Origin of the sequence: Enterococcus sp. DIV0970a, assembly GCF_051711265.1 — a bacterium.
Lineage (GTDB): Bacteria > Bacillota > Bacilli > Lactobacillales > Enterococcaceae > Enterococcus_D > Enterococcus_D casseliflavus.
The window spans coordinates 865,070-922,740 of the sequence record NZ_JBIOMF010000001.1 but is presented as its reverse complement, the minus strand read 5'-3'; the positions used below and the strand labels follow the sequence as shown (position 1 = coordinate 922,740).

58 protein-coding genes (2 of these 58 running past the window's edge) are annotated in these 57,671 nt (G+C 44.2%); 11 read left to right on the top strand and 47 right to left on the bottom strand.

Annotated features, from left to right (window positions below; genetic code table 11):
- Together IGK14_RS04320 and IGK14_RS04315 are read right to left on the bottom strand one after the other, a co-directional pair.
- Nucleotides 1-653 carry the 5' portion of a PTS sugar transporter subunit IIC gene (locus IGK14_RS04320; RefSeq protein WP_194186142.1) on the bottom strand. The gene continues 610 nt to the left of window position 1, outside the view, so the window shows 653 of its 1,263 coding nt (coding positions 1-653); the start codon lies at nt 651-653; its stop codon lies beyond the left edge, outside the window.
- Nucleotides 654-762: 109 nt separating this feature from the next.
- Nucleotides 763-1,419: a YczE/YyaS/YitT family protein gene (locus IGK14_RS04315; protein WP_142973753.1), complete on the bottom strand. Its 657-nt coding sequence runs from the start codon at nt 1,417-1,419 to the stop codon at nt 763-765.
- Nucleotides 1,420-1,511: 92 nt separating this feature from the next.
- On the opposite strand from IGK14_RS04315, the gene IGK14_RS04310 reads away from it, so the two are divergent.
- A complete protein-coding gene (locus IGK14_RS04310; protein ID WP_005225467.1) occupies nt 1,512-2,183 on the top strand; it encodes a cyclic nucleotide-binding domain-containing protein in 672 nt (223 codons plus the stop codon).
- A gap of 121 nt (nt 2,184-2,304) precedes the next feature.
- Here the strand turns inward: IGK14_RS04310 and IGK14_RS04305 are convergent, their stop codons facing one another.
- The 5 genes from IGK14_RS04305 to IGK14_RS04285 form a co-directional block, all read right to left on the bottom strand.
- The gene (locus tag IGK14_RS04305; RefSeq protein ID WP_154694232.1) at nt 2,305-3,747 is read right to left on the bottom strand and encodes a glycoside hydrolase family 32 protein; all 1,443 of its coding nucleotides are present in this window, start codon (nt 3,745-3,747) and stop codon (nt 2,305-2,307) included.
- A 43-nt stretch (nt 3,748-3,790) separates the two neighbouring features.
- On the bottom strand, nt 3,791-5,167 hold the full coding sequence (locus tag IGK14_RS04300; RefSeq protein WP_438711667.1) for a PTS transporter subunit EIIC: 1,377 nt from the start codon (nt 5,165-5,167) through the stop codon (nt 3,791-3,793).
- 146 nt (nt 5,168-5,313) lie between these two features.
- Nucleotides 5,314-6,309: a LacI family DNA-binding transcriptional regulator gene (locus IGK14_RS04295; RefSeq protein ID WP_096741466.1), complete on the bottom strand. Its 996-nt coding sequence runs from the start codon at nt 6,307-6,309 to the stop codon at nt 5,314-5,316.
- A 370-nt stretch (nt 6,310-6,679) separates the two neighbouring features.
- Nucleotides 6,680-7,990, bottom strand: coding sequence for an NCS2 family permease (locus IGK14_RS04290; protein ID WP_081116571.1), 1,311 nt, complete (start codon nt 7,988-7,990; stop codon nt 6,680-6,682).
- Nucleotides 7,991-8,150: 160 nt separating this feature from the next.
- Nucleotides 8,151-8,750 carry an NUDIX hydrolase N-terminal domain-containing protein gene (locus IGK14_RS04285; RefSeq protein ID WP_096741467.1) on the bottom strand — a complete coding sequence of 200 codons (600 nt, stop codon included), beginning with the start codon at nt 8,748-8,750 and terminating at the stop codon, nt 8,151-8,153.
- 189 nt (nt 8,751-8,939) lie between these two features.
- Between IGK14_RS04285 and IGK14_RS04280 the strand changes: the two genes are divergently transcribed.
- Nucleotides 8,940-9,944: a DUF389 domain-containing protein gene (locus IGK14_RS04280; protein ID WP_226818218.1), complete on the top strand. Its 1,005-nt coding sequence runs from the start codon at nt 8,940-8,942 to the stop codon at nt 9,942-9,944.
- Between the two features lie 43 nt (nt 9,945-9,987).
- Here IGK14_RS04280 and IGK14_RS04275 read toward each other — a convergent pair whose 3' ends face one another.
- The 19 genes from IGK14_RS04275 to IGK14_RS04185 form a co-directional block, all read right to left on the bottom strand.
- On the bottom strand, nt 9,988-10,614 hold the full coding sequence (locus IGK14_RS04275; RefSeq protein WP_096741468.1) for a zeta toxin family protein: 627 nt from the start codon (nt 10,612-10,614) through the stop codon (nt 9,988-9,990).
- A complete protein-coding gene (locus IGK14_RS04270; protein WP_010747730.1) occupies nt 10,615-11,481 on the bottom strand; it encodes a class II fructose-bisphosphate aldolase in 867 nt (288 codons plus the stop codon).
- 22 nt (nt 11,482-11,503) lie between these two features.
- Nucleotides 11,504-11,896: a tetratricopeptide repeat protein gene (locus IGK14_RS04265; protein ID WP_154694229.1), complete on the bottom strand. Its 393-nt coding sequence runs from the start codon at nt 11,894-11,896 to the stop codon at nt 11,504-11,506.
- An 18-nt stretch (nt 11,897-11,914) separates the two neighbouring features.
- A complete protein-coding gene (locus IGK14_RS04260) occupies nt 11,915-13,204 on the bottom strand; it encodes a PTS sugar transporter subunit IIC (protein ID WP_008379073.1) in 1,290 nt (429 codons plus the stop codon).
- 31 nt (nt 13,205-13,235) lie between these two features.
- The gene (locus IGK14_RS04255; RefSeq protein ID WP_074932245.1) at nt 13,236-13,538 is read right to left on the bottom strand and encodes a PTS sugar transporter subunit IIB; all 303 of its coding nucleotides are present in this window, start codon (nt 13,536-13,538) and stop codon (nt 13,236-13,238) included.
- A gap of 24 nt (nt 13,539-13,562) precedes the next feature.
- Nucleotides 13,563-15,632: a BglG family transcription antiterminator gene (locus IGK14_RS04250; RefSeq protein ID WP_142972844.1), complete on the bottom strand. Its 2,070-nt coding sequence runs from the start codon at nt 15,630-15,632 to the stop codon at nt 13,563-13,565.
- Between the two features lie 238 nt (nt 15,633-15,870).
- The gene (locus IGK14_RS04245) at nt 15,871-16,920 is read right to left on the bottom strand and encodes an FUSC family protein (protein WP_231435206.1); all 1,050 of its coding nucleotides are present in this window, start codon (nt 16,918-16,920) and stop codon (nt 15,871-15,873) included.
- A gap of 261 nt (nt 16,921-17,181) precedes the next feature.
- Nucleotides 17,182-18,402, bottom strand: coding sequence for an NAD(P)H-dependent oxidoreductase (locus IGK14_RS04240; RefSeq protein ID WP_042890446.1), 1,221 nt, complete (start codon nt 18,400-18,402; stop codon nt 17,182-17,184).
- Nucleotides 18,403-18,428: 26 nt separating this feature from the next.
- Nucleotides 18,429-19,034, bottom strand: a complete 606-nt coding sequence (locus IGK14_RS04235) for an NADPH-dependent FMN reductase (RefSeq protein ID WP_142962484.1) — start codon at nt 19,032-19,034, stop codon at nt 18,429-18,431.
- A 24-nt stretch (nt 19,035-19,058) separates the two neighbouring features.
- The gene (locus IGK14_RS04230) at nt 19,059-19,997 is read right to left on the bottom strand and encodes an FAD:protein FMN transferase (protein WP_096741474.1); all 939 of its coding nucleotides are present in this window, start codon (nt 19,995-19,997) and stop codon (nt 19,059-19,061) included.
- A 201-nt stretch (nt 19,998-20,198) separates the two neighbouring features.
- Nucleotides 20,199-21,050 (bottom strand): helix-turn-helix domain-containing protein, encoded by an 852-nt coding sequence (locus tag IGK14_RS04225; RefSeq protein WP_231435207.1) that lies wholly within the window; start codon nt 21,048-21,050, stop codon nt 20,199-20,201.
- 66 nt (nt 21,051-21,116) lie between these two features.
- The gene (locus IGK14_RS04220; protein WP_438711660.1) at nt 21,117-21,839 is read right to left on the bottom strand and encodes a deoxynucleoside kinase; all 723 of its coding nucleotides are present in this window, start codon (nt 21,837-21,839) and stop codon (nt 21,117-21,119) included.
- A 15-nt stretch (nt 21,840-21,854) separates the two neighbouring features.
- A complete protein-coding gene (locus IGK14_RS04215; RefSeq protein ID WP_438711658.1) occupies nt 21,855-22,295 on the bottom strand; it encodes a nucleoside 2-deoxyribosyltransferase in 441 nt (146 codons plus the stop codon).
- Nucleotides 22,292-22,870: an LOG family protein gene (locus IGK14_RS04210; protein WP_010747723.1), complete on the bottom strand. Its 579-nt coding sequence runs from the start codon at nt 22,868-22,870 to the stop codon at nt 22,292-22,294. The genes IGK14_RS04215 and IGK14_RS04210 overlap by 4 nt, the downstream gene beginning before the upstream one ends.
- A gap of 323 nt (nt 22,871-23,193) precedes the next feature.
- Nucleotides 23,194-23,601 (bottom strand): helix-turn-helix domain-containing protein, encoded by a 408-nt coding sequence (locus IGK14_RS04205; protein WP_005225444.1) that lies wholly within the window; start codon nt 23,599-23,601, stop codon nt 23,194-23,196.
- 245 nt (nt 23,602-23,846) lie between these two features.
- Nucleotides 23,847-25,070, bottom strand: coding sequence for an amidohydrolase family protein (locus IGK14_RS04200; RefSeq protein ID WP_142437542.1), 1,224 nt, complete (start codon nt 25,068-25,070; stop codon nt 23,847-23,849).
- 16 nt (nt 25,071-25,086) lie between these two features.
- The gene (locus IGK14_RS04195) at nt 25,087-26,448 is read right to left on the bottom strand and encodes a citrate transporter (protein ID WP_438711656.1); all 1,362 of its coding nucleotides are present in this window, start codon (nt 26,446-26,448) and stop codon (nt 25,087-25,089) included.
- A gap of 349 nt (nt 26,449-26,797) precedes the next feature.
- Nucleotides 26,798-27,721: a peptide-methionine (S)-S-oxide reductase MsrA gene (gene msrA, locus IGK14_RS04190; RefSeq protein ID WP_010747721.1), complete on the bottom strand. Its 924-nt coding sequence runs from the start codon at nt 27,719-27,721 to the stop codon at nt 26,798-26,800.
- Between the two features lie 324 nt (nt 27,722-28,045).
- A complete protein-coding gene (locus tag IGK14_RS04185) occupies nt 28,046-28,591 on the bottom strand; it encodes a cysteine hydrolase family protein (protein WP_438711653.1) in 546 nt (181 codons plus the stop codon).
- Between the two features lie 120 nt (nt 28,592-28,711).
- On the opposite strand from IGK14_RS04185, the gene IGK14_RS04180 reads away from it, so the two are divergent.
- On the top strand, nt 28,712-29,119 hold the full coding sequence (locus tag IGK14_RS04180) for an Lrp/AsnC family transcriptional regulator (protein WP_010747719.1): 408 nt from the start codon (nt 28,712-28,714) through the stop codon (nt 29,117-29,119).
- Nucleotides 29,120-29,343: 224 nt separating this feature from the next.
- On the opposite strand, the gene IGK14_RS04175 is transcribed toward IGK14_RS04180, so the two are convergent.
- The 4 genes from IGK14_RS04175 to rlmH form a co-directional block, all read right to left on the bottom strand.
- Nucleotides 29,344-30,759, bottom strand: coding sequence for a C40 family peptidase (locus IGK14_RS04175; protein WP_438711651.1), 1,416 nt, complete (start codon nt 30,757-30,759; stop codon nt 29,344-29,346).
- A gap of 527 nt (nt 30,760-31,286) precedes the next feature.
- On the bottom strand, nt 31,287-32,045 hold the full coding sequence (gene map / locus IGK14_RS04170; RefSeq protein WP_438711649.1) for a type I methionyl aminopeptidase: 759 nt from the start codon (nt 32,043-32,045) through the stop codon (nt 31,287-31,289).
- A 42-nt stretch (nt 32,046-32,087) separates the two neighbouring features.
- The gene (gene truA / locus IGK14_RS04165; RefSeq protein WP_005225435.1) at nt 32,088-32,825 is read right to left on the bottom strand and encodes a tRNA pseudouridine(38-40) synthase TruA; all 738 of its coding nucleotides are present in this window, start codon (nt 32,823-32,825) and stop codon (nt 32,088-32,090) included.
- Nucleotides 32,826-32,890: 65 nt separating this feature from the next.
- Nucleotides 32,891-33,370 (bottom strand): 23S rRNA (pseudouridine(1915)-N(3))-methyltransferase RlmH, encoded by a 480-nt coding sequence (rlmH, locus tag IGK14_RS04160; protein ID WP_010747717.1) that lies wholly within the window; start codon nt 33,368-33,370, stop codon nt 32,891-32,893.
- 374 nt (nt 33,371-33,744) lie between these two features.
- Here rlmH and IGK14_RS04155 point away from each other — a divergent pair, with 374 nt between their 5' ends.
- Nucleotides 33,745-35,049: a trypsin-like peptidase domain-containing protein gene (locus tag IGK14_RS04155; RefSeq protein WP_142437539.1), complete on the top strand. Its 1,305-nt coding sequence runs from the start codon at nt 33,745-33,747 to the stop codon at nt 35,047-35,049.
- Between the two features lie 68 nt (nt 35,050-35,117).
- On the opposite strand, the gene ytpR is transcribed toward IGK14_RS04155, so the two are convergent.
- From ytpR to pepA, 4 genes are all read right to left on the bottom strand, one after another.
- Nucleotides 35,118-35,732: a YtpR family tRNA-binding protein gene (ytpR, locus tag IGK14_RS04150; protein WP_005225431.1), complete on the bottom strand. Its 615-nt coding sequence runs from the start codon at nt 35,730-35,732 to the stop codon at nt 35,118-35,120.
- 573 nt (nt 35,733-36,305) lie between these two features.
- The gene (locus IGK14_RS04145; protein WP_005225429.1) at nt 36,306-36,767 is read right to left on the bottom strand and encodes a universal stress protein; all 462 of its coding nucleotides are present in this window, start codon (nt 36,765-36,767) and stop codon (nt 36,306-36,308) included.
- Nucleotides 36,768-36,779: 12 nt separating this feature from the next.
- Entirely contained in the window at nt 36,780-37,100 is a 321-nt protein-coding gene (locus IGK14_RS04140; protein WP_005225428.1) for a thioredoxin family protein, read from the bottom strand.
- Nucleotides 37,101-37,233: 133 nt separating this feature from the next.
- Entirely contained in the window at nt 37,234-38,310 is a 1,077-nt protein-coding gene (pepA, locus tag IGK14_RS04135; RefSeq protein WP_005225427.1) for a glutamyl aminopeptidase, read from the bottom strand.
- Between the two features lie 292 nt (nt 38,311-38,602).
- On the opposite strand from pepA, the gene IGK14_RS04130 reads away from it, so the two are divergent.
- On the top strand, nt 38,603-38,947 hold the full coding sequence (locus IGK14_RS04130) for a peptidase (protein ID WP_005225425.1): 345 nt from the start codon (nt 38,603-38,605) through the stop codon (nt 38,945-38,947).
- A gap of 60 nt (nt 38,948-39,007) precedes the next feature.
- On the opposite strand, the gene IGK14_RS04125 is transcribed toward IGK14_RS04130, so the two are convergent.
- The 3 genes from IGK14_RS04125 to IGK14_RS04115 form a co-directional block, all read right to left on the bottom strand.
- A complete protein-coding gene (locus tag IGK14_RS04125; protein WP_005225424.1) occupies nt 39,008-40,042 on the bottom strand; it encodes a hypothetical protein in 1,035 nt (344 codons plus the stop codon).
- Between the two features lie 77 nt (nt 40,043-40,119).
- The gene (locus IGK14_RS04120) at nt 40,120-40,521 is read right to left on the bottom strand and encodes an Ohr family peroxiredoxin (RefSeq protein WP_005225423.1); all 402 of its coding nucleotides are present in this window, start codon (nt 40,519-40,521) and stop codon (nt 40,120-40,122) included.
- A 184-nt stretch (nt 40,522-40,705) separates the two neighbouring features.
- Nucleotides 40,706-40,954, bottom strand: coding sequence for a GlsB/YeaQ/YmgE family stress response membrane protein (locus tag IGK14_RS04115; RefSeq protein WP_005225422.1), 249 nt, complete (start codon nt 40,952-40,954; stop codon nt 40,706-40,708).
- 406 nt (nt 40,955-41,360) lie between these two features.
- Here IGK14_RS04115 and IGK14_RS04110 point away from each other — a divergent pair, with 406 nt between their 5' ends.
- From IGK14_RS04110 to IGK14_RS04100, 3 genes are all read left to right on the top strand, one after another.
- Complete coding sequence (locus tag IGK14_RS04110) at nt 41,361-42,620, top strand: ABC transporter substrate-binding protein (protein ID WP_010747713.1); 1,260 nt, start codon at nt 41,361-41,363, stop codon at nt 42,618-42,620.
- A 92-nt stretch (nt 42,621-42,712) separates the two neighbouring features.
- Entirely contained in the window at nt 42,713-43,585 is an 873-nt protein-coding gene (locus IGK14_RS04105) for a carbohydrate ABC transporter permease (RefSeq protein WP_010747712.1), read from the top strand.
- Nucleotides 43,575-44,426, top strand: a complete 852-nt coding sequence (locus IGK14_RS04100; protein ID WP_010747711.1) for a carbohydrate ABC transporter permease — start codon at nt 43,575-43,577, stop codon at nt 44,424-44,426. The genes IGK14_RS04105 and IGK14_RS04100 overlap by 11 nt, the downstream gene beginning before the upstream one ends.
- Nucleotides 44,427-44,499: 73 nt before the next feature.
- Here the strand turns inward: IGK14_RS04100 and IGK14_RS04095 are convergent, their stop codons facing one another.
- Nucleotides 44,500-45,441 carry a magnesium transporter CorA family protein gene (locus IGK14_RS04095; protein ID WP_010747710.1) on the bottom strand — a complete coding sequence of 314 codons (942 nt, stop codon included), beginning with the start codon at nt 45,439-45,441 and terminating at the stop codon, nt 44,500-44,502.
- A gap of 185 nt (nt 45,442-45,626) precedes the next feature.
- Here IGK14_RS04095 and IGK14_RS04090 point away from each other — a divergent pair, with 185 nt between their 5' ends.
- Both IGK14_RS04090 and IGK14_RS04085 read left to right on the top strand, forming a co-directional pair.
- Nucleotides 45,627-46,454 (top strand): manganese catalase family protein, encoded by an 828-nt coding sequence (locus tag IGK14_RS04090; RefSeq protein ID WP_010747709.1) that lies wholly within the window; start codon nt 45,627-45,629, stop codon nt 46,452-46,454.
- A gap of 135 nt (nt 46,455-46,589) precedes the next feature.
- Nucleotides 46,590-47,429, top strand: coding sequence for an aldo/keto reductase (locus IGK14_RS04085; RefSeq protein WP_005225416.1), 840 nt, complete (start codon nt 46,590-46,592; stop codon nt 47,427-47,429).
- A gap of 95 nt (nt 47,430-47,524) precedes the next feature.
- Here the strand turns inward: IGK14_RS04085 and IGK14_RS04080 are convergent, their stop codons facing one another.
- Genes IGK14_RS04080 through IGK14_RS04060 form a run of 5 tightly spaced genes read right to left on the bottom strand, consistent with a single transcriptional unit; the run spans nt 47,525 to nt 51,875 of the window.
- Nucleotides 47,525-48,262, bottom strand: coding sequence for an SIS domain-containing protein (locus IGK14_RS04080; RefSeq protein WP_005225415.1), 738 nt, complete (start codon nt 48,260-48,262; stop codon nt 47,525-47,527).
- Complete coding sequence (locus IGK14_RS04075; RefSeq protein WP_060791761.1) at nt 48,263-49,513, bottom strand: PTS ascorbate transporter subunit IIC; 1,251 nt, start codon at nt 49,511-49,513, stop codon at nt 48,263-48,265.
- Nucleotides 49,514-49,515: 2 nt separating this feature from the next.
- The gene (locus IGK14_RS04070) at nt 49,516-49,797 is read right to left on the bottom strand and encodes a PTS sugar transporter subunit IIB (protein ID WP_005225413.1); all 282 of its coding nucleotides are present in this window, start codon (nt 49,795-49,797) and stop codon (nt 49,516-49,518) included.
- A gap of 12 nt (nt 49,798-49,809) precedes the next feature.
- The gene (locus IGK14_RS04065; RefSeq protein WP_010747707.1) at nt 49,810-50,238 is read right to left on the bottom strand and encodes a PTS sugar transporter subunit IIA; all 429 of its coding nucleotides are present in this window, start codon (nt 50,236-50,238) and stop codon (nt 49,810-49,812) included.
- Nucleotides 50,235-51,875, bottom strand: a complete 1,641-nt coding sequence (locus IGK14_RS04060) for a BglG family transcription antiterminator (protein ID WP_438711641.1) — start codon at nt 51,873-51,875, stop codon at nt 50,235-50,237. Before IGK14_RS04060 ends, IGK14_RS04065 begins: the two co-directional genes overlap by 4 nt.
- Before the next feature lie 201 nt (nt 51,876-52,076).
- Between IGK14_RS04060 and ypfJ the strand changes: the two genes are divergently transcribed.
- Nucleotides 52,077-52,967, top strand: a complete 891-nt coding sequence (gene ypfJ, locus IGK14_RS04055) for a KPN_02809 family neutral zinc metallopeptidase (protein ID WP_010747705.1) — start codon at nt 52,077-52,079, stop codon at nt 52,965-52,967.
- Between the two features lie 284 nt (nt 52,968-53,251).
- Here ypfJ and IGK14_RS04050 read toward each other — a convergent pair whose 3' ends face one another.
- The 4 genes from IGK14_RS04050 to IGK14_RS04035 all read right to left on the bottom strand — a co-directional run.
- Nucleotides 53,252-54,067: an ABC transporter permease subunit gene (locus tag IGK14_RS04050; RefSeq protein WP_016610651.1), complete on the bottom strand. Its 816-nt coding sequence runs from the start codon at nt 54,065-54,067 to the stop codon at nt 53,252-53,254.
- Nucleotides 54,064-54,948 carry an ABC transporter ATP-binding protein gene (locus IGK14_RS04045; protein ID WP_438711638.1) on the bottom strand — a complete coding sequence of 295 codons (885 nt, stop codon included), beginning with the start codon at nt 54,946-54,948 and terminating at the stop codon, nt 54,064-54,066. The genes IGK14_RS04050 and IGK14_RS04045 overlap by 4 nt, the downstream gene beginning before the upstream one ends.
- 442 nt (nt 54,949-55,390) lie before the next feature.
- Nucleotides 55,391-56,221, bottom strand: coding sequence for an energy-coupling factor transporter transmembrane component T family protein (locus IGK14_RS04040; protein WP_005225404.1), 831 nt, complete (start codon nt 56,219-56,221; stop codon nt 55,391-55,393).
- A protein-coding gene (locus IGK14_RS04035) for an ABC transporter ATP-binding protein (protein WP_010747702.1) crosses the window boundary here: on the bottom strand, nt 56,211-57,671 show its 3' portion. It continues 249 nt past the right edge of the window; 1,461 of the gene's 1,710 nt are visible here — the last part of the coding sequence; its start codon lies off the right edge, out of view; its stop codon occupies nt 56,211-56,213. Before IGK14_RS04035 ends, IGK14_RS04040 begins: the two co-directional genes overlap by 11 nt.

The following is a 57,671-nucleotide window of genomic DNA, read 5'->3' as shown; positions in this document are numbered from 1 at the left end:
AAGGTATACAACAGCATCCCAGGCAATGTGTTTAGACCAACTGCCAGCGGTGAAAAGATGGCTTGCACGAATTGATTGACATTAAATTCCAACAAGACCCGAATCACCCAGGCACCCGTGATGATGGCAGCTCCGGGAAGCAAGACCGAAAAACTCTTGGCAACTGCGGGCGGCACTTCTGCTGGCATCCGAATCACTAAGCGGTGCTTGAGAAAAAAGCGATGGATCACTACTGTCGCAATCGCCGTGACGATTCCTGTAAACAGACCAGATGCCCCCAAAGAAGCTGGATCGATCGTCCATTCTTCCCCCGCCTGCAGCAGCAAAAAAGCGCAGACTGCCAACACGACAGAACCGATCCGATCGATCTCATACGAAGCCGCCAAATAGTAGGCGATCCCGATACAAGCGGCCAGTCCCAAAATCCCAAATGTAAAATTGCTGGCGGCGCCTAGTTTGACGCCAAACTCCCCGACAAACTCGGTCCAGCCAGGAAAAGGCAGATTGGCTAAAATCAAAAAGAGACTGCCGATAATCGTCAGCGGCATCGTAACAGCGACTCCGTTGCGCACGGCAACTAAAAACCGATTTTCACTGATCCTAACCAATTTTGGTGCAAAATTTTCCTGAAACCCTTCAATCAACCGATTCATCCTGTCTCCTCCTACTAAATATCTCGCTTTTTTAACAAGAGTAGCATAAAAAACGCTTTCTGCATTTTTAGAACACTCGACGCCTTCCCAATTCCAAGAATACTACCGGCTAACTGTTTCTTTGCCAAATGGGTAAAGCCGCTGCCAAATCACGTTCCTTCGACCAAGCGATGGCACCTGACAGCAAAAAGAAACTAATGACCGTCCCTTCCCTCACCGCTAGCGGTAAGCCCAAACTGATCGCTAGCAAGAGTGCCCCCGAAATACAGACTGCATCAACGCCATAACGGTACTGCTTAAATGTCCAACGACTGCGTTGCGCCAGCAAATGACACCAGTGCTCGATTGGAAATTTCAAGACCTGCAACCGTAGGACTTGCCCCGTCGCCGTTCCAGAAATCAAGATCCCACCGATCAAAGCAGCTAGTTGGCTCCAATAATTCGTCAAGTGCAGCGATGCCAAGAAGTAGTAAACAAAGCCATTGATCAAATAGCCGAAAGCCAGCAAAGCAAAAAACATAATCAAGTACTCACTGCCTTTTTGTTTGAGGGACGTCTGCCGCCGATCCAATAGCCAACAGGCAGCTAAAAAGCTCAAATTGATGGCTGTTGTGATAGTGCCGACTTTGATTCCTGACATCGTTGCCAGCGTAACATTCAAGGCATTAAAACTACTGACCCCAACGCTTGCTTTAATGGTCAAGCTGATCCCGAATGCACTCAACCCATAAAAAATCCCTGATCCTATCCATTGCTTTTTATTCATTTTTTCTCCCACACTTTCTTTTTTGCTTTTCTAAGTATGTGCTATACTGACTAAAAACAAATAGGAGATTTCTCCTAGTTCGGAGGAAAAAAGTGAAAAAAACCGCTTATGCCTTGGCAATAAAGCAGGTACCAATCAAAGAAAGCTGCCCTTTGCCGATTCCTGAGGAGATTTTACAACAAAGTGCCCTCTGGACCTTTGATCATCGAGAAGCGATCCAAAAAGAAACGGTGCCGATGTCGGTCTTTTTCGTCCTATTGACTGGCAAAGCCAAGATCATTCAAACGCAAGAAAACGGCAAACGTGCCTTGCTGCAGTTTCTCCATCCTGGTGATTGCATTGGCGATCTCACGTTGATTGGCGCCGAAACAGTACCGAAAACCGTGGTTGCGATCGGTGAAACAACATGTCTGGGCATTCCGATGCAAGCAGCAGCTCACGGGCTCATGCAAGACCTGGCTTTCGTACAAACACTAGGCAAAACTATCGGTGAAAAATTGCTGCTGCGTATGGATCATTTTTCCGTCAATCAAACCTATCCCTTAGCTTGGCGCCTTGCTCATCTACTGTTGGAAGCTTCGATCGATGATCTTTTTCAAGAAAAATTAACGGAGACCGCAGAATACTTAGGCGTGAGCTATCGCCATTTAACGTATACCTTAAAAGATTTCAAAACGCAAAAACTAGTCACAAAAACTGCAGACGGCTATCGGATCGATGCGCCTGCGCTGCAGACCTTTATCCAAAACCAACAAAAGCAGTAACAAGCAAATAACGACAGCAAAATAGTTGGTATGATGCCCCCCTAAAAGCCAGAGAAAAAGCTGACTCTTGGGGGTGCAACAAGAAAAACCAACTGTTTGCTGTCGTTTTCGGATCGTTGCTTTAATTTTTCGCCAATGCCCAAGCATTGACACAAACCGTGCCGGTTCCGCTGAGAGCGAACGCCTCGGTCCGTTTGGGATACACGCGAGAGGTCAAACAATATTGCCCGCCATTTAGGAAGATCTCAATCGAAGACGTATCGACAAAAATCTGCAGCTGCGTCAGTTCATCGACCTTGACACTGCGCTGTTTACGACCGTAGCCAGAAACGCCATGATGGATCGTGAAGACACCAGCTTCATAAGCCAAAGTCGTATCTTGCAAAAGTCCAAGCTGGAACTGCTGCAATGGGACTTCCGCCGTAACTTGCAACTCATATGCCAATTCATCGAAAGACAAGTGCTGCGGTTTCTCTGAAAGCACAATTTTTTGGCTGACTTGCTTGTCTCGCAATTTTTGGAATTCTGGCAAAGGTTCTTGATACAACTGGTCATTTTTGACCGAAAGCTGTCTTGGCAGCGTTGCGGCATGCTGCCAGCCACGAGGGATCGTAGGATTGCTGTATTCAGGACTGGTATCCCCTAGCCCCATCCAGCCCCACAAGATCCGACGTTTCTGCTCATCTTCAAAGGTTTGCGGGGCATAGAAGTCAAACCCATAATCAAGTTCACGAAACGCAGAAGTTTCTTTAAACGTCAGGGTTTCCCAATCCACCTCACCAATCAGATACCCTGATTGATGAATATTTTGGTAGGCATGTTCTTTGGCTGCCAAGCCTTGCGGTGAGAAGACCAACACATCTTTGCCATCTAAATGGAAGTAGTCTGGGCATTCCCACATGTAGCCTAGAGCATAGTCCTCACCGAAAAAGATTCCTCGATAGGTCCATTCATTTAAATCCGTCGATTCATAAATCAAAATTTTGCCTTCGTTTTCCAACGTACGCGCGCCTAGCAGCATATAGTAGGTGCCTTCGTGGGCAAAAACCTTTGGGTCACGAATATGATCGGTAAATCCTTCAGGGTAGTCCTCATGAGGAATCACGACTTCTTGCTTTTCGACGGTATAGCCGTCTTTGCTGATTACATGGACCGTGTTTTGTTCTCGTCCACTAAAGGTATAGTCATGATCACCAGGATGTTTGACATTCCCAGTATAGAAGAAATGGATCGCGTCATTCTCGATAAAGGCAGAACCCGAGTAGACCCCGTCTTTGTCATAGTCGTGTTCGGGAGAAAGAAACAGCGCTTCTTCTTGAAACGTGACATAATCCGTCGACGTTTTGTGTCCCCAGTGGGGTGGTTCCCCGCCATGGGGCGTTTGCGGTACATATTGATGGTAAAAATGAACCACGCCTTTGAATTGGCAAAGACCATTCGGGTCGTTCATCCATCCTGTTTCTGGCATCAAATGGTAGTTCAAGCGCCACGCATCAGCACTGATTTTTTCTGCTAAATCGTTTTGGGTTTGGGCAAGCTGTGCCCAGTATTCCTTCGTTAACAATGTGGTACCTCTTTTCTCTTGCCGATGAACAGCAAGGGATTATTTATTGGTTCAACTCTTTGGCTAGCGGTTTGCGCTGCAATTGGACACCAGCAAAACCGACACCAAAGGCAATCAAAATCACGACAACGTATTTCAGCATGGCACCGAAATCTCCAGTATACAACAATAGACCTGGTATAAAAGTGATGCCCATCCCAGTGGCAGCTAATTGGAAGACATACGTCGCAAACCCGCCGACTGCGCCTCCCAGCATGCCTGCGCCAAAAATGCGCATCGAGCGTAAGTTGACCCCAAATAGTAAAGGTTCCGTGATCCCAAATAAGGTTGGAACCGCCGCACTGATGGCATTTGAGCGTTTGACTTTGTTTTTATAAATAAATGCCGCAGCGATCGCAGCCCCAAATTGTCCCGCCATACTTGCTGTACCTAAGACTTGTAGGACGTTTTCGCCTGTCGTATTCAATAACCCTAACTCAATAATACTTAACGAATGGTGCAATCCAGTGATCACGATCACTTGCTGAACCCCTCCGTAAATGATATAACCGATGCCCAATGGTGCTTGCACCAAGTAGACGATACTGTTGATGACTGCTCTTTCAGCTACTTGCAAGATTGGTCCTAACGCAAACAAAATCAAACCTAAAGTAATGACGATCGTTAAGAATGGTGTCACGATCAAATCCATCATTTGCGGAACAAATTTACGGAACCATTTTTCTAGCTTAGAAACTAAGAGCCCGACAATAATTGCTGGAAAAATCGACCCTTGATACCCAGAGATCGATAAACCGAATAAGTGCAATGGCTCTGCATCCCCGCTGGCAACTGCCCAAGCGTTCGGCAATTGCGGTGCCACCATCATCAATCCTACCACGATCCCAATGATCGGATTACCGCCGAATTTTTTCGTCGCACTATAGGCGATCAAAACAGGTAAAAAGGCAAACGCTGTATCCGTTAACATTTCAAACATAGCTAACCAGTCAGCACTATAAGTGACCCCCAACTCGGTCAATAATCCCCGAATCCCCATCAAAAGCCCCGTCGTTACCAAAGCTGGAATCAATGGCACCAAGACATCTGACAACGTGCGGACAACTTTTTGGACGGGTGACAGATTCGAATAGACATCATCTTTGAAGCCAGCTTTATCAGCGGAGGCGTCATTGCCCATTTCTGCTGCGAAGGCTTGATAAACTTCATTGACTTTTCCTGTTCCAAAAATGAACTGATGCTGTCCCGTGTTGAAAAAATAGCCCTTGCTGCCCTCAACTGCTTCCGCTTTGTCTTTATCTACTAACTGATCGTCTTTCAAAATCAAGCGCAAACGTGTGGCACAGTGTTCAAAGTTTTTGACATTTTCTTTGCCGCCAACAGCTTCTAACACTTGCTCGATCGTTTTTTGTTCCTTCATTTTTCCCACTCCTTTGATCGTCGGTTCATTTGTGGAACCGGTTCTACATTTGTAGATTAACAGAAACCGTTTGCAATTGCAAGCAAAGAAAATAAAAAAACAGAACGCCGCAACTGGACGTTCTGTTTTCTCTTAAAATGTTTGCTTTATTTCTCCTGCTTGTCAAGCTTGGCAGTCGACTGTTTGACCACTAATCGATTCGGTAATTCGATCACTTCAGGAACCTCTTCCCCTTGTGTCAGTTTTTGGATCGTTAAGACGGCATCGATGCCTAATTGGACATAGGGATATTGGGTCGTTGTGATGGTCGGATAGACATAATCCGTCGAATCATAGCCACCAAATCCGTTCAAGGAAAAGTCTTGCGGCACTTGATACCCTAGTTCATGGGCGGCTTTCAATACAGCAACAGCAATATTGTCGGTAGCACAGGCGATGTACGTTGCCGATTGATCTTTCAAGAACACAAGGGCTTTTTGGTACGTTTCTCTTCTTGAAAAGGACGTTTCGATAAAGTCGACTTTGACGTTGGGCGTTTGTGCCAAGACATCAAGAAATCCTTTTTTCCGCAAGACACCTACCGCATAATCATTTTCGCTGACACCAACAAATAAATAACGTCGGTGGCCAGCGCTGACTGCATATTCTGCCATGATTTTGCCAGCTTGATAATCTTCATGGACGATGGAATGAATGCCAGCTAACTGTTGACCTAACAATAAAACAGGCATAGGAACCTCTGCCAGCACCGCTTGCAGCTGCGGCGTGATTTTGCGCGCAAACAGGATCATCCCTGCTACTTTTTGTTTGACCAGCATTTCGATATTTTCTAATTCCCGTTCATCGCTTTGATCAGAGTTGGTGATCAGCATTTGATAGCCGTTTTCCCGTGCCGTCGTATCGATCCCTTTCAACACATCATTTGTCGATGGTGAATTCAGTCGAGGAATGATCACGCCCAGCAATTTCGTGTCTTGGGCTTTCAGCGAACGAGCAAATGTATTGGGGCGATAGCCAGTGTCAGCAATGATCTGATCAATTTTTTTGCGCTTTTCTTCACTGATATAGCCATTGTTCAGATAGCGGGAAACCGTACTTTTCGCTACTCCCGCCTTTTCAGCAATGTCCTTGATCGTTGTCATGATTTCCCACCTTTGCGTTTTCTTTTATTATAACAATAACTGAAAGAAAAGCGCAGGTTTTGCGTGAAAATTGTTGGGTTAGGCGGTTTTGGAATGAAGCTTCACTTCAAAGTAATCTTACAATCAATGAATGGTAGAGAAACTAAAACCTCCCTTTACAAGATATGGCGAAGATCGATCAGATCATTGAGTATTTTTTTAAGCAATACAACGCCCTGATCCGTCGGCATATAAACCACGGATAGTAAATCCTTATTCAATTCTGAACATTTTTATAGCAAGCGACATATAATAAAAACCAGCTAAGCCACGCTTAACTGGTTTTTTATTAGTTGAAATCCTATCCTAAGTTTACATTAAAACGTCTCTCTCACACATTCAAAATCCACATAAACCCAAGAAAGACAAAGAACAAGCCGTACATGATTGGTGAGACTTCTTTGCCGCGTTTGGCTGCCAACATGGTGATTGGGTAAAAGATGAAACCCAAGGCGATCCCATCGGAGATGCTATAGGTCAACGGCATGCCTAGTAGAATCAAGAAGGCTGGGATTGCGATTTCCATTTCGTGCCATTTGATTTCTCGCAGCGATTGTGCCATCAGCACACCTACAACGATCAGTGCTGGTGCCGTCACTTGGGAAGTAACAACGGATAGCAATGGTGAAAAGAACAAGCCGAACAAGAAGAAAATTCCAGTCGTCACGGCAGTCAAGCCAGAGCGACCGCCCACGGCGATCCCAGCGGAGGATTCGACATATGCGCCTACTGGTGAGGTCCCTAATAAAGAACCAGCGAGCATGGCGGTGGAGTCAGAAGCAAGTGCTTTGCCGACCCGCGGCATTTTGTTGTCTTTCATAAAACCCGCTTGATTGGCAAGTCCCACCAAGGTGCCTGCAGTATCAAAGAAAGTGACGAGTAAGAAAGTCAGTACTACGACCCACATTTGCAGGGAGTTGATGTCTCCTACATGGTTTAGCGCCACTAAGAATGTGGACGAAATACTCGGTGCAGCAGAAACGATACTGGATGGTGCTTGGATCAAGCCAGTCAAAAGACCTAAAACAGTTGTTGCGGCCATCCCGATAAAAATTCCACCAGGAACTCTGCGAACCATCAAGACGGCAGTGATCACTAACCCAAAAATCGTCAGCCACGTCGTACCGACACTCAATGAACCTAGTGCCACAAGGGTCGAATCATCGGAAACGATGATCCCGCCTTCGCTCAATCCCAAAAAGGCGATGAACAGACCGATCCCCCCAGAGATGGCATATTTTAAATCAGCAGGGATCGCATCAATGATCAGCTCCCGTAATTTAAAGATCGTGATCACGATGAAAATCAGTGATGCCACAAACACACCCGCTAATGCTGTTTGCCATGGAACCCCCATTCCAATACAGACTGAATAAGAAAAGAACGCGTTGATCCCTAATGCGGGTGCCGTAGCGATCGGGTATTTTGCTAAAACCCCCATCAAGATACAGCCCAATGCGCTGGCTAACGCCGTTGCCGTAAAGACGGCACCTTCGTCCATCCCAGATGCCCCAAGGACCGTTGGATTGACGAATAAAATATAGGCCATCGAGATAAAGGTGGTAAAACCAGCTAAGATTTCTCGTTTGACCGTTGTTTGTAAGGCATCCAGCCCAAAAAAGGAATTGATTTGATTCTTCATTTTTACTCCTCCAGCAATCAAGCAAAGGTGTCGCCATTGCTTGATTTTTTATAATGAAAACGACGAAATCAATCATAAACCAACTTTATCTGCAAGTAAATATTATCCAGTTAAAAAAACCAATAAAACGCTTTTTCCAACATCTTACCCTTAGCTGTTTTTAATCAACGTGTAACGACTTCTCATTCACCAATTGCTCCAGTTGTTCCTTGGTGGTGCGCTTGATGGAAAGCTTCGGCAGCTCCTTCAACAAAAAGTAATCGCTGTTGGAGGTTTCACTGTTTTTGATGAAGTCCCCTGCCAAAACATCACAGGCAAAGACCAGCTTATAGTATTGAAACACTTGCGGAATGTCTGGTCTTAGATTCGTATCAAAAATTGCTCGCAGCTCCTTGACCTCAACGAGTAAGCCAGTTTCTTCCAGCACTTCTTTTTTGATGTTTTCCCGTGGCGTCAAGCCAATTTCTGCATAGCCTCCTGGCAGTGACCATTCTTTCGTCAGACTGTCTTCCACCAGCAAGATTTTTTCGTCTTTTTGGATCAATGCTCGTACATCGACTTTGGGCGTAGGATAGCCCTCATTTTTTTCTGTTAAAAGGGTCAACGCAGCTGCGTCTTGATCCACGACGGTACTCATCAAATGCAATGCCAACTCTTTGATCTCTTGGTAACGTTCCTTATCGTACACATCTTTGCCATAGTATAAACCTGCTTCAGCGATCGATAACAGGCGTTTGTATTGCGCAAAATAATCTTTCATCCATTCCCCGCCTTTTCCATTTCTCTGTTATGCTTCTTATTCTAGAGGAAATCGGCGGTTTTGCAAAAGATTGGCAACCCAATCATTGAATTCTCGTTGCTGCCATCGCCTGATAAACGCAGATTTTTGTAAAATCAGCCGATTTAAGGGACAATGAAAAGAGCAGAACGATTTTTCTCAGAAAGGATGATGAAGGTGAACTTAACGCCTGATTTAGTTTCCAAAGAACAATTGATTGGAAAAATTCAAAAAGATATGGACCAAACGATGCTCGTCTATGCACTTTTAGTTTGTGCAACGCTGATTGCTTCGATTGGTTTGAATTACAATTCCACTACCTCGATTATCGGGGCGATGTTGATTTCGCCACTTTTAAATGGGATCAACGGGATCGGCTTTGGTTTAGGTCTTTCCCACTTGCGCTTAGTCAAAAAAGGGCTGCTGGTCTTTAGCATCCAAGTCATCATCGTACTTATCATCTCATTTGCCTTTTTCTTACTCACGCCAGTCAAAGATACAACCCCTGAAATCATGACCCAGACGTCTGCGACGATTTGGGATATTTGCATCGCATTGATCGGTGGTTCAGCACTGGCTTTTGCCAAAGTCAGAGGCCGCGACAACGATGTCATTATCGGTGTCTCCATCGGGACGTCCCTGATTTTGCCGCTTTGTGTGACGGGTTATGGGCTGTCGATCAAAGACTATTCGATTTCATGGGAGTCTGCTCAACTCTTCTTCACCAATTCCTTTTTGATTTGTTTTTCCTTGTTCATTACCATCTGGCTGTTGCAGTATGGGGATTTCCGTCACCAAAAATGGTGGAAGTTTGCCGTGGTTGCCTTACCGATCACGGTCATTGGCAGTTTCTTCGTTTATACGACGATCCAAACGACCATCGTGGAATACCATGCCAAGCGTTTTGTAGAAGCCAAACTGGGGGAACATTATTTGCTGGAGCAAACACTTAATGAGCAGAAACAATCCCTTGAATTAAAACTCGTCGGTGAACCACTCTCGAAACAAGCGGTCGCGCAGCTTGAAGCAAGTCTTGAAAACTATGCTTTGCCCGACTACCAGCTCAAGGTCAATGTCTATTCTGCCAATAAAGAGGGGCAATTTGATGCCAAAGTATTAGCCGAAATCCTCCAAGTCCAAAACCAAGGAACTTCGAAATTTTTGGGCTTAGACTAAAAAAACAGGCGCTGCCCTTTTCAGGTGTAGCGCCTGTTTTTCTTCAATTTGAGTCATTGAGTTGTTCAGCGATTCTCTCGATCAACGGGCGATAATCCACTTGCTCGTAATCTTCCACATTGACTTCGATAAGCGCTCCTAACTGAAAGTCATCGTAACGGCGATCAGTGATGATTTGCCGAAACGCTTCTTTGGTTATATGGTTGGTTGCAGCTTGTCTATCTTCCAGTACATCCCCGTAATGGTACCGTTCCATGATAAAACTCAAATGGCGGTCATCCGCTCGATCACGTAAGTAACGTCTTTCCCATAAGGTTTCAAAAGAAGCTGTCAAGCGAATGGTCAAGCAGTCATAGCCATAGCTTTGGGCGAGAAAAGTCAGCAATGGCTTCTGTTTTTCACTAAAAGGGTATTCCGAGACCACCAAGCGTTTTCCTAAAGACATGTACAAGCCCAATGCCTGATAGTAAAAAGGCCAAACATACTGCTTTTCGATCTGGGCTTTTTCTGCCAATGAATCAAAGCCGAGGGATTCGGCATAGCACTCTTTGATTTCATCTGGCGTAAGAGCGAAAAGATCAGGAAAACGTTTCTTCAACAGATTCAGTAAATAACTTTTTCCAGTTCCAGGGCTGCCTGCTAATAAAACAAGCATCTTTTTGCGTACCATCTATTTGCCGATCGCAGTCGGCGCTTTCGTATTCATGAAAAGGCCGATCTTGTGCTTGACGATTTCTTTGATGGCTTCATTGGATGGGATCACGTTGTGGCGCAAAGATTTGTTGACTTCCGTTGCCCCAAAATTTTCTTTCGCAATCTTCGTCCAATTGACCAACAATTCAGTACCTACATTAAACTTGCGAATGCCGTTATTGATCAATTCAGGATAATCTTCTTCTTTGACGCCAGTTCCTCCATGAATGACTAGCGGCACGTCGACGACTGCATGGATCTCCTTCAATAACTCAACATTCACTTCGGTTTTGGAGCGGAATTGACCGTGATTGGTTCCGATAGCGATGGCTAGCGCATCGACGCCAGTAGCAGCGACAAACTCTACCGCATCTTCTGGGCGTGTGAAGACTTTATCGTCTTCTTCCACATGAATGCCTTCTTCTGTGCCGCCGATCGTTCCTAGTTCTCCTTCGACGGACACCCCATGGGCATGAGCGTATTCTACGACTGCGCGCGTTTTCAAAATGTTTTCTTTGAAGGGCAAATGCGAGCCATCATACATCACCGAGCTATAGCCGCTATCAATCGCCGCTTTGATCTCATCGAAATCTCTGGCATGATCCAAATGCAAGACAGCATCTACTAGCTCGTGATCGGCAATCGTTTTGACGACATTGACCAAGACATCATAGCCGATGTATTTCGCCGTATCGATACTTGTTTGAATGATGATGGGTGCCCCCATCTCTTTGGCTGCCCGCAGCATACTTGGCAGCATTTCTAAATTATGGGTATTAAAAGCCCCCACTGTAAAATTCAATGCTTCTGCTGTTTTCGTTACTTCTTTTAATGTTGTATACATCCTTGATTCCACCTCGTCTAGTTTAATTGCCGCTGATCGTAAGTTGTTTGGCGATTTGCCGCATTTCTTCCATTTTGTCCATGTAATAGTCGATCTTTGCATCGTCGCCGTTTCGTGCGGCGGCGGCACGCTGAGCATTGTAAAGGGACATCAGTTTTTTGTAGCCGTCCCCGATCGATTTTTTCGCCTGCAAGCTTTTTTCCAATGCGTCGATCGCTTCTTCTGTGCGGGAAAGTTTTGCCTGCGCCAAGCCTAACGCTTCATACAATTTTGCTTGTTCGTCGATGTCAGTTTCTGCTTGCAACTGACTTTCTAGATTTGCAATAAGCTCTTCTGCCTCTTGGCTTTCTTCAGCGGTCAAAGGAACCGCTGGTGTTTCTGTGGGCTTTTTTTCTTTTTTGAAAAAAGAGAACATAGGTCTTCCTCCTAGCGATTAAAAGTTTTTCAATAAGGGACTGATGATCCAAGCATATAGCAAGGCTGCCGTAACGGTATCCACATCAGTTGCCGTAGCGTTAACAAAGCCCATTTGATTGAAGATCGTTACAAGTAGGGCTGGCAGTAACGTAATGAAGAAGCCGTGAAAGATCCCTCCGATGATCGCCCCTCGACGTCCACCGACCGCATTGCCGAAGATCCCAGCGGTACCGCCTGCAAAGAAGTTCGTCAGCATCCCTGGCAAGATCATCGCCAAGCCAAAGACTGGTAAAACGAACATGGCGATGACTGTCCCAATCGTTGTAGTAATGAAGCCTAAAATAACTGCATTTGGGCTATATGGGAAGAACACTGGGCAATCGAGTGCTGGTTTTGCATCAGGCACCAATTTCATGGCGATCCCACGAAACGCAGGGACGATCTCGCCTAAGAGCAACCGAACGCCTGCTAACAAAACATAGACCCCAACCACGAATTGAATGGCTTGTAAGAAGGCATACATGATGTAATTTTGATCACCAGAGAGCGTAGAAGCAAAGGTTTCTCCAGCAAACAAGACCGTCACGATATACAGTGGAACCATCACGACCATGACAGAAAGATAGGTATCTTGTAAAAATTCAAAAGAACGTGGCAGTTTGATGTCTTCGATCGATTTTTTCTTCTCGCCTCTTTCTCCAAACAGATAGGCAACGCCTGCTTCAAAGAGGTAGCCGATCGTACAGAAATGTCCGAGAGCAATGTCGTCTGACCCAGTGACTTTGCGGATGATGGGCTGAGCCATCGCTGGCATCGCTACGGCAAAGATCGCCCCAATCAACCCACCGACAAGAATCAAGACAACGCCGCGTAAACCAGCGAAATAGCCAAAGACCGTCGTCATGGTCGCCATCCATAAAATGGCTTGACCCGTTAAGAAGATATATTTCCATTTTGTAAAGCGTGCCAATAAAATATTAAAAACAAAGATGGCTAAAAATGTCAGCGCTATGTCCCGACCCAAGCCCAACTCATTCATCGCTTGCCCGTTGATGGCTTCGATGGAAGGAATTATGCCTTGCATGTCGAATCCTTCTGTGAAAATCTCGCCGAAATAGGTCAAACTACCGACGATGATGCTAGAACCAGCGCTTAAAACCTGGAAGCCCAATAGCGTCTTCAAACTTCCTGAAATGACTTGACCTGCTGACTTTTTCTGAAGCAGCAGCCCTAACATCGCGATCAAAGCGATCGTGATCGATGCCTGCGTTAAAATATTATCAATGATAAAATTGATGATGCCCATTTTTTCAAACTCCCTTCGTCATGCCTCTTCCTTACAGTGCACCTTTTTCCTTTAATACTGGGGTGATTTTTTCTTCGATTTCTGGTTTTGAAACGATGTTGCGTAAATAAATGATTGCGGTTGTCGGGTCCAAGGCAAACTTTTCAAATTGCGTTCGGAAATTCTCTGCCGTAATGATGATGTCTGGTTTCATTGATACCGCTGATGAGATATCGACATGATCCAATTTCGCCTCCACTCCTAATTTCGTTAAGACATCTTCTGTTGACATCTGAGCCGCAAAGCTGCTGCCAAGACCTGCACCGCATACGAATAAGATCGATAATTTGTTCATGATTTTTTCCCCTTTTCTTGTTTTTTATGAAAATAGCAATGATTGAAACGCTTCAATCGTAGAGCAAGCCAGCAACTGCGTGACTTTTTCTTCATCATTGATCAGTTCGATCAATTCCTTCATGATGGCAAGATGAGAGTAGGAGTCCACCGCAGCCAAGCAAAAAATGATTTTGACGGGGTCCATTTCTGGGTTCCCAAATGCGACTGGCGGCGCCAAGGTGAGGACACTCACACCCAACTGCTGGGCGCCATCTTCTGGTCGTGCATGCGCCAACGCCAAATGTTTGCCAATGACGATATAAGGCCCGTATTCCTCCACCGCCGCAACCATTGCCTCGATATAGCGTTTTTCGATGATCTGTTCTTTTACTAGCGGCTGCGCAGAGCGTTCAATGGCTTCTTCCCAATTTTGAACAGGAACGTTTAATTGAATATGATTAGCGGATAAAACATCTTTTAACATTGGCTGAATCTCCCTTGCATTAATGGCTAATTGATTTTGTTCAAACAAGTGTGTCAATTTGCGATAGGCGGCAGCATCGACTGTCCCGCCGCTTTCTTCAATCACTGTAAGCAACTGATTGAAGAACAGCGTGGCATTTTTTTGGTCAAAGGCGATCCGCTTGAATTGTTCATTGTTGTTTAAGAAACGGCGGATCACTTGGTGATTTTCTTCATTGATGATCGGTGGGATCAGTAATACCGGCTTTTCTCGATAATCGATCTCATAGGTTGAAAAAACCAGATCCACATCGAATTTCGTAATCAAATTGACTTCTTGTGAATTCAAGACTGCCGCAACTTCTACTTCTGGAAACTTCTCCTTGAGGCTGGCTGCCAGCAGATTGCCGGTTGCCATTCCATGGTTACAGACGACGACCGCCTTATAGCTCGTAATGAGCTCGTGGTTCAATGAACTTAGGGCTGTAGAAAAATGGATCACGAGAAATGTCAGTTCATCTTCTGATAGTGGTTGACCGACGATCTCTTCGATCGTGGGGGCGAAGCCCTTGACGGCTTGGTAGATTTGTCCATAATTTTTGCGAACAGTCTCTTTGATCGGATTGGGTACTTGAATGCCGCTCTTGGCTCGAACGATCAGCGCTGCCATATGTTTATACAATCCCTCTAACAGCTCTTCTTCCTTTTTACTAAAAGGGATCTTGGTTTGGCATTCGACAAATTGGATCAGCTGCAGCGACAAAAGTTGCGCATGTGCCCATTCGATGGAATTGGACAAATCTTTAAAGTTCAGTGACTCGATGATGAAAGAAAGATAGTTGACTTCGATTTCTGGTGGCTCGATCGAAAAGGTTTCAGCGATCGCCTGGATATAGGCTGATCCTTGGAGCTGATTGCTAGAAGTAGACCAGTTCATGCGAGTGATAAATTCCTTCATTCTGATACGCATCAGCCAAATGGCGGTAAACAATAAGATTTGGCTGCTATACAACTCATTTTGATTTGGCGGCAACACTGCTTGCATCACTAGTTGGATCTGTTTGATTTCTTTTTGCGGCAAATAGCGATAAAGCAATTTCGTAAAGACTAAATCTGGGGTCTGTTTATCAAGTGGCAACCTACCGATCCGCTGATTGATGATGTCAAAAATCATCGTCCGAATCGCTCGTTCCGATCCATTCAACCGCAGTCCTTTTTTTCCTAGGCTGATGATCTCAATGCCATATTTATTGATGTCCGCCCGCAAACGGCGCATGTCTTCATCCATGCTGCTTTTTGATATCTGGTACGCTTCTTCTTTTTTATTCAACACCAGGATCTCTTTTGAAAATGTCAGATGCAGCAGCAGATCAAAACGACGCTCTTCACGGGTCATATATTCCGACTGTTGTGCGTGTAATGCCTGCCAAACGATGGCTTGCTGTTTCGAGGTCAGTTTCAAAAGGATGCCCTTTCCTCGAAGAGTTTGGATCGGTCCGATGTGTAAGTCAGCAAGAAACGTGTTGATCTCATTCAAATCATTGCGGATCGTCCGCCCACTGGCTGCAGTCTCTTCTGCCAGTTGCTCGATGGATAGTGGATAATCAGTCACTAACAGGCGATGCAAAACATCTACGATTCGTTTTTTCACAACTTTCTCTCCTTCTCTGATTTGAGTATATGATTTCGCTTACAACAAAAAAAGTAGATGTTTCTGCCACTTTAGTTTGCAAAAATGTAAACGCTTCTATTTCAAAATAGGAACCTTTGCTCGATTATTTCATATTTCCCTTATTTTTCCTATCCGATGGAGATAACGTTTAGATAGAGAATCAAAGGCAAAAAAAGCAAGAGCTACAGCTCTTGCTTATCGATGATGGTGCATTATTCTATTGTGTTTGATCCGTCGTGTCTTCTGGTTTGTTTCCCAGCGCTTGCTCCATTTGCTTTACTGCCCAATCCATTAGAAAGATCAACAGCATTGCCAGCACGCTGCCGATCAATGCCCCTGAAAAACGCAATGGGATCAATTTCAGCGGCGTAAAACTAGTACCGATGGTCATTAACAGCAGGACTTGCGGGTTGGTAAAAAAATTAGCAACGGTATAATTGACTGGCATAAAAAACTCCGTCAATATGTTTAGAATGATCAATACCACTGCGATCGCTTCAAGGGGCATATGCAAGGACATCAATAAGAAACCCAGCAGCAGCCCCACGATTCCTCCCAGTACCCTGCCGATCGTGCGATTTTTGATTTTTTCCATATGTTCTCCTGCCAAGACGGCAGCAGCAGAAATCAAGATCCAATAGCCGTTGCTGTCCCGCAACAGATAGGCAATGTAGGTCGCAATGAACAATATCAAAGAAAAGTGCAGCGCCTTGATGACCATTTCTGGTTGCTGAGATAATGCTAGCGAATATTTCTCGTGCAAGCTCAGTTGTTGAAAGGCCGTTTTTTCTTCTTTCAACGGCAGCTGTTCAGCCAACGAAATCACCAGTCCAGCAAGCAGCGAGCCTGCGATGCCATAAAGCAAATAGGAACTGTGGCGCAAGATCTCTCCAAGGTGCGCTGCGTGAAAATTAAAGCCGGTGGCATAAAGCATCAACACGAAGAAATAGTCGGGCTTGGGGATCCGCATCACTTTTGACAACAAAAACGCCGAAAACGACAACGCACCGATGATAAAAGGCGCGCTCCAAGGAATCAGTGCTGTCCCAGCGCCTAAAATAAATGCCAACAGCAGCGCAGCGCCGTGGGTCAAAATGGCGCGCAGATTATAAAAAAGGGACCGATGTTGAAAAGCCAAGTAGGAAAAAGCCCCCATCGCCCCCACAGAACTTATCAAAGGGTCCTGAACGAGGATCCCTATAAACAAAGGAACCGCCATCGCAAACCCTGATCCTAACGGACGCAAGACTTTTCGTTTGTCTTTCATGCAATTCCTCCTATCAAAAAATATGTACGATGATACAGCCGTTTTATAAGCAACGTCCTAAACTAGTATACGAAGCAAAAGATGAATATGCAAATTTTTTTCAGAAACTTTGTGAAATTCTCGCAACGATGTCCTTGATCAACTCAATCGCTCATAGAAAACCGTTCATTCATAAAAAAGCAGCAAAAAGAGAAGCATTCGCTTGGCAACTGATTGCAAGCGAATGCTTCTAGCGATTCCTTCTCTCCCTTTAGACAACCCTTATTTCACTGAAGCGCTGGTGACCGCATCTGCTGCAGGTGCGTCATGAGTACTGGCACTAGTGACCGCATCGGTCGGTTCTTGGTGCACAGAAGCACTGGAAATGGCGTCTTCATTGCCGACAAGTTTTTGACCGGTTTGTTGCAAATACCATTCGATGATTGGCTTGAAATCAAGGATGTATTCGTTGATCCCCGCATATTCACCGTTTTCATCGTGCATCGCTTGATAATTGTGGACGATGTATTTTTCTGGCACCTGTTTCGGCACATGGACCCGAACCGCGTCGGTCGCCCCACTGCGCAGCTGTTGGATCACCCACTCAACATTTTTGAAGGATTTTTCAGGATGGCATTTTGCTAATGGATTACCGACTTGTCCTGGCACACGTGCTGCCAGCATATTTTGGGCTTCTTCCCGCAGATTGTAATACAAGAATTGGTTGTTGCTATCGGCAAATGTCAATTCCATCGGCATCGAATCTAAGAAGTAATTGATCTGATCGACTGTCAGCAAGCCGCGATTTAGTTTGACGTAGGTATTGCCAGAAACGGCACCGACTGCTTCAGCGGCTTTTTCCAGCCATTGATCATCATACATATCCACTCCTTCCACGGTGGTTGCGATTTTCCCTGTGGCGTAGAGGTCTTCGGGCGGCAATTGTTTGGGACCCGCTAAAGCAGAAACGACTTTGATAAATTGCAAGAAGCTGTTGATCGTCGCATCTAAAAAAGCAACCGTTCGGGCATCGATCAAATCACCGGCTTCATCGAAAGCTTCTTTGGCTTTGCCCAACAAAAACTCATTTCCTGGCATCACTAAAGCATTGACTCCCGGTGCGTCCAAAATCTGGCGCAGATGCAGCTGGGCCCTTGAAGTTCCTTGATCATAGTATGAGGCACCCACGATCATCACTGGTTTGTTTTCCAGAGGATGGATCTTGAATGAAAGCCATTCTAGCAAGCTTTTCAGTCCTGCCGTCACGGTATGGTTGTGCTCAGGTGTAGCAATGATCACACCGTCTGCCATCAATAATTGCCGATTCAAACGCTGGATGGCTGGGCTTTGGGTTTGATCTTCCTCTTGATTAAAGAGAGGAAAGTCTTTGATCTCTACAAGTTCTAACGTGAATTCCTTTTTGTATTGCTTTTTGATAAAGTTCAGCAGCTGACGATTGGTGGAGACTTCAGCGGCTGATCCGACGATTCCGATCAATTTCATTGTCTTTACGCTCCTATCTTTTGCGGTTAGATGGTTTCCCATGAAAATTCAGCAGCTTCTTTTTGATTGGCGGCATGGGCGTGCTGCAACTGGCTGGTAATTTTTACAAATAAAAGAAAATCGTTGAACAGTCCTTGCAGTTTTTGGGTCTGCTCTTCATCGATCAAGTTGCCTTGCTCGTCAAACGCTTGCAGCGAATGACCTAATAGAAATTCAGAGCTAGGCATGATCCGTGCTTTTAACTCTGGAGAATCCAAAATCTGTCTTAGATGGGCTTGCGCACGAGAAGAACCTAACGTCCCATAAGAAGCACCAGTGATCATCACTGGCTTGTCAACAAACGGGAAAATTCCATAGGACAACCAGTTCAGAGCATTGATCAACGCTGCGGGTACGGCATGATCGTATTCTGGTGTGCTGATGATCACACCGTCTGCTGCCGCGATTTTTTCGGCAAGCTGGGTTACTTGTACGGGCAACTCTTTTGATTTTGGTTTGTTGAACATTGGAAGATCTTTGATCTCGACTAGTTCGATCTCTGCCTCATTGGCAAACATTTTTTTCATAAACTGCAACAACGTGCGATTGGTGGAACGAGTGGCATTGGTTCCCACGAATCCGATAAATTTCATCCTGTCTCTTCCTTTCTGGTTGGGCTATCTTAAAAGTCTTGCCTGAATGCCTTTAGAGGCAATGACTTCATTTTCTTTGGTTACGATGATTCCTTCGATTTCTGGCTGCTGCTGAATCTCTTGTAAAACAACTGGAATGGGCTTGCCAAACAAGCGCGAAGTCCAGATTTCCCCCAGTAACGATGTCGCTGCAACGATCGTGATGCTCAAATACCCACATTCGATGGGAAAGCCACTCTGAGGATCAATCAAATGATGATACGTTCCTTCAGCGGTGGTCAAGACCCGCTCATAGATCCCCGAAGTGACGACGGTTTGGTCCTTGATTGGCAAAATGCCCAAGGTGTCTGCCCGACCGCCTTTGGGATCTCGGATCCCGATCCGCCAATGCCCGTCCGAATGATTTGGTGCAGCGCCGAAACAGACAATATTTCCGCCTAAGTTGATCAATCCATACGCTGCTCCACGGGCTTGGCAATGGGTGCGTAACTTATCAGCGATGTAGCCTTTTGCTAATGCTCCGAGGTCGATCCTCATTCCAGCTTTTTTCAAAAAAACCTTGCCTGCTGCCAATTGGATCTGTTGCGGGTCTGTTAGCGCAAGCAATTCTTTGACCTGCGTCTTTGATACGATGCGGGCATCTTCAAACCCGATGCGCCATGCTTGGACCAGTGGACCGATGGCAATATTCAGCTGACTGTGGGGAGCACAGCTATGATGTTTGCCGATTTCGATCAGCTGGTACAATTCTGGATCAAGCACAAGCCCCTTTTGTCCTGCCAACTGATTCAGCTGATTCAATTCCGATCGCGGATCATTGGCACTAAAGCGATGGTCGTATCCTTTCAGCTGGTTCTCCAGCTCGTCCAGTACACTTTCTGGTTTTGTATGAGCGACTTTTAACTCAATGGACGTGCCCATCCGCTGAATCGTGCGAGCGGCTTCTCTCACTGCTGCCTTCATAAAATCCCTTCTCCTCAAAACGATGTATCTCAAATTATGTTAGTTTTTTCACAATTAAAGAATACTCCCGATATATTTTTTTGTCAACACGATTATATATTTTTTTATATAAAGAAAATCAAAAAAAGCAGTCCCTTCGTCAAAAGGACTGCTAGTTATCAAGCATTTGCGCAACAAATCTTTTTTGTCGAAAATATATTTTTATTCGATCGTTTCTTCGACCGCTTTTAAATGCGCCAGTAATTTTACATTTTTATTGATTTTGGCATACGCTCGTGCATCGTGTAACATTTCCAAAATCGTTTCTTTCGGCTGTTGTTCACGAATGGCATTTTCGGTCAGTTGGGCTGCCGCGCGAGCCAAGTAGTAGGTCAAATGATTGTCGGAACAAATCGCCAACACATAATTCAACAAGGTATCACTAGTTTCCAAATCATCGACTTTCGCATAAAAGACGCCGCAATGAAAGACGATGTTCAACACCCGCCACGTGTCTTCGATCGTTTTGATCGGATAGGTATAAATTTTCTCAAAGACCTTCGTCACATAAAACTCGGCCTTTGCCCATTCCTCTTCTCTGGCATACACCAAACCGATCCCAGTATACGCTAAGAGATCAAACAATTCCTCCGCCGTTTCATTCATCAATAACTGATCGAATTGAAACAAGACATCGGTAATCGCCGCTTCATTAAAAATCATTTCAAAGCCTTTTAAATAATCATATTGCGCTTTTAATGCTGGTTCATCGATCAGCTTCACTTCGATTTGACTTAGCAATTCAGCCAACTGTTCATACTCGCTCGTGATCAAGTAGAATTCGGCTTTTGCCAATTCTTCCTTGATTTTGGTCGTTGCGACATTCATGGAAGAAAACAAGTCGACCAATGGCAAGCCGATCCGATTACACAATTTGATCAAAATTTTGAGGGACGGTGCCTGCCCGTTGTTTTCAAATTTACTCAAAGTGGCTTGCGTACAGATTCCTTCCGAAAGTTCTTGCTGCGAGAAGCCCGCCTGTTTCCTCGCTTCAATAAATCGTTCAACATTCATCGCCTTGCTCCCTCCCATTGTCGATAAGACACTTGTTTTTTCCCTAAGCTGTCCTCAACTGCTGGGTCAGCTTGTCACAGATGCTGCGTTTTTCTTAGAAAAATCACCTTTTGCGATGGCTTTGTCCGTACAATAGTGGCCTTTGCCATGGGTCTGACGGACTTCCGCCAGTTTTTCTTGGATCATCTCGAGGATCACCATGAGGTTGTCTTCATTGGCAACAAAGTCCAATTGATCCCCATCAATTTGCATTTTCGGACAAACGTCAAAGTTTTCATACCATTCATCGTACCGCTGATTTAATTCTTTGTAATAGTCGTACAATGTCGGATCGTTGGCAATTTGTTCATAGGAACGACCACGTTTGTTGATCCGTTCAATCATTGTATCCAATGAAACCTTGATATGAACCATTAGATCTGGATGCTTCAACGGCGCTGATTCTTCCAATTCCCGCAGCATCGTGTTCAACAGGTTATCGTATTGTTCGACTTCCATCGGTGCGATGCGACCTAGATCCGCATTTAGATGAAACATCAAGCTATCCTCATAGATGGAGCGGTCAATGACATTGTCATCATTGGACAAAGCTTCCCGCATCCCTAAAAAGCTTTTGTTTAAGAAAAAAATCTGCAATAAAAAGGCGTATCGTTCTGGATTGGAATAAAACAATGGCAGAACATCGTTGTCCTCCACGTTTTCATAGAAAGGCTTCGACGCCATTTCCTTCGATAAAAAATTAGTCAAACTGCTTTTTCCTGCCCCGATCGTTCCTGCGATTAGTAACACATTCATCATCCTTTATTAAATATTGTCACCGACAAAGGCTCGGTGCGCCATCGCTTCAAAATCATACGCTGTTCGTGCCGCCAGATCAGTCAAATACGCTTGCACCGACTCCGTCAACATCAGATTGACCGCCGCGGCTTTTTCCTGAAAAGCGATTACTGGTTTATTTCGTACGTGTGCTGCGCCGATTTCAAAGGCTGTTCCCGGATCGGCGATCCCTTCATGGTCATCCAAAACGGCAACGACGACGTCGGCTCGTGTCAATTCCAGCATGTCTTTTTCAAAAACTTCTCTCGCCCATTCCGGTGTATAGGGTTCAGATGAACTTTCTTGATACAAGCGCGGCGCATAGACCGCCAAGGGCTGCGGGTCTTCAGCTAAACAGCTTTCTACTTGCTTGAGTCGTGCGATTGGTTCGTTTGAAAAAAACGGTCCCGCTAAATAGACATGCTTCATCCTGCCAAGCACTCCTTTTTTGAACCCTTCGCCGCCAATCGCTGGATCAACGTCTCAACGTCAGATAGGACAAAGAGCGTTTCCGACAGTTCAGCCCAAGCAAAGCTGGAAGCTTCAAACATAGTTAGCAGCGGCTTCAGTCCATCCTTCAAGCCTTCGTTCATTAACACACCTATGGGCTTGACTGGCAATTTCCCAAGAGTCATAAAAGAGCATACTGATGACAACTCCTCTAGTGTACCAAATCCACCAGGTAATACAAGGTAGGCATCGCTCATTTCCAGCAATTGTTGCGTTTGTTCCTCCCTCGTATCCGTATAGAACTCGGTGTATGTGCTTGATCCAGTGATGATTGGCGGCAAATCTTCTGCAAAGGAACCTGATGGATAGATCCCCGTCACTGCGCCTTCTTTTTCAAAGACCCCTTTCACGATCTCCCTCATCAAGCCAGCCAAAGGGCCGCAATAAACCAACTCGATGTGATTTTTTGCTAAGGCATTGCCGATGGCACGAGCGGTCTTTGCCAACTTTTCCGCATTTTCTAAACGGGTGCCGCAATATACAGTTACTCTCAAAAACAACAGCTCCTTTTTCACTACACCTGCTATTTTACACAATCTCTTAAAAAAGTAAATACTACATATTGTGCTTCATTTAGATAAAAATCGATCTATTCACTATATATTGTATATAGCCTTCTGCATCTTTTCGCTTACCCTTAATCGTTACAAATCTTGAAAATAGCAGAAAAGAAAAAGTAGAATCAGCTTCCATCGATTGCCTCATCCCTCTTTCATCCCACAAAAAAAAACACGACGCAGCTAGGATCGTGTTTTTTTATCCATCGCTTTTTTTTCTCTTGTCCAAGCAAAATTTAGCAAAAAACTGTATAAAAAAATTATTTGTCGTCGGTGGCTGCTTTCAGCTTTTTCAAATCCTCTTGCTCGACAAAAAAGGTCACTTCTCCTGTTTCTAAATCGACGGATGCTTTGACTTCAACCCCTCGTGGGAAAAACTTGCTGGCATCAGTCTCAATTTTCAAACGCATCGTTCCGTCTTTCAATCCAGCACCATAGGTCATCGTACGAAAATTCTTTTTCATTCCTGCTCGCTCCTTTTTTAATAGCTCATCGACACTGCACCCATAAAGGGTACTCAGTTTCAATAAATTCAAACTGTCTGGTACCGTCTTGCCGGTTTCCCAATTTGAGATCGATGTGCGGGTCACTAAAATTTTTGTTGCTACTTCTTCTTGGCTCATTTGCTGTGTGACTCGATGGTTCTTTAGTGCTTCCCCAATCGTCATCTTGGCCTCCTTCTCCTACCTTAACGCAGACCTGCTGTGGTTTCTGCTCAAATCCATTGATATCATGGCGTTGTCAAACAGTTTTGACAGGATTTTCTTAAACGAACTCTCCGTGATAGCGGTTTTCTTTCTATCATAGATGAAAAAAGAACAAATGACTAGAAAATGATTTTTTTATTTCGACTATATTACGACAAAAAAGTAGCACGAATAAATCGTACTACTTGAGAAAACATGATCTGTTGTTAACGGTGGATCGTCACTTCTTTTTTGACTTCCACGGTGATGCGGCCATTTTTGATGACCATCAAACGTTCAGGAATATCGATCAGCACATCGGCTTTTTTCTGGGTATCTAAAAGAATCAAATCTGCGCGGTTGCCAACAGCGATTCCATAGTCTTTGATATTTAACGCTTTTGCGGTATTGGTCGTAATCATTGGCAAGACTGTCGGCAAGTCATCGGCGCCGCCTAAGTGTGCCACTGGCACAGCCAGCATAGCGATTTGGATCAAATCCCCATTGCCATAGGGCGTAAAGGCGTTTCGGATATTGTTGCTGCCTAAGCAAATATTTACACCAGCATCACGTAACTTGCGAATCGGTGTCACGGCACGACGAACATTGTAAGCATCGTTTCTGGCACCTAAATGCAAGTCGGTCGCAGGCAACGGCATCACATTGATTTGGGCTTTGACCATCAAATCGATGACTTCTGCCAGCTGATCCGGTTCCATGGCGTGCAGCGCAGTCAAATGTCCTACTGATACCCGACCTTGGTAGCCTTCTGCGATGGTTTTTTCACACAGATAGACGATCGATGTATCGTCTGCTTCGTCAGCAAAATCTTGATGCAAGTCAATGTCTTTATCAAATCGTTTGGCGATCTCAAAGATCAAGTCGATGTGCTCATTGGCTGGCGCATCATTGTAAGGAATCCCGCCAACGACATCGGCGCCTTTCTCCATCGCTTCGATCATCATCTTATCCGTCCTTGGGGCCTTAAAAATCCCTTCTTGCGGAAAGGCAACGACCTGAATATCGATCAAGTCGCGGTATTCTTCTTTTAAGCGCATAATGGTATCAAAACCAGTGAAGCCTTGCGCCGGATCAAATTCGGCATGGGTGCGAACAGCAGTCGTGCCGTGCAGGATCAGCATTTCTAATGCGCGTTTCGCCCGATCATAAATGTCTTCTTCGGTAAAGGTCGGTTTGAGCTTTGCCGTAACTTGGATCGCTTCTTGCAATGTTCCTGAATTATTGGGCTCACGATCGGCGATCAAGGCTTTGTCTAAGTGGATATGGCTTTCGATCAATCCAGGGATCACCACTTTGCCTTTCGCCTCAATCGTTGTTGCTGCTGATTCTTCAATGTTGGGTGCAACTGCGGTGATTTTTCCTTCTGAAATTGCAATGTCTACTAATTCTGCATCGTCTTCAAGACGTGCTTGCTTGATCAATAAATCCATGTTTTCCTCCTATCCATCAGCCAAACACTAAGCCGATGACTAATAATAATACGGCTGCTAAACTCAACCACTTCACGTTTCCTTTGACTACATCCAGAATCGGAATTTGGAAACCAGAAGATAAAGCTTGCATCGTAATGTTGACAAAACTCATTTGATTGCCGAGGCCAACCCCCATCGTTACAAAGCCAAGAGCTAAGACTGGGAAGCCTAATGAAACGGCAACTGGTAGCACGAGTGTTAAAACGGAGCCGACATAGGCACCTGCGGGAATCCCAATCAAGACACCCGTCAAGATCGCCACGGGAACGACGATCGCTGCGGGGGCATTTTGTGCCGCACCTGCAATTACAGCAAACGTCCCAGTTTCAGCGATCACGTTGATGAAGGCTAAAAAGATCCCCACTTGGAACAAGCGGGTCAAAATATACGTGGATCCGTCCACCATCGCTTCCACCGATTGATTCATGGAAAAGTCGGTACAAACAAAAATCAACGCTAACGTGACCACCATATAAACTAGCGGTGTAAAGAGGACAAAGCCGATCAGGTCATTGATCAACGGTCCAAAGATGACCGCAAAAAGCAAGAAGATCGCAGGCAGTGTCGTTTTGAATAACTCGCCATTGCTTTTGTTTTCGTACTCTTGGTTGGCTGATTCTTTGAAGCCCAGATGACGACGCTTGGTCCCGAAGAATGCCAATAAAATCGCCAAACCAACGAATAACAACCAAAATGGGCGCATTTGATCGACATAAGAAGCGACACTAAAACCGCCTAGTTCAGACACGATACTAGATTCCAAAGAGGCAGGAGAAGTCGTAAAGGAGACCGCTGCCGCTAACGACATCGCTGCGATCAATTCGGGTACCACCCCAACTGCCGCAAATGCTAACGGTGCGATCACCATCGCACTCCCGCCGCCGATTCCAGACATATAAGTCGCTGCTGCCAATAAGATGACAATAAAACCAGCCACATATTCCACTTTTCCTTTGGTTCCTCTTTTGGCTAAGGTTAAGGCCGCCGTATAACTGCCCGCTTTGAAGACCGCCATCGCTACAGCGGAATTGATGATTGGCACCGTAATACTCAACATCGTCGGAATAGCTTCCAACAGTAGCGAATTGGCTTCAGCTAAACTGATCCCGCCAATAATCATCGCCAAGATCCCAGCAATCAAGCCAGCAATGATCATATCTACTTTTTTAAAGAGCAAAACCAGCACTAACACTAATGGAATCAGTACTAGAAATGCTTTAACTCCTGTTGGTGCGACGATCTCATTGATCGCTTCTGCCGCAAACACTGTTCTTTCTGAAAAGATAAAAAGAATGAGAGCCATAAACAGTGAGACGAACGTTCCCTTTTTTTTCATCACATTTCTCCTAACTTATATGAACCTTCATATAATAAATGTTGTGTTGCTATGGGGTGTTGCCGATTGATTTTTCCGCTGATTTTTCTCTGGTGTTTCCCACCTTCTTTCCTCGAAGAAAGGAATCAAGCAAAAGACACCTGCTTTTTCGACCTTTTTCGCCACTTTTTCTTTCTCTATTATAATTCTTGTTGTTAACGCTTTCTTTGGACATTATTCTAAAATAAATCTACGTTTTTTATCCAATTGGCTAAAAGCGCAGAAAAAAGCGCGGCTTGTGGAGAAAAGAGCCTTCATTTGATTCTTTTCCCCTTTTCTCGGAGCCCCGCTTTTTTTAGTGATCCTCTGTTTATGATCGTTTTTTTCCTCGGTTTGTCCAGCGTTTCAGCCGATAAAAAAGCATCAGTTGTTTGCGCGCTCGCTTGATCCGCTGGTAGCGCTTTGGCTGTTTCTTGTAAAATGCTTGATGGTAGTTTTCCGCTGGCCAAAACTGCGTGGCCTTGCGGATCTCGGTCACGATGGGTTGCTGATAATAACCAGATTGGGCTAGTTCCTTTTTGGCTTCTTGCGCAAGCACTTCCTGTTCAGCAGTCGTATAGAAAATGATTGGGCGATAAAAATTGCCGCGATCTTGAAATTGTCCGAAAGCATCTGTCGGGTCTGTCACTTGCCAGTACAACTGCAACAAGTCCTGATAGGTGATGATTTTGGGATCAAAAACGATCTCTACCGCTTCGACATGCCCTGTTGTTCCGCTTAGTACTTGATCATACGTCGGATTCGGGACTGTTCCCCCAGTATACCCCGACAAGACGGAAAGAATGCCCGGCTGGTCTTCAAAAGGCTCTACCATACACCAAAAGCAGCCGCCAGCAAAAATAGCCACTTCTTGTGCTTTTTCACCTGTTTCGTTCGGCTCCACGGAAACTTCTACTGGTTGGACTTTGCTTGTTTCTTCATTCCTTGCCTTTTTCGGTGCTGACTGGCTGATTGTTTGATAAAACTCTGCGACATTCGGGGTCAGATTGTTTCTCAGTGCCAAAGGACGCAACGACGCTTCTAGTTTTTCCAAAACCCGCTTGGTCTGTTGGTCTTCAAGGCTATTTGACGATTCTTTTTCGTGTTTGCCTGCTTTTTGTTTGGTCGCCAGCTGAGTTTCCAGTGTATTTTTTGCTTGCACCAGTTGTTCTCGTTCCCACTGTCTTGTGCCAGGATGCAAGATCAAATTATAGATTTCTGACAGCCACGCCATCGTTTTTTGCTTCATCACCATTGCCCCTTTGCCTCATGAAGGAGCGACTTTCGCTCCTTGTTTGGTTGCACTGTACCATAGTTTCGCCGATTCGCCCAATTTGATGCCCAAAAAACGTTCGAGAAAAATCCTCGAACGTTTTTGGCTTTTGTATGGGTTGGTGCGTAATTGGTTCGCATGCATCCTCTGAAGAATCAGCTCAGTAGAATTGGTGGGTACGCAACTGGGCATTCATTTTTTTAGAAACATTGAAGCGGAATGAGTTAGGATCACCAATTTCAAAGAGTGATCAAGAACCACTCAATGCAAATGAACGTTGCCTTTGTTGGTAAATACGCAATTTTTCTACAATCCGCTTAAATAGTCATCGGTTTTCATCACCGTAGAGAAGGTTTCCAAGGCCGATAAAAACGCTCGTTGAACAGCTTCCGCAGGAATTTCGTGTGCTTCAAATGTTAATGCTTTCGTTGCCGTGGCATCAGAAATCAGTATGGGCTGATAACCGAGTTCTTTACTAGCTCTTGTGGTTGAATCGATGCACATATGCGTCATCATCCCAGTGATGATAACTTGTTGGACACCTAAAGAGTCTAACGTTTCTTTTAAATTTGTTTCAATGAACGAGTTAGGAAAGTGCTTTTCGATAATAATAGAAGAATGCGTTGTTTTTAACTGTTCATGCAGCCGTACGCCTTTGGTCCCTCGTTCAAAAAAATCAGCCGCTTCTTGATCGTTGATGTGTTGGATATAGATGATCGGGAGTTGCTTTTCGATAAAAGACGCTTCTAGTTTATTTATGTTTGCAAGCGCCTGTTCAGGGGAATGAAGGGCCATTCTTCCTTCTTTAAAATAGTCATTTTGGACATCAATAATTACTAAAGCTTTTTTCATAGAATCACCATTTCTTTTCTTATTTGTTATAATCCAGTATAAATACATATGACCCTACAACAAAGCGTCTCTTGAAAAAGATAAAGTCAATTTACTTTCATTATGAAAGGAGGAACCCTTATGGACATCATCGATGAACAAATCCTAGCTATCCTGAAACACAACAGCAAATTATCGAATAAAGAAATCGGCGAAATGGTCCACCTGACGGGACAAGCTGTAGGCAATCGGATCCTGAAATTGCAAGATGAAGGAATCATTCAGCGATTTAGTATTGTAGTAAACTATCCAAGTACGCAATACATCCGGTTTTTTATGGATTCAAATCGCTATACAGATTTTGAAGCCTTCGTGAATCAATACAAAGAAATTGAAGTCTTTCATAAAGTTTCAGGTCAAGCTTGTTATCTCTTGGTCAGTCATTTTACAGATGTAACCTTCCCTTTGTTTATAGAGAGTCTCTCAAAATGGGGCAGGTATAGTGTAGAAACCTTTGTTGCTGATAAACTCAATCATGGGGATGATTGATGTGCTTGCTAAAGGGTTGTTGAATAAAGCTTTCACTGGAGCGGTGAGAGGGATAAGAAAAAGGGGCAAAACGATTTGAGTTTTTTGCTTTTAAATGAATTGTTCGAAATTCATTGTCCTAATTATATTAATTAAACTTGAGAAAGCAAAAAGCGAATCAAGTGTGGATTCGCTTTTTGCTTTCATCTAGGATAATAAAAAATATTGATAATTTTTGCGAGAACTTATTTAACACTTGTACCTTGAGTGTTAACATATCCAATCCATGTATTTGTATTATCATATAAGGAATAGAAGGTCTTTCCATTTCCTAATGTATATTTTACTTTAGCAGTGTAACTATTACCATACAACTGACCTGCTTCGAATTTTTTACTAGTCCAATAAAAATTGTTCCACATAGGATAGTTTTTGCTAGTAATCTGTACTCCTATGTTAATATTTTCAGTTCTTAAATCTTCAGTAGCATCAGAATTAATATAACCTATCCATGTGTCGCCTTGATATATAGAATAAAATATCTTTCCATTTGACAGAGTATATTTATATTTTGCTTTATAGACCAGACCACTCGAATAATTTTCTGTACTTCCTAATTTACTCGTCCAATATAGGTTTCCCCAAATCGGATAATTCTTCGTCGCACTGACAAATTTATCAATATTTTCAGCCTTCAAATCAATAACCGCTTCAGCATTGATATAACCAAACCATTGATCACCACGATAGAGAGAATAAAACTTTTTACCATTTGTTAAAGTATAACTAACAGATGTATAGTACACTGGATTATCGGCGAAATCAGAAGTATCGCCTAGTTTACTAGTCCAAGAGAGATTTCCCCATCTTGGATAATTTTTAGTTGCCATAATATTTTTATTCTCGCTTGTAGCGGTTAATTCTTCAACTGCTACAGTATTAATAAATCCTACAAAGGAATCTCCACGATATAGTTCATAAAACGTTCTACCATCACTAAAAGAGATTTGATTTTTCGCATAATAAACTAAACCATCTTGAAAATTAGAAGTATTTCCATTTTGAGAAGTAAATTCTAAGTTGTTCCATATTGGATAATTACTGACCGCCATAACCGTTTTTCCATAAGGCACTGTTTGGTATTCTGATAGATCCATCCGGATGGCAAATGATGGATAGAAACTGTCCCAGATTGGAGATAATTCAACCGTTCTTCCAAAAGTTGGAGCATGAATATACTGATTATTTCCAATATAAATGGCAGTATGACTCGTTTTCCCTCTACTTCCCCAAAAAAGTAAGTCACCTGGTTTAGCCTCAGAGATAGGAATTTGCTTTCCAGCATACTCTTGCTCCCACGTCAATTTTCCGACATCTTTTCCTGTAACTTGATTAAAAACATAATAAACTAAGCCAGAACAATCAAATTTGTCAGGTCCCAATCTATCAGGATTTGTTTGAGTATATGGTTTACCTATATGTTTTTTTGCTTCTGCTACAATTTGCTCTCTTTGACTCAAATTACCGCCTGATAATGAACGAGATACGACCTCTCTTGTTAGTTGATTATTTTGAGAATTAATTTCATTGATGAATTCTACATATTCTTCATATATCATAACTGAACTACGATTATCCTTTGAATAGTCTTCAAAAGTCACCTGCCCATCGTCAAACTCATCTGCTTGTACAGATTGGAATGTGAAATTATGAACAAAAAAAACAACCAATTCCTAATAATAAAATACCCCATACACGTTTTTTCACTTTATCTCTCCTTTATATTTTTATCTTAAAAGTATATCACGGTTTTTTCAGTAAATAAAGGCTATAAAGAGATAAATATAGATGAATAAAAACTTCTAAATTTAACGATTCTGATTTTTCCGAGAATTTTTTTCGTTCTCTCAAAACTATAACGATATTTTAAAAAGGAAATAACAAAAAAATACTTCGATACTGACTCTTCTTATATCCAGCTTTTATATCTTTTAATGTTTACTCCAAAAAGCTTCTACTGGAAGTAGTTTGATTGTTTCATAATCATTTCCTAAAAAGACCTACTTTTCTTCCTATTTGAATGTGCTATACCCTAGCTTCGCAACTTCGACAAGTAAATGCAAAAAATCGTTCGTGTAGAAACACTCGAACGATTTTCGTATTTTCTTCTATTCTATCGGCCTTGTGTTCACGTTTCTTCCTTTTGCAACGTCATGATAATAGGACCTTCTTTGGTGATGGCGATCGAATGTTCATATTGGGCACAATAACTGCCGTCAATGGTGCGTGCTGTCCAGCCGTTCGGGTCCATCTTCATGCGCCAAGTGCCTGTCGTGATCATCGGTTCGATGGTGATCGTCATACCTTCTTTCAACCGAATTCCTTTGCCAGGTAACCCGAAATGAGGAAAGAATGGTTCTTCATGAATGGTTGGGCCAATGCCGTGAGCAATAAAGTCCCGCACGACACCATACCCTTTTTCTTCAGCGAAGCTTTGGATCGCATAACCAATATCGCCAACTCGGTTGCCGACCTGTGCTTGCTCGATTCCTCTCATCAAGGCTTCTTTCGTGACTTCCATCAGTGCTTGATGTTCTGGTGAAATCTCTCCTACCGCATACGTCCAACAGCTGTCAGAGATTGCCCCTTTGTAATCGACACAAAAATCGACTTTAATGACATCGCCTGATTTTAAAACATATTCTGAAGGGAAACCATGACAAATCTCTTCATTGACACTGATACACGTCGCAAATTCATAGCCTTCAAACCCGATTTGCGCGGCTGTTGCCCCTGCAGCTTCTATCTGTTGATGGACAAAGGCGTTGATTTGGTTCGTGGTGATACCGGGAACGATTTTCTCTCGTAGCTGTTCGTGAATACTTGCCAAGATACGACCAGAAGTTTTCATTTGTTCGATCTCTCGTGGGGTTTTTAATGTGATCAATAGATGATCTCCTTTCCTTAAATAGCCATTACCATGTTTCTTTTAATAATACACCTCATCTAGAAATAAGCCATGAGAAGGCACTGTTTCACCAGCTGCTTGTCGTACTTTATCGGCTAACACTTGATCGATCACTTCTGGTGGCAGTGTGCCATCGCCAATGGCAATCAGTGTGCCTGTCAAGATTCGGACCATTTTATGCAAAAAGCCGTTGCCTTTGAAGGTAAACCGCAATAGGTCGCCTTCTGGTGTGATGGTGATTTCATCGATCGTGCGCACCGTTGATTTTTTTGATTTTTTCAATGCAGAAAAGCCGATAAAATCATGGGTGCCGATCAACTTCTCAGCCGCTTGCTGCATTTTTTCCAAATCAAGGGGCTGCGGGCAATGAAAACTAGTATTGCGAGCAAAGACCGATGGGATCGCGTTGTTCCAAACATAATAGCTATATTGCTTGCCTTTGGCGTGATAGCGTGCATGGAAGCGCTCAGGCACCTCTTCAATCTTGTTGACGACGATGTCTTGCGGCAAATAGCGGTTAAAGAACTGCTGCATCTCTGGCAAACTCATTTGATGGGTCGTCTTGAAATTCGCCACTTGTCCTCGAGCATGCGTGCCCGCATCGGTTCTGCCAGAACCGACGATCTCAATTTCTTCTCCCGTCAATAATTTGATGACCCCTTCAACTTTTTCTTGGATTGTTTTTTCAGAATCTCCTAGTCGTTGCCACCCTAAGTAGCGCTTGCCGTCATATTCAATCGTTAATTTGATATTTCGCATGGTTGTTGCTCCTTTTTACCGGTAGTACCGGTGGATAATTTTTTCTATTATATTGCTTGAGATATTTACTTATGATACGGCGCCCCCGTATTGATTCGATACGCGCGATAGATTTGCTCCAATAAGATCAGTTTCATGAGTTGGTGGGGGTAGGTCATTTTGCCAAAAGAGATCTTGGCATCACTGCGGGTCATGACTTCTTGGCTTAAGCCTAGGGAGCCGCCGATGACGAAGGTCAGTTGGCTTTTTCCTTGGATGCCGAGCTGATCGATTTGTTTGGCGAAGGCTTCGCTGGTGGGGTTAGTGCCTTCGATCGCTAAGGCAAAGACATATTCGGTGTCTTTGATTTTGGCTAAAATGCGCTGCCCTTCTTTTTCTTTGATTTGCAGCATTTGGGCTTCACTCAAGGTTTCTGGTGCTTTTTCATCCGATACTTCGACAAACTCAAGCTTTGCGTATGCCCCCAATCGCTTGGCGTACTCGTTGATTCCTTGAACGAGGTACTTTTCTTTTAATTTTCCTACCGTGACGACTTTGATTTTCATAGGTTCCTCCTCGTTATCCCCTTATTTTATGAAAATGTGGACAATGCTATCCACAACCTTTTACACACTTTGACTTTCTTTGAAATTCTTCTATTCCTATCTATAAAACCGCGACACTTCAAGGGTTTCTTCATCCACCCAACCAAAGCTTTCAAGTTTGTCCACACACTGTGGATAAACAGACCTTTGCTTCTCCCCAGATTCCCCTGCTATTTTTATTCAAAAATGAACGGGTTTTGCGAAGAAAATTTCATCGTTTGAAACAGATTCTTACGCAACTTCTTCATATTTTTTTCAAAATCTCTTAGTAGACTAATCTCAGATAGAAGGAATATACTGATTATAACGAATTATTCATTGAGGGGGAAATAGTAATGGCAAGAAAATATGTCACACCAGGCAAGAAAACTTCTCCTGGTTTATTAAAACGATTAGGTATTGGGATTTTAGGCGGTATGGTCGGCGGTTTATTGACCTTCGGCGGTCTGTATCTGGCAATGGGTTCCTCTTTGACTTCAACACCAGAAACCACGACCAACAGCGGGGTCCAAGATTCTAACGGACAAACCCAAGTATCCAATGTAAAACTTGATGTGACTAGCGATGTCACTGAGGCAGTTGAAAAAGTACAAGATTCTGTCGTTTCCATCATTAATCTACAACAAAGTCAAAGCAACGACTGGAACAGCCTCTTTGGTCAGCAAGGCGGACAAAGTGAAGGCGATAGCCAAAGCGACGACGACAGTGCTTTAGAAGCTTCTTCTGAAGGGAGTGGAGTCATCTACAAAATCGATGGCGACGATGCCTATGTTGTAACCAACAACCACGTCGTAGAAGGTCAAGACGGTTTGGAAGTTGTTTTAGCAGACGGTACGAAAGTTAAAGCTGAATTGGTCGGTACTGACGCTTACACAGACTTAGCTGTATTGAAAATCTCTTCAGAGCATGTGACGACTGCCGCAACATTTGGTGATTCAAGTGCCTTGAAAGTCGGCGAACCAGCCATCGCGATCGGTTCACCTCTCGGCTCTGACTACGCAAACTCTGTGACACAAGGGATCGTTTCTTCCTTGAATCGTCAAGTAACAAGCCAAAACGAATCTGGTGGTACGATCAGCATCAATGCGATCCAAACGGATGCTGCGATCAACCCAGGGAACTCTGGTGGTCCACTGATCAACGTTGATGGTCAAGTGATTGGGATCAACTCAAGTAAAATCGCCAGCACCTCTGGCTCTGCTTCAGGTGTTAGTGTCGAAGGGATGGGCTTTGCGATCCCAAGTAACGATGTCGTTGAAATCATCAATCAACTAGAAGCAGACGGCAAAGTGGTCCGCCCTGCACTAGGTATCCAAACGATCGATTTAGGTTCCATCACATCACAACAACAAGAACAAATCTTGAAAGTTCCTTCATCCGTAACTTCAGGCGTTGTGATCTATTCAGTCAACAATGCAACACCAGCAGAACAAGCAGGATTGCAACAATATGATGTTATCACGAAGATCGAAGATACAGAAGTCAGCACAACAACGGATCTACAATCTGCGTTGTACAAACACAAAGTCGGTGACACGATCACTGTAACCTTCTATCGTGGCGATGAAGAAAAAACGGCAGAAGTAAAACTTTCCGTTGATACATCGATCAACGAACAATCAACAGACAGCAGCAACTAATCACCAAAACCAATCGAAACAATCAAAAAATGAACTGCCGCAAAAACAGGAAGCGGCAGTTCATTTTTTTAGGCTTTACCGACTGGAAAAGCTTCACCTACAACGGCATCTTGAGGCAGCTCAAGGATGCCTTTTTTCATTGGTGCACCTTCTAAATGCAGTTCTTTAGCAGAGCAGATCATTCCGAAGCTTTCTACGCCACGAAGCGTACCCGGCCAAATCATCAAGCCATCTGGCATCATTGCCCCAGGTTTTGCGACAACGACTTTCAAGCCTTTACGGATATTGGCAGCACCACAGACGATTTGCAAAACTTCCCCATCCCCGACTTCTGTTTCCGTGATAGACAGATGGTCGCTGTCTGGATGTTCCACACATGATTTCACATAGCCAACGACGATTTTTGGTTCTGTATCTGCTGGCAGTTCTTCGCTGAATCCTGCTTCTTTGATCATGGTGTTCAATTGTTGGATTTGTTCTTTCGTCAACGTCACTTGGCCACGGCCTTCGATCGTCATCACTTCTGAGATCGCAAAAAAGTTCCAGCCGACGATCGTGCCTTCTTCATTTTTGATTTGGGCAACATTGCCTTTGCGTTCGACGGTTTGTTCTAATCCTTTATCATCTGCTGTGATGGCAAGCAGTGTATCACTGACATATTCTTTGTTATAAGCAAAAATCACGTTTTTTCCTCCTTAGGTACTTACACATTCCGCCCATAATCTTAACAAATTTTTCGGCATCCGTCATGGAATTTCTTTGTTTTCCTTGAAATTCTAGTTATTTTCAAAGACAAAAAACGCCTGAGAACCAACTTCTGCTGGCTGACTTAGGTTGAAAATTGGCGAAGGAGCAGAACCCGCGGCTTCTCAAGAACTTGCTAGTAGAACTACTTTCTACGAAAGAAGGCAACAATAAGTTATCCAAAAACTGTATACAGAAAAAAACTAAGAACCAGCTGCGGCTTATTAGCTAAGACGCTGCTTTACTAACGAGCCGATAAACGCTGGTTCTAAAAACTTCTGTTTGGCACTACTACCTATGTAACAAGACAACAGCGACAGATGTCTTCCCTCAAAACGAGCAAAAAAGCCTGAGAACCAGCTGCAGTTCATCAGCGAAAGACGGTGCTTTGCTAACAAGTGAAACATCGCTGGTTCTCAGGAACTTTCTTTTAACCCTTGTCTGCTTTTGCTGCCATCTTCTTTAAGGAAAAGAACTCGGCAACGACAAGCTTATTTTTTCAAAAAATGACCTTAGGCTTTTGTTTCTTCAGGCGATACGATCAGCACGTCGCACCGGGCTTCACGGATAACGAAGCTGGCGACACTCCCCATCATGAAGCGTTCCACGGCATTCAGCCCAGATTGCCCCACCATGATCAAATCGATGTCGTATTGATCTGGTAATTGAGTGGCAAGGGCGTCTTTGATGGAGCCGTAAGCGACGATGCCTTCAACTAGATCAAAATCCACTGATTTTGCATAAGCTTTGCAGTCGTCGATCAGATTTTTCGCCGTATCTTTTTCTTGTTCCAAGATCGAACTATCCAAAGGTGCATAGCCCATCATGGTCGGCACTTGCTGGTCGATGATCGTTGCGGCATAGACCTTCCCTTGATTTCGACGAGCGACTTCCACTGCTTTTTTGAAGGCAGACATCGCTTGATCTGAACCGTCGATCCCTACTAAAATGTTTTGATATCTTTGTGCTTCCATCTTTTTCCCCTCCTATGCTGATTGTACGCTGGTTAAAAAGGCTTCGATCTCTTCTTTGGTTTTGCGATCCTTGTTGACTAACCGTCCCAGCTCCTTGCCGTCTTCGATAACGACGAGGCTAGGAATACCAAAAATGTTCCATTCAACCGCTACATCCATGTATTCATCACGGTCGACTTCGATAAATTGAAAATCTGGAAAGTCCGCTTCGATCTCAGGCAATTGCGGTTTGATGTAGCGGCAATCGCCACACCAATCGGCGGTGAAAAAGAAGACATTTTTGCCTTTCTCCACATATGTTGCTAACTCTGCTAAATCTTTTGGAATAATCAAATGCTCACCACTTTCTTTTCTTTCAGTATACACCTTTCTTTCGGGGACTACCAACTGACATGCTGATCTTGCAAACCCCTGCAGAAAAAAAGAGACAACGGGTTGCTGTCTCTTTGCTTTCGTTCGTTCTCGCTTATTGTCCTGCCAAAATCGTATCAACGGTTGAACGATCCAAACCTTTCAAGACTTGAATCACCATTTCCCGTGCCGCTTCATAATCAGCGATACTGAATAATGTTTGGTGAGTATGGATGTAACGTCCAGGAACACCGATAACTGAACTTGGGATTCCTTCATTTGCCATGTGTGCCGCACCAGCGTCGGTACCACCTTTTGAAACAAAGTATTGGTAAGGAATGTTGTTGCTTTCTGCTGTATCCAACAAGAATTCTTTCATCCGTGGCAACATGATCATGCCCGGATCATAGATTCGCATCAAAGTCCCTGCCCCTAGATGACCAAAGGTACCATTTTTGGTGACTGTGTCATCTGCTGGCGAGCAATCGACCGCAAAGAACAAGTCGGGTTTGAATTTCGTCACAGACGGACGAGAACCTCGTAAGCCGACTTCTTCTTGAACGTTGGCACCAGCAATCAGCGTATGGCCTAACGTTTCCTCTTTCAAGGCTTCAAGTGCTTCTAAGACGACTGCACAGCCGTAACGGTTGTCCCAAGCCTTCGAGATGATGTTTTTCCCATTGGCTGTTTTGATGGTTTCCACTTGTGGGACGATCGTATCGCCAGGACGTACCCCAAAGCTTTCTGCTTCTTCTTTTGATTCAAACCCAGCATCAAACAAAATATCTGTGACTTCGACATTTTTTTGACCGCTGCTTCCTCGCAACAAATGTGGCGGTACTGAAGAAGAAACACATGGATAATCGCCTTTTGCTGTTTTCAATGTAAAGCGTTGAGCAGAAACCACATAAGGGTTCCATCCGCCCAAAGGAGTGACTTTGAATAAGCCGCGATCGGTGATCGTCGTCAATAAGAAACCAACTTCATCCATGTGAGCAGCTACCATCACTCGTGGTGCATCTGCTTCTTGGTGGTGACGCAAACCGAAGATGCCGCCTAAGCCGTCTTGTTGGATCTCGTCCACCAAGGGGGTCATCGCTTCACGCATATACGCCCGCACGTCGTGTTCAAACCCACTGGTTCCTTGTAACTCCGTTAGTTCTTTGATGCGTTGAAATGTTTTTTCTTCCATGATCATTCGAGAAACACGTATCGGTTGTTTGCTGCCCTAAAGAAACAAAGCTGCTTTTTTTGAAAAAGCAACGCTTGCTGTTGCTGTGTTTTCCAGCAATTTTTGGGCGAAACAACGGATGTGCTCTCTTCCTCCTTATTCCTACTGATATTCTTTATTATAGCGCAAATTTCTATTGTTGGTTATTTTTCTTATAGAATATTTCTAAACTATGGTAAACTATTGTTAAGAGAACCTGTGCTTTCACCGAGATCAAAACATTCGGGAAAACTTACTTTAGGAGGGACATTAGATGGAGAATGAGCATCCATTGCATTATTTTAAAAATGGACTGACCATCGGTTTAGGTCTTGGCTTTGCAGGAGGGATTTTTTCAACGATCTGGTTGAAGAAAAGGCAAGCCATGAATGCCGATGATGTCTTAGACAATATAAAAGCGGCGTTTATCAAAGAAGGACCGATCGAAGGTTCTTGGATCAATTTCGAAAAACAACCTTTGCGCAAATTTGCGATCACTTCCCAAGGATATACTGGCGGCATCACCCGCACCGAAGACGGGCAGCTTGTCACCTATGAATTTTTGGCAGATGCTCATACAGGCACCGTCTTAGATATCCAACGAGCAATCGTGGACTAATCACTGCACTTACGACCAGCTTCTTAAGAGGCTGGTCTTTTTTCTTTTTAAGTAGTGCTTTTACTGGAGCAAGGTCGCAAGGTCCAATACCACGACTTCATCGATGCTGCCGCCTTTTTGCCGATACGCCCATGCCCCACTTTCAAACAAGCAGTACAGCTGTCCTTTTTCTACCACGATCTGTTCAAGGTAATGGGGAAACTTGATGCGCCGCAACGCATGTTTGCGGGTCAGCACCGTTGCATCCTTTGAAAAGACCCATAACTCCGCCGACCCTGGTCCAAAGGAACGTGCCAGCAACATGTATTCAGTGGTAAAGGCGATACTTTGGACTTTCGTGGTGGTGACCCTTCTCTTACTAGGCTTGATGCGATGAGGCGCTTTGCGACCGCTGGCTGAAAGAACAGGCAGCGGATAATTCGCCACCACGCCTCCTTGTTTCAAGGCAAAAGTCCCCGAGACAAGTTCCTCGCCATCGGCTGCCAAATAGGAGCTGTGAGTGATGCCTGCCAATTCGATGACTTGCTGATAAGCGATAGACTGATTGGTTGCCAAGGAATCATCTTCCAGCAGTGCTTGTAGAGAAACACACGCCACGCGCCCCATTCCTTTCCCTGTAATGGTTAGCCACAGCATTTGCGTTGCTCGATCAAAGACTAGCCCACCGACATGGGGGCGTTTTGGCAGAACCACCGTTTTCAGATGCCGCCCGCTCGTTCTTTCTATTATATAAAGCTGTGAGTGATGTTCCTGCTGCGAACAATACGCTGAGATGAACAAATAGTCCTCTGAAACGGCCAACCCTTGCGGGGTCATTGCTTCACACTGATCCGCATGCTTGTGCAGCCTCGTTTCTGCTTTCGCCGTTGCCGTCGTTGCCACTGCGGCAGTGGCTTCTTTTAAACCTGGAACCAAAAGGACTGCTTCCCTGTTTGCCCCGGCTGCCAGCCACGCTTGCCGCACGCTGGGATAACGCTTCAGTTGAGCTGCCAGTGCTTGGTTGTGGCGCGCCTGTCGGTGCTTTTTTAGCCAGTACACCACAAAAAGGCCAACCACAAACACGCCCAAAAGCAGCAAGCTCTCTGTTTGTCTCATTGATTGGCCTCCTTGATGAATTCCCTCTTGTCGGCTGATTTACCAACCGCTTATTGTTTGTCTATTCGTAATACTGCTTAGACTACTTGAACTTCGACATCAATGTTGCCGCGAGTGGCACGAGAATACGGACAAAAATCGTGGGCTTCTTCTGCGATTTTCTCTGCCTCGGCTTTTTCAACGCCTGGTAACGATACCTCTAAAATCACGCCGATTTGGTAACTGCCGTCCTCATGCTGATACAAAGACACTCTTGCTTTAACTTCGGATTCGGATTCGATGTTATGCTCTTTCAGCATATGCTGTACGGCACCGTTGAAGCATGAAGCATAGCCTGCGGCAAATAATTGCTCTGGATTGGTCCCTTCACTATGAAGACCTGGCTTGTCGATTTTCAGGTGAAAACTACCGTTTGGTGCTTCGACCTCTCCGACACGTCCGCCTCGATTGATCATCGCTGTTTCATATTGCTTTTTCATTGAACCTCTTCCTTTCTTTTTTTGACCTACTTCAAGTGTAACGACAATTTTCTAATCTGACAAAGGGATTGCTTATGCATCCTTTTAAAAAACAAAAAAGGCAAACCCAGAAACTCTGGATTTGCCTGTCTATTCAAGGTAGTTCCTACCCGAAATAAATGAATGAAAACAATTGCTGAATGGACTAGCCGTTTGAACGTCCTAAGAAGAATGAAACAACAGCAACTACAATAACCGCACCAATAATTGATGGGACGATTGCCATTCCAGCAAGTGATGGACCCCAAGAACCTAAGATCGCTTGTCCAATAGCTGAACCTACTAAACCTGCAACGATGTTGGCGATCCAACCCATTGATCCACCTTTATTTGTGATAGCTCCGGCGATCAAACCGATAATAGCTCCTACGATTAATACCCATAACCAATGCATATTTTTCTCCTTCTTTCTTTTAAGTAGTTATTACACATATTATGTTACGCTTAATCCCCGTTTTAGACAAAAGATTTGCACTCAATTTGCAAAAAAAATTTTCAAACCTTGTTATATTAACGTTTATCAGCACTTCCTAATTATCGTTGTAAGAGCTTTAATTCGTTTTTTTTAGTATTGGTGCATTTTTTGAAATCGTTTTATTTTGTATTTTGCATCTTATCCGCTAAACTGAGGGAGAACCACTCTTATTTTGTCAGATAATTGGCACTTTTCACTCCTCAATCAGTCGTAGGACTGCTATCTTTTCAGTACATCAGCTATTTTTCATTGGGGGACGTTTCGATCGTTTTCGATTGGAAACGTTTTTTTGAACAAAAATCATTCAATAAAGGAGAGGAACAAAATGAACAAAAAAATAGGTTATTCAATTTTGTCTTTGGCGGCAGTGATGTTAGGGGTCGCTGGCTGCGGCAGTGGTGACAGTGCCAGCGAGAACAAGCAGATCCGTATGTTCGTTTCTGGAGATACCAGTGAAGGCGGCGCTTATTCGAAAATGGCGGAAAAATACAAGGAAGAAACTGGTGTGACTGTCGAAGTCACCGATGTGCCTTATGCGGACTTGCTGACAAAGATCACCAAAGCTGTTCAAGCGGATGATGCGCCAGAAGTCGTGCGGGTTTCTACCGTTCAACCTGACTGGAATGACTATCTGATGGATCTATCAGACATTGCCAGTGAGGCAAACACATTGGAATCGATGACGATCAAAGATGAAGCAGATGTCGTCAAAGCACTCCCTTCTGATGTCACTGCCACTGGGTTGTTTATCAATACGGATTTGTTTGACGAAGCTGGTGTGACCTACCCCACTTCGGAAGAGGATATTTGGACTTGGGATGAATTTTTAACTGCGATCAATGAAGTCGTTGAAAAAACCGATGCCAAATACGGCATGGTCATGGACGCGTCGGATCACCGTTTACGGGCTTTCACTTATCAATACGGGGGACAAGATTTCTTTTTAGATGACAGCGGTGATTCTTACACGACCGATGATGCTACGAAAGCGGCTTTGCAAAAATTTGTTGATTTGAACAATGACGAAGTGATGCCAAAATCGGTTTGGACCTCTGGAGAAGATGCTTCTGCTATGTTCAAGAGCGGCCGTGTTCCAGCTTACTTTTCTGGCAGCTGGCAGATCGTTGATTTTTCTACCAACATCAGCAACTTTAACTGGCAATCGACCTATTCTCCTTATGAAGAGACCCGCGCGGTCAATATGGGCGGCAACTTCATCACTGGCTTCAACAACAGTAAAAACAGTGAAGAAGGCGAAAAATTCATCAAATGGTTGTACGAAGAAGAAAATTACAAACAGCTTTGTACCTATGCTGGTTACTTACCTGCGGTGGAAGATTTGACGGTCGACTATGAACAAGGCCAGGATGCTTATGAAATCTACAACCAAGAGATCGCAGCCGCTGCTCAACCAATCAGCAGCAAGCAAACTACCGATCAAGTGACGATGAGTATGAAAGGCTACACTGGATTGACAGGGGCTTACCGTGATGCCATCGTGCAAGTGTTAAATGATGAAATTACATTAGATGAGGCAATCGACAAGACGATCAAGGATTACAATGATGGGTTTTTGAAGAAATAAACAGACGTTCAACCACAAAGAACCCATAGTCTGGCTTTTTGCAGACTGCGGGTTCTTTGTTGCTGATACGATCGTCGGAGGAGGAATTTTCTGTGAGTACTTTACAAAAAAACAAATGGCCGTTGCTATTCACTGGCGCAAGCATCATTTTGTTCATTATCTTCTTTTTGATTCCAGCACTCTTAGGACTTTATTACTCGTTAACCGACTATAAAGGCTTTGCGACAGCCAATTTTATCGGCTTGGCGAACTATCAAGAATTGTTTCAAGACGCCAGCTTCTATAAAGCACTATTTCGTACATTTCGTTATGTGATCATTCTGGTCCCAAGTATCTATGTCGTTTCTCTCGCCGTCGCTTTGATGTTGAACAGTCAGCTGGCGAAAGGCAAATTTTTCGCAAAGATCATTTTTTTCTTACCATGGACCATCTCTGGGATCATCGCTGGGGTTATCTGGAAATGGCTGTTTGGTGAAAACTTTGGCTTTATCAACTTTATTCTAGAGCAAGCGGGACAACAAACTGTCCCGTGGTTTACCGACTCGAATGCTGCCTTTTCTGTTATTATTTTGGCTGCCATCTGGGGCGGGACTGCCTTTAACATGCTGCAATTTACTGCAGCTTTGAAAAATATCCCCCGCTCGTTGTATGAAGCTGCCGAGATCGACGGCGCCAGCTTTGGGCATAAATTACGCTACATCACCTTGCCTATGCTGCGGCCGACTTCCTTTATGGTCATCTTATTGGCTTCGATCGGCGCCATGAAAGAGTTCGCCCTCGTTCAATCGCTGACCAATGGTGGTCCAGGAACCGACAACATGTTGATCGTGCAATATATCTATACGACTGGGTTTGACAAAATGCGGGTCGGCTATGCCAGTGCTGCCTCCATGGTACTTTTCGTGATTCTTTTACTGTTAGGCTTAGCACAAATGAAGATTGGAGGCGGCAAGAATGACATCTAAGACCATCAAAACCAAACGACCTGTCACAAGAAAGTCAGCGATGTTTTTTTTAACGCTGGCACTGATCATCACTTCCCTGCTGTACCTTTTTCCACTACTTTGGTTCTTATTGAGTGCCTTTAAACCAGGGACTGAATTATTTGCTTATCCCTTGAAAATCATTCCTGAAAATCCAACCATTCAAAACTTTATTGATGCTTGGACAACATTGGATTTCTTTCGTTACTTCAATAATACGTTGATTTCAGCGGTGGTCACCACTTTATTGACGATCCTAGTCAGCGCCGCCTGTGGCTATGCCTTTGCAAAATATGATGCGAAATGGCTGCGTTTTTTCTTCATCTGTATCATCGCCACCACCATGCTGCCGACGGAAGTTATCATGAACCCAACGTTTTCTGTCATTCGTTCACTAGGCTTATATGATAACTTATTGGGGATCATCATCCCTTCCATCAATACAGCAACAGGTATCTTTATGTTCCGAACCTTTTTCGTCTCCGTTCCTGACGATCTGATTGAATCAGCCCGCATCGATGGCGCTTCGGATGGGATGATCTTTTTGAAAATCATGCTGCCGATTGCCCGACCAATCATTATGACACTGGGGATCTTTTCCTTCCAGTGGCGGTGGAATGATTATATCTGGCCCTTGATCGTCTTGAATGATCCGAAAAAATACACCTTGCAAGTGGCGATCCGCAGCTTGGTGGGCGCGGAAAATATCAATTGGACGATTTTGATCGCTGCCTCGGTAATTTCCATTTTGCCTTTGCTGCTGGTCTTCCTCGCCTTTCAGCGCTGGATTCTCGACAGCAATTTAGACAGCGGGCTAAAATAAAAAAAAGTGCCGACTGCTTCGTCGCACCTTTCTCCTTTTATGGATGAACGGTGCCACAGAGCAGCGGCGCTTTTTATTTTGAAAAGTCTTTTCGTGACAAGTAGACGGCAGTTAAAATGCCGACTAAAATAGCCAAGCCAAAGACGACGATCGTACCGATCGCATTGTCTTTTCCTGGCAGTCCTCCGGTGTTGATCCCCCATAGCCCCGCGATCAAGGACGGCACTGCCACCACTAATGCTGCAGAGTCTAAGTATTTCATCAGATGGTTTAGATTGTTGTCCATCATATCGGAGAACAAGCCACCGATGGTTTCTAACAAGTCGCGATAGATAGTGACCATTTTCATGGCAAATTTTTGCCGCAGCTTGATGTCATAAACGAGTGCTTCATTATCCAAACGATCCAAAAATTCTTTGCGATCCATCAAACGATCGACGGTATGGTTTTGGTCCCGCAAGGTGTGATCAAGATAGACCATGTCTCGCTCGGTATCGGCTAAGTTAAACAATTCCTTGTTTTCTGTCGTTTTACGGGCTGCTTGATCCAAATCATCGATTTGCTTCTTCATCTCCTGCAGACCTTTGATGTAATGGGTGTAGATCATCAACGTCGAATAGGCAACGATATCTTCATACCGCTGGATATCTTGCTCATGCTTTTCGATCAATCGTTTGATCAGATTGGATTGATGAGAGACATACGTGATCAATAGATCTTTGGTGTAGATAAAAGTCACAGGCTCAAGACGGTCTTCGATTCGATCCTCAGTCACTTCCGACAAATCGATCAAGGTATAGAGAATCGGATGATTTAACTTGGTGTTGCGCAAGTATTCCAACCGTGACACTTCTTCCGGTTCATTGGCGCCAATAAAAATATCTTCAGGCAGTTGATACTTATCTAACAAGTGTCGTTGTTCCTCTGGATCTGTGCCAGAAACCACTAGCCAATTGTAATCCTCCTCCGAAGATTTGCTTATTTTTCGGTCTTCCATTTTGTAATACTGAAACATGGTGACTCGCTCCTTTTCTAATTCTCTCTTAATTTAACTATCTAACGCTTCAGGCTTTTTGTCAAAATAAATGGCTTTTCTTTTCGATGCTTTTTTCATTTTGTCAAAGTGCGTTTTATTAGACGAACGTTTCGATTCATGAGAAACTTTTTATGGGCCCAATAAAAAATTTTAGGAGGAATAGTATGTTTCGTCATCAGAAAGAATTACAGTTTGAAGCTAAACCAGAAAAACCAAATCCGTTAGTTGCGAAATACCTTCAAGAATTAATCGGTGGACAATATGGAGAGATGAGTGTTGCCATGCAATACTTATTCCAAGGATGGAGCTGCCGTGGGGAAGAAAAATACAAAGACATGTTAATGGATATCGCTACTGAAGAGCTTGGACACGTTGAAATGTTAGCAACGATGGTTGCACGTCTACTGGAAGGTGCACCTGTGGAAGATCAAGAAGCGGCTATGAAAAAAGACCCAACGATCGGTGCGATCATTTCTGGAATGAATCCGCAACATTCCATCGTTGCAGGCTTAGGACCACGTCCTGCTGATAGCGTCGGCAATCCATGGTCAGGTGCGTATATCATTGCTAGTGGCAACTTACTTGCTGATTTCCGTGCCAACTTAAATGCGGAATCACAAGGTCGTCTGCAAGTAGCACGCATCTATGAAATGATCGATGACCGTGGGGTCAAAGACTTACTTTCAGTTTTATTAGCACGTGATAGCTACCACCAAAATCTCTGGGCAGCTGCCGTGAAAGAATTGGAAGAAAACGAAGGCTCAATTTTAGTGCCGACTACCTTTGACCGCAAAAACGAACGCTTAGATATCGCTTATGATTTCTATAACTTCTCAGAAGGCGACCAAAGTAAAGAAGGCTCTTGGGCGAAAGGCAAAGCCCTTGATGGTGAAGGCGAATACCAATGGCTAGACGAACCAAAAGTCGAAGGAAAAGCGCCAAAACTCGATCAAGTCACACCAAAAATGTATGGCACACCGCCTGAAAAATAATTTGATCAAAAAGAGCAATTGTTTCTGAAACAGAAACCGTTGCTCTTTTTTCTTTGTCTGTTTGAGCAAGTTGGTTACGTTCCTGTCAAAAAAGCGTTAGAGTAGAATGTAGAAAAGAAAAGGAGGAATCATTTTATGAAAGCACCTTTACTGACATTAAACGACGGCAATTTACGCCCCGCATTGGGCATCGGTACCTATCAGATCCGTGGTGGCGAAGGATTGAGCCAGCTGCAAGCAGCGATCGCCGACGGGTATCGCTTGATCGATTCTTCAACCAATTATGACAATGAAGGCATTGTCGGCAAAGCGATCCGTCGCTCGGGTATCCCACGTTCAGAATTTTATATCACCTCAAAATTACCAGGAAAATACCATGGCTATGATGATGCCTTAACCAGCATTCAAGAATCCCTTGCTCGCATGGGGCTCGACTACTTCGATGCCTTTTTGATCCACTGGCCATTACCAAAACGCGGCAAATATGTCGAAGCTTGGCAAGCCTTAGTGACCGCCCAAAAATTAGGCTTGATCCGTTCCATCGGCGTTTCCAATTTTGAACCAGAACATTTGGATGCCATCATTGAAGCAACTGGTGTGACTCCTGCATTAAATCAAATTGAGATCCATCCTTACTGGGTCCAAGAACGGATGGTCGCAGAAAACAAAAAGCGCGGCATCGTAACGGAAGCTTGGAGCCCATTAGGTCGTGGCAGCGATGCCCTGAAAGAACCACTGATCACTGAATTAGCTGAGAAATACCAAAAATCAGCTGGTCAAATCATCTTGCGCTGGCATGTGGATCGTGGCATTTTGCCCCTTCCAAAATCAAGAAACCTCGCCCATCAACGAGAAAATCTTGCAATCTTCGACTTTGAACTGACTGAAGATGAAATCAATCAAATCAATCAGTTAAACAAAGCAGACGGCCGCATCGATGGTCAAGACCCAAATGAGTATGAAGAATTTGAATAAACAATGATACCTAAAAAACATCATCTGCTACTCCTTGATCGACGGAGCAACAGATGATGTTTTAATATCAATAATAAACGAATTTGCTTCCCTACTTACAGCTGATAATGGATCGCTTCTTGGTACTTTTCAAACAGGGACTGGTTCAATTCATCCCCGCCGTCTAGGTTCGCTGAGTAAAAAATCGGCGGATAGTCGACACCGGCTTCTTTTAGTTTTTGGCAAACTTCAACGATGATCGCATTTAAGATCGTTGCGCCGACTACGGTGGATGTGGGGCCGACTTTTTGTTCGACGTCAGGAATCGTACACGCTGCATCGCCAATCTCCCCATGATTGTCGATGACGATATCCGCCGTTTCAAACAAACGCAAGCCTGAAGTATGGCGGCTGGTGACTGTTTTTGAATAGGTAAGATTCGTTAATGCGATGATCTTGACCCCCTTTTCTTTGGCATGAAGCGCCATATCGATGATAACTGGGTTTCGCCCAGACACCGAATGCAAGATCAGCACATCACCTGCTGTAAAGGGTTGGGTCGCCGCCAAGGCACTACCGTAGCCTTCTAAGCGCTCCATTTTACTAGTGAAGGTGATTGGGCTGCGATCAAGCATCAGTTCTCTTCCAAAGATCGCGTTGATGGTCATCATGCCGCCTGCTCGATAATACATCTCTTCGGCTAAGATCCCAGCGTGACTTGCGCCAAAAATGTAGATGGCTTTTTTGGTCAAGTTGGCTTGCGTCAGTAATTCAATGGCTTGCTCAATCGCTGGTGCTTCTTTTTCTTCTACAATAGACAATAGTTCTTTTGCTTTTTCAAAGTATTGAAACATTTAAAACCCTCCAAACAGCTTGCCGATCAATTCACCAAGGATGCCCCATAGAGATAAATCGTTCCCACCGAAAATCAAGATCCAGTTTTGAATCGTCGTTGAGAACATCGCTGCAGAGATCCCAACGAGTGCTACCATAACGACAGAAGCTGTGATCGTACCAATAATGGCACCTCGCAAGCCCCCTTGCCCTTCGCCGATCACCGCAGCACCGCCACATTCAAAGAAGCTGGTGATAACTAAAGGAACGATCAAAATGCCAAAGACGTTGGTCGTATTGGCAATGACCACTAAAATCGTTGAGGTGATCATCGCCACGATAAAGCCGATGATTACAGCATTTGGACGATAGTTGAACAAGATTGGTACATCAAAAGCTGGTTTCGCTCCAGGAACGACTTTTTCTGCGATCCCTTGAAAGGCGGGAATGATTTGGTTGATCAATAGACGTACCCCATACAACATGATCAATAATCCTGCACCGAAGTTCAAGCCAGCATCAACCGCAAACATCACCAAGTTGCCCCCTTCAGGAACTAATACGGGCGCAATCAAACCGATAACGATATTCATCAAAAACATCACTAACGCGCCAGTAATCGATATTTCACGGAAAAACGAGAGATTTTCTGGCACTTTCAAATCTTCCGTCGATTTTTCTTTGTTTCCGACCCGTTTTGCAACAAAGCCTGAAACCAATGACAAGATCCCCGTTGGATGACCGATCAAGAATGAATCATCGCCTGTGGCATCCCACACATATTTACGCATGATCCATGGCATGAAGGACCAGTAACAAGCAGATAGAACCGCCCCTAAAATCAACAATGGGATTCCGGTAAGTCCGCCTTCAACGCCCCCAGCGACGATGACGAACGGGAACCACCACAACATGTGACCGGTGAGGAAAATCGTCTTCACAGGTGTAAAGCGAGCAATCAATAAATGAATGACAAGTCCGAAAAACATCGCTAAACCTACTGTTCCGCCGTATTCTGCCGTAAAGGTGATGTCAGAGAGCCCATCTGACACAGCAACGCCTAATTGGGTTTGAACCGCTGCATTGATCGGTGCGATCGTTCCCACCAACATATTTACCCCAGCCGTCAATGCCACCATCCCGAAGGAAGCTGTTAAGGTTCCTTTAACGACTTCTGCAAAAGGTTTTCTTTGTACCAATAACCCAATCATGGCAATGATCCCCAGTAGGACTGGCGGATTTTTTAAAATATAATCCGTGACAAAATTCATGATTATCCCTCTCTTTCAGCTAAAAATTTTTCCATTTGCTGTTTGACTTCTTCTTTATCCATATACTTTTTGATTGGATAAACGGGTGCTTTCACGGATGCTTTTAACTCATTCAATAATTCATTACTCGTAAAATAAACATCTGCTGGTGTCGCTTTTGCCGTCGATAAATCAGTATTCTCGGCAGTTGCCGTCAACCCTAACTCTTTGATTACCTTGTCGATCGTCATCTTCAATACCATTGAGCTTCCTACACCAAATCCACATACTGCTAAAATTTTCATATCCTTTTCCTCCTATTGGAATAATTGACAAATTTGTTCCCAATCGCCATTTAATATCACGTTGTATTTTTCTTCATCCATAAAGATCGCCATGATCTCTTTCAAGCTTTCTAGATGGCTTTGACTATCTGCGGCGGCTAAGACAAGAAATATCCGCACCGGTTTGCCCTCAAGATCGATGGGCTGTTTCGTTACTAAAAGGCTCATACTTTGTTCCAAAACCCCTTCTCCAGGACGGGCATGCATCAGCGCAAAGTAATCCGCCAACACCATGTAAGGACCATTTTCTTCCACACTTTGAATCATCGCTTCGATGTAAGCTGACGTAATCAGCGCTTCATCCAGCAAGGGCTGGCTGGCTAATTTTACGGCTGAGCGCCAATCTGTCACTGTCTCATCCGTTTGTATATGCTTTTCAGGCAAAGAATCCTTCACTTTCATTCTGATTTAACCTCCAACATTTTTGATAGGAACCATTCTTTGTTTTCGATTCCTTGCATGATCAATTTCATCATTGGTTCCACCTTTTGCGTCTCATCCTCTCGGATCATCAATAAAATAATGATGTCGGCTTTTTGGTTGCCCCATTCTACTGGCTGATCCAAAAGCAAAATCGAGATGGCTGTTTTTTCGACATAATTTGGATTGCCATGAGGGATGGCAAAGCCATTATCTAAATAGGTTGATTGTAGCTGCTCTCTTTCAATGACGGATTGCTGAAACTGCGCTTTTCGTTTTTCATCACTAAAAAGGGTTTGTTCGATCAGAAAATTGATGGCTTCTGTTTTGCTGGCAAATCGCTCGAAAAAGACGGTTGGCTGGATCATCGATTGGGCTTGAAGAAGTAAACCATTTTGATCGACCACCGCCTCATTATCGATGACTAAATCGATGTAGTGATTCATGATCCGCTTCATGTCGCGATTGGTCACCATAGGCGAGATCCGCACCACAGGTTTTTGAATCCCGACAAGATCGATGGTTGAAATAATAAAATCGATCGCCGAGATGTCCATCTGCTTTAATTTTTCAACTGAAACGGTTTCGATACTGTCGATCTCTGGCAGAATGCGACGAATTTTCGCAGAGACAAACGAGCTAGTGCCGACGCCATTGGGACAGACAAAAATGATTTTATTCATGCGGCGCATTCGCTCGATCGCTGCTTGAAAATGGATTGTGACAAATCCGATCTCATCATCAGAGATCCCCACTTGATACGCTTTCAAAAAATCATGGAGCGAGAACCAGACCACGCCATACAAGGCAGGATAGTTTTGCTTGATTTCCTCTAACAAAGGGTTGACGACTGTGGTTTGCGCTTCGATCCGCAACAGCAGTTGATACAGATGGATCGTCACATCTTCTTCCAATCGATTGTCTTGGGTCAAGTCGGTGCCTAAGCCTTCGCTGATTTTTTGAATCAAGTTGCGCACTTTTCCCCGAAAGACGAAAGGAACTTTTTCACTTTTCATAAAAAATTTCAAGCCGCTACCGACAATCAGGTAGGTTAGATATTGCACTTCTTTTGGTGAAAATTGATAAATGTGCTGTTCTTCGATTTCTTTCAGTAGCTCATAGACTAACGGATATTTGTCGAACTCCAAAAACAGTTTCCCCACTTGGCGATTTTCTTCAATCACTAAGTTTTCCGCATGACTCGCCCGTTCGATCAGCAGCACGATGGAAAGGACGATACTTTGGATGTAGCTGTCGGGCATTTCCACTTGTTTTTCCATTAACGCTCGACGAAACGCCTGATTTACTTCCTGGTATTTCGCAGGTTCCACCAACAAGGAAAACGCCGCTGGTTGATCCAGCATCATTAAGCAAAAGCGTTTGAGCACCCGATGGATCTGGGATTCACTTCCTTCAAAAAATGTACCTGAATTATCAAATCTCAGGCGCAAGCTTTCTTTTTGAAACAGTTCTTTTAAATAAGAAATATCTTTTGCAATACTGCTGCGGGAAACGAAATAATCCTCTGCTAACTGCTGATAGCTGAGGTGCTCGCCAGCAATCAACCGTTTAAAAATCAAAATCCTTCGTTCCGATGTCCCCGAATAATTCATTTTCATACGCTCACCCTCTACCTCTATTTTATTGCTACTGTACCAAATTAGAAGGCTAATTGTTAGATTAAAGAATGATTAAAAGGAGTGTACACTTTGATTTTCAATGCTCCTGCAGGCATTTTATAACAATTTCAAGGCGCTTTTTTTCACAATCTGCCGCCTTTCTCTTATAATTAAGCTAGGATTTATATAGGAGGAGATAACATGAAATGGCGTGGGGGTAGACAAAGCAGAAATGTCGATGATCGAACGGGGCGATCATCTGGCTCAGGCGGGATGCTGGCTGCTGGTGGCGGGATCGGTACGGTGATCATCGCTGTTTTATTTTTCCTGTTTAGCGGTGGTGATTTAAATTCGCTGCCGGATGTCTTGGGTGGCAGCGGTCAAGCAGCCAATTACCAGACAGAAAATGTGGGCACCAGTGAGTACACGGAGGAAAAAGAGTTTTCCGCAGTCGTATTCGGCTATTTAGAAGATTATTGGCAAGACGTTTTTCAAGAGCGGCAAGAAACCTATCAAGACCCGACACTCGTATTATTTACGGGAAGCGTGCAGTCGGCATGCGGCTATGCCACGTCACAGGTTGGTCCGTTTTATTGCCCAGCAGATGAGAATGTGTACCTTGATCTTAGCTTTGCCAATGAGCTTTCCGATAAATATGGCGCAAGCGGCGACTTCGCAATGGCCTATGTCATCGCCCATGAAGTCGGTCATCATGTGCAAAATGAGCTGGGGATCACCCAACAATTGGACAAAATCCGCCAGCAAGTTTCAGAAAAGGAATACAATCAGTACAGCGTTCGTTTGGAACTGCAAGCTGACTACTTAGCTGGTACTTTTGCGAAATACTTGCAAGGCGAAACCTATCAAGGACAACCGATCTTAGAAGCTGGCGACATTCAAGAAGCAATCACAGCTGCCAATGCCATCGGGGATGATACGCTGCAAAAAGAATACCAAGGCTATGTTGTTCCAGATAGTTTTACGCACGGCACATCGCAGCAACGCGTGGACTGGTTTAACCGTGGCTATCGTTATGGTGACTTAGCACATGGCGACACCTTTAATGTCGATAGCCTTGACTTGAGCAAGTAGCTTCAATTAAAAAATCACTCCGAAACAGCATGAACCGCCTGCTGCTTCGGAGTGATTTTAGGTTCTTGTTGCCCCTTCAAGCCTTTTGGTGAAGGGACGCTTTACGCTTTCTTAACTTTCGCAATGATTTTTTCGCAAAAACGTGCCTGCTTCGTCATACTTTTTTCACATTTCGAGACTATTATATAAGCATACCAACAAACAACCCTAACACTTTTTCATTTTTACTCCTTTGCCTGTCAGTCCCCGCTGACAGGCTCTTTTTTGTCTTTTGATTGATATACTCAGACCTGCAAGTCTTTACGCTCATAACGGGAAAAGGTGCCAAAGAAACAGATGATACCGATCAGCAGTACCCAAAGGACTGATGTCGCGCCGTTATCCATGAGTTGGACGGGTAATGCCATCCGCACAGGTGAAAGTCCTGCCAGCCATTCCAATTTATCGTAGAGTTCCCCCACGATGCCGAGCAAATACAGACCGAACACGCAGCCTAAGCCGACGCTGGCGGTTTGTTTGCTGGAACGCAAGATCGTGGATAAAAAGAAACCTAGACAGAGGAAAAAGACTAAGACACCGTACTCGGCAACGAAGATTTTGCTGATTTCTTCTATAAAAGCGGACAGGTCATCTTCAGGTAGTTTGAACAAAGCAAATGAGGCCAGACTACTGCCATAAGCAATCAGCCAAAAGCCAGTCAGCAACAACAATCGAGCGAGGAACTTCCACCCAACGATTTCTCTGCGGCTAATAGGCTGAGCGTATAAATACTCGATCGTTCCTTCTGATTCTTCAGTGATCAGACTGTTCAAGCCTAAAAGCATCCCATAAATACACGCAGCGATAAATAAGTATTGAAAGTAGTACCCGAAAAAGCCTGTCGGGGAAACCAAGCTTGAGGGTCCTGTCAGTTGGATGTTAAAGATGCCTAGTAATTCTGGGCTGAAAGAGCCCAACATCTGGTCTAACGACGTTTTCATTTCTGGCGTGATCATTTGAGGATAGATAGCCGTAAATGCAAAAATGATTGCTGCAAAAAGGATCGCCCAGACTAGCCAGCCTTTGAAGGTATTTTTAAGATCGATTTTCATTAAAGTCATTTTTGAGAACCTCCTTCATACAGGAGCATAAATTGCTGTTCAAGGGTTGGGTGTTCGATCGTGAAATCTTTAATGGCAGGATTGGTTAAAAAATGTGCCAGCTGATTCATGTCCCCTTGATAGAAAAAACGCAAGCTGTGTGATTCCTGAGCAAGAACCTGTACGTTTTCCAAGCCGGCTAATGAGAGGCTACCCTCATTCGTGAGCGTTACAACTTTGCCGAAATTTTCTTCCTCACTCAGTTCTTTCACGGTGATGATCTGTCCTTCACGAATAAAGGCGGTCCGATGGGCATAGGTCTGAATTTCATGCAAATCATGGCTAGATAGAAAAATCGTCATCCCCTGTTTGTTTCTTCTAAGGAGCTCTTCAAACAGCCGTTTTTGGATCAAGGGATCTAAGCCATTGGTCGGCTCATCTAAAATCAACATTCTCGGTTGTGCAATCAAGGCGCTCGCAAGCCCGACTTTTTTCTTGTTCCCTAAAGAAAGTTCTGCGATCGATTTGTTTGGATCAATTTGAAAAAGCTCCATCAACTCCTGAATCTCTTTTTTTGGCTGCTTGACTTGATGAAAATCCGCCGTAAATGCCAGTAGTTCTGCTGTCGTCATTTTTGAATAAAACCGTACATCACTGGAAACATACCCAGTAAACGTTTTGATCTCTTTGGCTGCTTGTTGGCAATCTCGTCCAAAAATCGCCGCCTGTCCTGCATCTGGTTTGATAAAATTCAACAATACTTTGATGGTCGTTGATTTTCCCGCACCATTTGGTCCAATAAAGCCAAAAATCTCTCCTTCTGCCACTTGCAATGATACGTTCTCGATGGCGTACTTCTTGTTGTATTGTTTGCTTAGTCCGTTGATCGTAATGGCATCCATCCTGTCCCCTCCTTGTACTGCTTTGATGCCATCAGTGTAGCCTTATTTGGCGTTTCCGTCAATCAAAGATCTAAAAGGCTTCCGCTGGAATGTTTTACGAAAATCATCAACAGATTGACACACTTCTATTGCTTTCTCTTCCTATTTTTTTCACATTTTCCCGTTACTATAAATACATACCAACAAACAACCCTAACACTTTTTCATTTTTACTCCTATCCCGCCAGTCCCCGCTGGCGGGCTCCTTTTTTTTGCGGCAAAAAAACGCAGACCTAGCAGCAACTGACTTTAGCAAATGTAGCACTCGCTAAAGTCAATTGACTGACTATCCTGCGTTTTTTGGCTCGATCATTTCTGGGACGGATGAATCAATTCTGAATCATCCGTCCCACTTTCATTATTGACAATGCGTCCGTTTTTTTAGTTTTCATGGGGTGATTTGTTAACGAAACGGATTGTAGAAACGTCCGCCATTAAGTACCATCAAGGACAATCCGAGCGCCACGATCAAGCAAACGACAGCAATCGCCAAAAGATCTTTGCCTTGGATCGGCTTAGCTTTCAGCCAGGTACGCTGCTTATGTTTGCCAAACCTTCTTAGCTCCATGGCAGCAGAAATATGGTCGATCCGTTCCAAGCTGGAAAAAATCAAAGGAATCGCGATCGCGACATTGCCTGCCACTCGCTTGCGCAAAGGTGCTTTTTTAGAAAGCTCCACGCCCCGTGCTTGCTGCGCTTTGGCAATGGTCCGAAAATCATCTTGAATATCGGGAATGTAACGCAAAGCCAGTGCGACTGCATAGGCGATCTTGTAGGAAATCCCGATGCGGTTGATGCTGGACGCTAACTCACTAGGATTGGTGGTAAACAGGAAAATCAATCCTGGCGGAATCGTGACAAAATATTTGATCAATAGATTCAACTCATAAAACACTTGCTCTTGGGTCAATGTATACCGACCGATCCCTTCGAAAATCACGTGGCGCGTACCGTAGATCTCCACCCCGTATTCTGGTGCGAAAAGATAGACCGCCACCAAATTCAAAAGCGAAAAGAAGATGATAAATTTTAATACAAAAGCGATATCTCGGTAGCGAATTCCAGCACTGGCAAATAGAAAGACCGAAAACAATGCCAGTCCAATGAGAAAGCGCGTATCATAAGAAATCATCCCGATGACGGATAGCAGCAAAAAACAAATCAGTTTTGCAGCACCGCTTAATTGGTGAATCCACGTTTTGCGGTCAAGATAGCCGATTAGATTACTCTCCATCGTGTCCCTCCTTCTCGCTGGCAATGAAGGCGGCAGTAAAAGCGGCGGGATCTGTCAGCTGGTTAAGGGTCGCCAGTGTATACAAGCTTGTTTCTTTGAGGTTTGCGGCACTCACCACTTGTTTGTCTGCTAAGACAACTTCTGGCGGAGCGTCCAGCAAAATCGTTCCTTTTGTCAAAACGATCGTCCGCTGTGTATACTCCAACATCAAATGCATATCGTGGGTGATCATAACGATCGTTAATCCCCGCTGGTTCAACTCCTGTAAAAATTGCATCATTTCGGTGTAATGGCGATAGTCTTGTCCCGCTGTCGGCTCATCCAATAAAATGAGTTCAGGATCTAAGACGAGGATCGCTGCAATGGCGGCTCGGCGTTTTTGCCCATGACTTAGTGCCGACAATGGCCATGAACGAAACGGATAAAGACCACAAATTTTCAAGGTCTGATGAACTTTTTCTGTAATTTCAGCCTCTGGAACGTTTCGGTTGCGCAAGCCTAAGGCAACTTCGTCAAACAGGAAGTTTTTTGACAGCATTTGATTGCTGTTTTGCAACACATACCCGATTTTTTGCGCTCGTTCTTTGATGGAATCATTGCCCATGTTCGTTCCTTGCCAAAGCAACTTGCCAGAAGTCGGAGTTAAAAAGCCGGTAATCAAATGGGACAAGGTCGATTTTCCTGCGCCATTATGCCCGACCAAACTAATCATTTCTCCTTGATGGATGGTAAAATCCAGTGCTTGCAAAATGGGTTTGCCCACTTGGTAGGAAAACGATAGATTCTTCGCTTCCAACAACGGCGGCTGGTGGCTAGGAAGCGCCGGTTTCGGAAATTTTTCTTGAAACTGAGTCAGTTTTTCGGCAATCTCAGGTGATGCAAATGCTTCTACCGCGACCAAATCAGCAGCGTCGGTCACGGGAACCCCCGCTTTTTTTAAAGCAGCTAAATACAGCGGTTCACGAATGCCGACTTGCTGCAGCATATCCGTTTTTAATAGTTCATTCGGTGTACTGTCGGCAAGGATGCGGCCTTCTTCCATCACGATGATGCGATCGACAGCTGCGGCTAACACTTCTTCTAAGCGATGTTCAATGATGATGGTGGTAAAACGCTTCTCTTGATACAGCTGGTCGATCATTTTGATGGCTTCCACACCTGTTTGCGGATCCAAGTTGGCTAGCGGCTCATCAAACAGTAGAATCGGTGTTTCATCGATCAAAACACCTGCCATTGAAACACGTTGCTTTTGGCCACCCGATAATTCCTGCGGTTTTTTCGCCAAATGATCCATTAAGTCAGTCTTTTCTGCCCAAAAACGCAGCGCCTCTTGCATCACTGCTTGACTGCGCTGATCGTTTTCCAATGAAAACACGATATCTTCTGCTACGGTCAAGCCTACAAATTGGCTATCGGTGTCTTGCAGCACCGTGCCGACGGTCAAAGACAG

Coding starts and splice junctions, on each gene's coding strand:
- IGK14_RS04080 (WP_005225415.1), bottom strand. CDS start 48,262: ATGTTTCAATACTTTGAAAAAGCAAAAGAACTATTGTCTATTGTAGAA.
- ypfJ (WP_010747705.1), top strand. CDS start 52,077: ATGAAATGGCGTGGGGGTAGACAAAGCAGAAATGTCGATGATCGAACG.
- IGK14_RS04090 (WP_010747709.1), top strand. CDS start 45,627: ATGTTTCGTCATCAGAAAGAATTACAGTTTGAAGCTAAACCAGAAAAA.
- IGK14_RS04280 (WP_226818218.1), top strand. CDS start 8,940: ATGAAGGTGAACTTAACGCCTGATTTAGTTTCCAAAGAACAATTGATT.
- IGK14_RS04085 (WP_005225416.1), top strand. CDS start 46,590: ATGAAAGCACCTTTACTGACATTAAACGACGGCAATTTACGCCCCGCA.
- IGK14_RS04270 (WP_010747730.1), bottom strand. CDS start 11,481: ATGTATACAACATTAAAAGAAGTAACGAAAACAGCAGAAGCATTGAAT.
- IGK14_RS04145 (WP_005225429.1), bottom strand. CDS start 36,767: ATGGAAGCACAAAGATATCAAAACATTTTAGTAGGGATCGACGGTTCA.
- IGK14_RS04295 (WP_096741466.1), bottom strand. CDS start 6,309: ATGACAACGATCAAGGACATTGCTGAAAAGGCGGGAGTAGCGAAAAGT.
- IGK14_RS04060 (WP_438711641.1), bottom strand. CDS start 51,875: ATGAAAATGAATTATTCGGGGACATCGGAACGAAGGATTTTGATTTTT.
- IGK14_RS04045 (WP_438711638.1), bottom strand. CDS start 54,948: ATGGATGCCATTACGATCAACGGACTAAGCAAACAATACAACAAGAAG.
- IGK14_RS04180 (WP_010747719.1), top strand. CDS start 28,712: ATGGACATCATCGATGAACAAATCCTAGCTATCCTGAAACACAACAGC.
- IGK14_RS04300 (WP_438711667.1), bottom strand. CDS start 5,167: ATGAAGGAACAAAAAACGATCGAGCAAGTGTTAGAAGCTGTTGGCGGC.
- IGK14_RS04095 (WP_010747710.1), bottom strand. CDS start 45,441: ATGTTTCAGTATTACAAAATGGAAGACCGAAAAATAAGCAAATCTTCG.
- IGK14_RS04260 (WP_008379073.1), bottom strand. CDS start 13,204: ATGGGCATCATCAATTTTATCATTGATAATATTTTAACGCAGGCATCG.
- IGK14_RS04125 (WP_005225424.1), bottom strand. CDS start 40,042: ATGAGACAAACAGAGAGCTTGCTGCTTTTGGGCGTGTTTGTGGTTGGC.
- IGK14_RS04120 (WP_005225423.1), bottom strand. CDS start 40,521: ATGAAAAAGCAATATGAAACAGCGATGATCAATCGAGGCGGACGTGTC.
- IGK14_RS04155 (WP_142437539.1), top strand. CDS start 33,745: ATGGCAAGAAAATATGTCACACCAGGCAAGAAAACTTCTCCTGGTTTA.
- IGK14_RS04195 (WP_438711656.1), bottom strand. CDS start 26,448: ATGAAAAAAAAGGGAACGTTCGTCTCACTGTTTATGGCTCTCATTCTT.
- IGK14_RS04255 (WP_074932245.1), bottom strand. CDS start 13,538: ATGAACAAATTATCGATCTTATTCGTATGCGGTGCAGGTCTTGGCAGC.
- IGK14_RS04225 (WP_231435207.1), bottom strand. CDS start 21,050: ATGAATGTTGAACGATTTATTGAAGCGAGGAAACAGGCGGGCTTCTCG.
- IGK14_RS04130 (WP_005225425.1), top strand. CDS start 38,603: ATGGAGAATGAGCATCCATTGCATTATTTTAAAAATGGACTGACCATC.
- IGK14_RS04265 (WP_154694229.1), bottom strand. CDS start 11,896: ATGTTCTCTTTTTTCAAAAAAGAAAAAAAGCCCACAGAAACACCAGCG.
- IGK14_RS04100 (WP_010747711.1), top strand. CDS start 43,575: ATGACATCTAAGACCATCAAAACCAAACGACCTGTCACAAGAAAGTCA.
- IGK14_RS04240 (WP_042890446.1), bottom strand. CDS start 18,402: ATGAAATTGATCGGAATCGTCGGATCAGCCGCTGAAGTCTCCACCAAT.
- msrA (WP_010747721.1), bottom strand. CDS start 27,721: ATGGTGATGAAGCAAAAAACGATGGCGTGGCTGTCAGAAATCTATAAT.
- IGK14_RS04185 (WP_438711653.1), bottom strand. CDS start 28,591: ATGAAAAAAGCTTTAGTAATTATTGATGTCCAAAATGACTATTTTAAA.
- IGK14_RS04285 (WP_096741467.1), bottom strand. CDS start 8,750: ATGAAAGATTATTTTGCGCAATACAAACGCCTGTTATCGATCGCTGAA.
- IGK14_RS04315 (WP_142973753.1), bottom strand. CDS start 1,419: ATGAATAAAAAGCAATGGATAGGATCAGGGATTTTTTATGGGTTGAGT.
- IGK14_RS04075 (WP_060791761.1), bottom strand. CDS start 49,513: ATGAATTTTGTCACGGATTATATTTTAAAAAATCCGCCAGTCCTACTG.
- IGK14_RS04040 (WP_005225404.1), bottom strand. CDS start 56,221: ATGGAGAGTAATCTAATCGGCTATCTTGACCGCAAAACGTGGATTCAC.
- IGK14_RS04070 (WP_005225413.1), bottom strand. CDS start 49,797: ATGAAAATTTTAGCAGTATGTGGATTTGGTGTAGGAAGCTCAATGGTA.
- IGK14_RS04230 (WP_096741474.1), bottom strand. CDS start 19,997: ATGAAGGCAGCAGTGAGAGAAGCCGCTCGCACGATTCAGCGGATGGGC.
- IGK14_RS04215 (WP_438711658.1), bottom strand. CDS start 22,295: ATGAAGCATGTCTATTTAGCGGGACCGTTTTTTTCAAACGAACCAATC.
- IGK14_RS04110 (WP_010747713.1), top strand. CDS start 41,361: ATGAACAAAAAAATAGGTTATTCAATTTTGTCTTTGGCGGCAGTGATG.
- IGK14_RS04275 (WP_096741468.1), bottom strand. CDS start 10,614: ATGGTACGCAAAAAGATGCTTGTTTTATTAGCAGGCAGCCCTGGAACT.
- IGK14_RS04245 (WP_231435206.1), bottom strand. CDS start 16,920: ATGAAAGACAAACGAAAAGTCTTGCGTCCGTTAGGATCAGGGTTTGCG.
- IGK14_RS04200 (WP_142437542.1), bottom strand. CDS start 25,070: ATGGATTTATTGATCAAGCAAGCACGTCTTGAAGACGATGCAGAATTA.
- IGK14_RS04290 (WP_081116571.1), bottom strand. CDS start 7,990: ATGAAGAATCAAATCAATTCCTTTTTTGGGCTGGATGCCTTACAAACA.
- IGK14_RS04205 (WP_005225444.1), bottom strand. CDS start 23,601: ATGACGATTGGGGAAGCACTAAAGAACCATCGAGTCACACAGCAAATG.
- IGK14_RS04050 (WP_016610651.1), bottom strand. CDS start 54,067: ATGACTTTAATGAAAATCGATCTTAAAAATACCTTCAAAGGCTGGCTA.
- truA (WP_005225435.1), bottom strand. CDS start 32,825: ATGCGAAATATCAAATTAACGATTGAATATGACGGCAAGCGCTACTTA.
- rlmH (WP_010747717.1), bottom strand. CDS start 33,370: ATGAAAATCAAAGTCGTCACGGTAGGAAAATTAAAAGAAAAGTACCTC.
- IGK14_RS04115 (WP_005225422.1), bottom strand. CDS start 40,954: ATGCATTGGTTATGGGTATTAATCGTAGGAGCTATTATCGGTTTGATC.
- IGK14_RS04065 (WP_010747707.1), bottom strand. CDS start 50,238: ATGAAAGTGAAGGATTCTTTGCCTGAAAAGCATATACAAACGGATGAG.
- IGK14_RS04235 (WP_142962484.1), bottom strand. CDS start 19,034: ATGAAATTTATCGGATTCGTGGGAACCAATGCCACTCGTTCCACCAAT.
- pepA (WP_005225427.1), bottom strand. CDS start 38,310: ATGGAAGAAAAAACATTTCAACGCATCAAAGAACTAACGGAGTTACAA.